Raw genomic sequence first — 56,666 nt, 5'->3', positions numbered from 1 at the left:
GAGGCTACTGCACCATCGATCCAGCCTCGATGAAATCGGTCGTCGACCCCAACATCTTCGTGCTCGGCGACGCCTGCATCGCCGGCGATATGCCGAAATCGGCCTTCGCCGCCAACAGCCAGGCCAAGGTCGCGGCGATGGTGATCCGCGGCGAGCTCACCAATGCCCGCACATTCCCGGCCCGCTACATCAACACCTGCTGGTCGCTGATCGAGACCGACGACACCGTCAAGGTCGGCGGCCGCTACGAGGCCAAGGACGGCAAGATCGCGGCGACCGAGACCTTTGTCTCGCAGCCCCGCGAAAGCGCCGAACTGCGCAAGGAAAACCAGGCCGAGAATGTCGGCTGGTATGCCGGCATCACCACCGACATGTTCAGCTGAAGGCCATCCAGCGCCGCCGTTACCGCGGCGGCGCCAACCTCCCCTCTCCTCATCAGGGTCTACGCATGAAACTGCCGATCACTGCCGCCATGCTCGCCGCTGCCGCCTTCATCACGACCAGCGCCCAGGCGCAGGATGTCGCCGCCGGCGAGCGCTCCTGGAACAAGTGCCGCGCCTGCCACCAGCTCGGCGAAGGCGCTAAGAATCTGGTCGGTCCGCAGCTCAACGGGCTGTTCGGACGCCATACCGGTGAGGTCGAGGGCTACAGCTATTCAACCGCCAACAAGGGCGCCAACATCACCTGGGACGAGGCGGTCTTCGCCGAATACATCAAGGATCCCAAGGCCAAGATCCCTGGCACCAAGATGATCTTCGCCGGCATCAAGAACGAAAAAGAGATCGCCGACCTCACCGCCTACCTCAAGCAGTTCGGCAAGGACGGCAAGAAAATGTGACGGGAGGCATCATGCCTCGGCGCCCCCGCCCGCCGCGCTCATGACATGATCGGCCCGGAGGTTTGACAGGACGCCGCCACCGGCCCCCGAAAGGACCTTCCGAATGACCACCAGCCGTAACCTTCTCGCGGGCGTGGCCCTTCTCGGCACGCTCGCCCTGGGCGGATTCGCCCTGGCTCAGGGCCACCAAGGCCATGGCAGTCATGGCACGGCGACACCGGCCGCTTCCGATACGCCCGCGACGGCTGCCTACAAGGCAGCCAACGACAAGATGCACAAGGAGATGGGCGTCGCCTTCAGCGGCGATCCGGATGTCGACTTCGCCCGCGGCATGATCCCGCACCATCAGGGTGCGGTCGACATGGCCAAGGTCGTGCTCGCCCATGGCAAGGATCCCGAGCTGCGCAAGCTCGCCGAGGGCGTGATCACCGAGCAGGAGAAGGAGATCGCTTTCATGCGCGAGTGGCTGAAGAAGCACGGCAGGTGACCGTCTCGCCCTGCCGTCTCCGGATCGACAGATCAGCAGCCAGCCTCATGCCGCCGCTTGCCCTGCAAGGCCGGCGCTGGCAGAGAGGCGGCGCGACTTGCGTCCACGCATACCTGCATGTACAGGCCGCGAAACTCACATAGGCTTCCCCTCTCGCCGTTCGGCCGCTCGCGGGTTCTATGAAGAAGTACCTGGATTATCTCTGGCCGCTGATCGGCCTCGTCGCGGTCGTCTGGTCAGTCGATCTGCTCTGGGACAAGCTCAAGTCCGAGGCCTTGACCAATGAGGCGCTCGCAGCCCAGCTCGAGCAGGCCGGCATCTGGGATTCGGTCAGGATCGTCGCCACCGGCATCGGCCAGAAGATCGCGGTCATTCCGCCCGCCGCCTTCTTCCACGCCGGGCTCGCGACGCTCGTCGCCTATGCCGCGCTCGCCTGGTACGACCGGATCGCGCTGCTGCATTTGCACCGCGAGAAGGGCATTTCCTGGGCCTATATCTCGCTCTGCTCCTTCGTCACCTATGCGCTCTCGCACAATATCGGCGCCTCGGTCTTCTCAGGCGGCATGGTGCGCTATCGCGCCTATCACGCGAAGGGCCTGAGTGGGCCTGAGATCGCGGTGCTGGTGGCGCTCTGCTCCTTCACCTTCGCCTTCGGCACCATCCTGCTGATGGGGCTCGTCCTAATCGGCGAACCTCAAATCCTGCGGCCGCTGCACCGACTTTCCGACTGGTTCGGCATCGGCGACAAGCAGGCGCGCCTGATCGGCGTTGGCCTGCTCGCCTTCTGCGTGCTCTATACGATCGGCTCCTGGCTGCGTTTCAAGCCGCTGAAGATCGGTTCGTTCGAGCTGGTCTATCCGCGCCTGCCGATCGTTGCGCGGCAATATCTTGCCGCCCCGCTCGAACTGATGGGCGCCGCCGGCATCATCTATTTCGCGCTGCCGGAGCAGGGCAATCCCGGCTTCTTCATTGTGCTCGGCGCCTTCCTGATCTCGTTCTCGGCCGGTTTGCTCAGCCAGGTGCCAGGCGGGGTCGGCGTGATGGAGGCAGTGTTCCTCGCGGTGATGCCAGGCGTGCCGGCTCCGGCCGTCTTCGCCGCCTTGCTGATCTGGCGGCTGTTCTACCTGATCATTCCGCTGGTCATTTCGCTGCCGATCGTGCTCGCCTTCGAGCGGTCGCAACTGCGCAAGGCGCTGGCGCACGAGACGCAGGTGAAGGCGCAGGAGCAGGCGGCAGCCAAGGCCGCAGCCCTGCACATCGACAAGCCGGAATAACGCTTCAGCGCTTGAGCGCGATCGCCGCCGCACCGAACATCAGGAGACTGCCAATCGCCTCGGCTGGGCCGAACGGTTCGCCGAGCGCGAGCACGCCGGCTCCGACCGCGACCGCCGGGCTGATAAAGGCGTAGAGCCCGGCGCGGAAGGCGCCCCAGTCGCGCACCAGCCGCAGATAGATGGTGAAGCCGATCAGCGAGCCGCCGATGACGAGCACGGCCAGCGCCGGCAGCACCGGCCAGGATACGAGCGCGCTGAAATGGGCCGGGGTGACGGTCTCCAGCATGGCCGACATCAGGCAGAGCCCGAAGCCGCCGATCAACGTCTGCCAGCCGGCCAGCGTCAGCGTCGGGATGCGGCCCATCACCGGCCGCGACCAGACCGCACCAAAGCAATAGAGCAGCGTGCCGGCGGCGACCGCCGCCAGCCCCCAGAGCTCGAGCGGTCCGCCCTTGGCCGCGGCGAGCCCGCCCAGCGCCCGCGTCGAGAACAGGAAGCCGAGACCGACCGCGCCGAGGCCGATCGCCGCGAGCTTGCGCCCGCCGATTGCATGGCCCTCGATCAGGCGGCTGGCGATGATGGTGAAGATCGGGATGGTGGCGAAATTGACGATCGCCGCGAGCCCGGTCGGCGCCTGGGCCGTGCCCCAGAACAGCAAGGTGTAGTTGCCGGTGTTGAGCAGCAGCGCGGTCATCACGACGCGCGGCCAGGCCTCCGTTGGCACCCGCAAGACATCCTTGCCGGCCCAGGCCAGCATCAGTGCCCCGGCGATGACGAAGCGCGAGGCGGCGAGGAAGACCGGCGGCACATGCTGCGCACCGACCTTGATCGGCAGCCAGGTCAGACCCCAGACGAGGCACATCAGCGCGAAGAAGGCGGCATTGCGGGACATGGACTGCGCTTACCGAGAGAGACGATGCGGGGCCAATGCCGGCCCCGCATGCGGCCATGGCGTCGATGTGAGGGCGCCTGCCCCGCCATCTGGCCAACGCCCTTGCCACGCTCTATTATAAGAGAATCAAGGGTATGATGATGGACGATCTCGCGTCAAGATTGGCGGAACGGCTGCGGGGCGAGCGCGAGGCGCGCGGCTGGAGCCTGAACGACCTGGCCGAACGCTCCGGCGTCTCGCGCGCCATGATCAGCCGGATCGAGCGCGGTGAGGCGAGCCCAACCGCCGTGTTGCTCGGCCGGCTCTCGGGCGCCTTCGGCCTGACCCTGTCGAACCTGCTCGCGCGGATCGAGAATGCCGGCGAACGCGTCCGCCGCGCCACCGAGCAGCCGATCTGGCGCGATCCGGAGACCGGCTTCGTCCGCCGCGCGATCTCGCCGGCCGGAAACGGCGATCTCGAACTCGTCGCCGGCGAGTTGCCGCCCGGCGCGGCGATCGCTTATCCCGCCAGCTCTTACGCCTTCATCCGACAGCAGATCTGGATGCAGTCGGGCTTGCTAGACTTCGACGAGGGCGGCATCGTGACCCGGCTTGAGGCCGGTGACTGCATGGAGCTCGGCCCGCCCAGCGATTGCCGCTTCAGCAATCCCGGCACCGAGCCGGCACGCTATCTAGTGGTGGTGAGCAGGCGCTGAGTTCCGTCAGACGCTGCCCACTGTCCTGAGCTTCGCCCGCGGATGGATCTCGCTCTGCGAGAGCACCGGCGTCTCGCGGCGGAAGCGCTCGATAATCTGGCGCACGAAGGGCCGCGCCATGCCGGAGGTGACCAGCGACGGCATCTCGCCGAGCCGGGCCGCCTCCTCGAACTTGTCGCGCACCTGATGGACGAAGTCCTGCAATCGCGAGGGCTGCATGGCCAGGTGCCGGTCCTCGCCCTGGCCGACGATCGATTCGGCAAAGACGCTCTCCCAGGCCGGCGACAGCGTGATGATCGGCAGTTGCCCGTGCTGGTTGGAGAACTGCGCGCAGATCTGGCGGGCGAGGCGAACGCGGACATGCTCGGCGATGTCGCGCGGGTTCTTGATGGCACCCGCGACCTCGGCGATGCCCTCGACGATGGTGCCGAGGTCGCGGATCGAGATGCGCTCGGAGAGCAGCAATTGCAGCACGCGCTGGATGCCGGTGGTCGAGATCTGCTGCGGTACGATCTCCTTGACCAGGTCGGCGTGGTCCTTGGGCAATTCGCGCAGGAGCTTCTGCACCTCGCCATGCGAGAGCAGCTCCGGCATATGCGATTTCAGCACCTCGGTGAGATGGGTCGAGATCACCGTTGCCGCGTCGACCACGGTGTAGCCGCGCAATTGCGCCTCGTCCTGCAGCGCCCCGTCGATCCAGGTGGCGGGCAGGCCGAAGGTCGGCTCTAGCACGTTATGGCCGGGCAGCGTGACGCTGCCGCCCATCGGGTCCATCGCCATGTACTGGCCGGGATAGACCATGCCGTGGCCGGCATCGATCTCCTTGATCTTAATGAAGTAGTGGTTCGCCTCGAGCTGGACGTTGTCGACGATGCGCACCGCCGGCATGACGAAGCCAAGCTCGGCGGCAAGCTGGCGCCGCAGCGCCCTGACCTGGTCCGTCAGCCGGTCGGCCCCGCCCGGCGCGTTGACCAGCGGCAGGAGGCCATAGCCGATCTCGATCTTGAGCTCGTCGAGCTTGAGCAGGTCGTTGAGGGTCTCTTCCTTCGGCGTGCCGTCCGCCGCGAGCGGCGACGCCGCCTGCGCCTGCACGGCGGCCTCCGCGTCGCGCGCCTTGGCAAGCCGGCCGAAATGACGCGCAAGCCAGGCCGAGCCCGCGGCAAGGACGAGGAAAGGCAGCATCGGGATGCCGGGCAGGACCGCGATCAGCAGCATCACCGCCGCCGACATGCCGAGCGCCTTGGGGTAGCCCGAGAGCTGCTTGCCGAGCGCCTTGTCGGCAGCGCCGCGCACGCCGGACTTCGAGACGAGCAGGCCCGCCGCGGTCGAGACGATCAGCGCCGGGATCTGGCTGACGAGGCCGTCGCCGACGGTGAGCAGGGTATAGCTGTGCGCGGCGGCGCCGAAGCTCATGCCCTGCTGCGCGACGCCGATGATGATGCCGCCGATGACGTTGATGAAGGTGATCAGCAGGCCGGCGATCGCGTCGCCGCGCACGAATTTCGAAGCGCCGTCCATCGAGCCGAAGAAGTTGGCCTCGTCCTCCAGCGCCTTGCGGCGGGCCTTGGCGACGTCCTGGTCGATCAGCCCGGCCGAGAGGTCGGCATCGATCGCCATCTGCTTGCCCGGCAGGGCGTCGAGGGCAAAGCGAGCCGCGACCTCGGCGATACGGCCCGAGCCCTTGGTGATGACGACGAAGTTGACGATGATCAGGATGGTGAAGACGATCACCCCGATCACGAAATTGCCGCTCATCACGAAGTTGCCGAAAGCCTCGATGACGTGGCCAGCGGCGGCCGTGCCCTCATGGCCATGGGCGAGGATGAGGCGCGTCGAGGCGAGGTTCAACGCCAGCCGCAGCATCGTCACGATCAGCAGCACGGTCGGGAAGGCCGAGAACTCCAGCGGCTCCTCGATGAACAGCGCCGTCATCAGGACGAGCACCGAGAGGATGATCGAAAGCGCCAGCAGCATGTCGAGCAGCATCGCCGGCAGCGGGAAGATCAGCACCACGAGGATGCCCATCACGCCAATGGCGAGGAATAGGTCCGGCCGGTTGAGCAGCGCGCCCATCTGGCCGCGCGTCGGCATCTGCATGCCGCCGCCGCTGCCTGCCGTCACATCGCTCATCGACCAGAAGCTCCCACGCGTCGCCCATGGCCAGGCGGCTGTCGTACCCGGCAATTCTTGCCGAGCGCATGGTGAACGAGTGGTTAAGAAGCCTCAAAAAATCCCGCCTGGAACCTTTCCCTGAACGGGCTGTTATCGAATGGCCGCGTTGTGGCCGCATTCGGCCAGCCAACTCGCACTGGGTCGACGACCTCGGCCATCAAGGCCGAAGCCTTCTGGAGGATACCTTGGATAGACGTTCATTCGTGCTGAGCCTTTTCGGCGGTCTCGCCGCTGCCAGCGTCGGCGGCATGGGCATCGCCCAGGCAGCGACCGCAACTCCCGCCGCCACGCTGCCGAGCCCGGAAGAACTCGCTCCGGCGCTGAAGGCCGGCCTCGACAAGACCGATGCCGATTTCAGCCAGGTCGTGGTCCGTGACCGCGTCGTCGTACGCCGCCCAAGGCCTTATCGCCGCCCGGTCGTCGTGCGCCGCACCGTCGTGGTGCGCCGGCCGAGACCTTATCGTCGCCCGGTCGTCGTGCGCCGGCGCGTGATCTACCGCTGAGAGCCAAGCCTATCGACGGGCGGCTCCAGCCGCCCGTCGCCTTTGAAGCGGCAACAAGACCGTCTGTCGAAGGGACAAGCCTTTTGAACGAGGTACGCGAGAACTCAGGCGAGATCGTCACCGATATCCCGGCGAGGCTCGACCGTTTGCCCTGGTCACGCTTCCACACGCTTGTGGTCGTCGCGCTCGGCATCACCTGGATCCTCGACGGGCTCGAGGTCACCCTCGCCGGCGCCGTGTCGGGCGCCCTCAAGGAAAGCCCGGTGTTGCGCTTCACCAACACCGAAGTCGGGATGGCGGGCGCCGCCTATCTCGCCGGTGCGGTGATCGGCGCGGTTTTCTTCGGCTGGCTGACCGATCGCCTCGGCCGCAAGAAGCTCTTCACCATCACCGTTCTCGTCTATCTGAGCGCGACCGCCGCGACCGCGTTCTCCTGGAACCTGTGGAGTTTCCTGCTCTTCCGCTTCGTGACCGGGATGGGCATCGGCGGCGAGTACACAGCAATCAATTCGGCGATCCAGGAGCTTGTGCCGGCTCGCGTGCGCGGCTGGACCGACCTCGTCATCAACGGCTCCTTCTGGGTCGGCGCCGCGATCGGCGGCGTCGCCGCCATCGTCCTGCTCGATCCCTCCTTCGTTTCGCCGGACATGGGCTGGCGGCTCGCCTTCTTCATCGGCGCCGTGCTCGGCCTGATCATCATGTTCCTGCGCCAATGGATTCCGGAGAGCCCGCGCTGGCTGATGAGCCATGGCCGGATCGCCGAGGCCGAGCGCATCGTCGCCCACATCGAATCGTTCTCACCGCCGCAGCCAGCCGCAAAGCTTCCGACGCTCACCCTACGCCCGCGCTCGCGCACGCCGATGAGCGAAGTGGCTCACACGCTCTTCGTCACGCACCGGCCGCGCACGCTGGTTGCGCTGGCGTTGATGACGTCGCAAGCCTTCTTCTACAACGCGATCTTCTTCACCTATGCGCTGATCCTGACCGACTTCTACGGCGTTCCATCGCAGGCGATCGGCTGGTTCATCCTGCCCTTCGCCGCCGGCAACTTCCTCGGACCGCTTCTGATCGGGCGTCTGTTCGACACGCTCGGCCGGCGTCCCATGATTGCCGGGACCTATATCCTGTCCGGCGTGCTCCTGGCCGGAACCGGCTTCCTATTCGCACGCGAAATGGTCAGCGCCAGCCAGCTCACCGTCTGCTGGAGCATCGTCTTCTTCTTCGCATCCGCTGCGGCGAGTTCAGCGTATCTGACCGTAAGCGAGACCTATCCGCTCGAGATCAGGGCGCTGGCGATTGCCGTATTCTATTCGCTCGGCACCGGGCTCGGCGGCGTCGCCGGTCCCTGGCTCTTCGGCGCGCTGATCGATACCGGCTCGCGCATGAGCGTGCTGGGCGGCTATCTGTTCGGCGCCATGCTGATGATCGGCGCCGGCCTTATCGCCTGGCGCTTTGCGGTCAAGGCGGAGCGTCGCTCGCTCGAAGACATCAGCAAGCCGCTGGGAGCGGTCTGAGAATGAGGCAGACATCGCCGGAGCGATTGCACCTCAGACCGTCACAACAAGCTAACGGCCGGTATCCCGCGCCGTCGGCCCTTTTTGTGAACCATCGTCACAACGCGAAGGTGACGGATGGTCAAGAAGGGGAATAGAGTGAGGCTCGTGGGAACGCGGCGCCTGGATCAAACCAACTGGAGGCATGACATGGATAGACGTTCATTCGTGATGGCGCTGTTCGGCGGTCTCGCCGCTGCCAGCGTCGGCGGCATCGCCGCCTCAGAGGCTGCGCAGCCGAAGCTCGCCCCGCTCCCAGCCAAGAAGCCGGAAGAGCTGCCGGAGGAACTGAAGGAGGGCCTCGACAAGACCGATGCCGACTTCAGCCAGTATTACTATTACCGCCGCCCGCGCTATTATCGTCGTCACTACTACCGCCCGCGCTACTACTACCGCCCGCGGCGCTCCTATTATCGTCGCCGCTACTACTACTGAGCGGCTGGGATCGGGCCGGAGCACACGCTCCGGCCCGTTTCAGTTTCGGGCTGTTCAAAGAGAGTTTGTCCGCGCCTGACCCGGCTCGGCGACGGGAACGCCGTCTGCGACGTATTCGCTGAGCTTGTTGCGCAGCGTCCGGATGGAGATGCCCAGGATCTTCGCCGCATGGGTCCGGTTGCCGAGGCAATGGTCCAGCGTGTCGAGGATGAGATCGCGCTCGACATCGGCGACCGTGCGCCCGACGAGGCCACGTGTCACCGCTTCGGCCGTCTGCGCCGCCCGCGTCGCGACATCGCGCCCGCTGGCGGGGCCGAGCGTCTCGCCTTCCGGCGTCAGCATCGCCTCGGTGCCGATCTCGACGCCCTGCGCCAGCAGGACGGCGCGATGCACCGTGTTCTCGAGTTCGCGGACATTGCCGCGCCAGCCATTGCCGAGCAGGAGCTTGCGTGCATCAGCCGCGATCGGGCGCAGCGGCAGCCCGTTCAGCTCGGCATATTTCTTCGCGAAATGGTCGGCCAGCGCCAGGATGTCGCCCGGCCGCTCGCGTAGCGCCGGCAGGCGCAGGTGCACGACGTTCAGCCGGTAGAACAGGTCCTCGCGAAAGGAGCCCTCGCGCACGGCATCGCCGAGATTGCGGTTCGAGGTCGCGATGATGCGCAGGTCGACCTTGACCGGCTGCGTGCCGCCGACCCGATCGATCATTCGCTCCTGCAGCGCACGCAGGAGCTTGGCCTGCAGGCGCACATCCATCTCGGAGATTTCGTCGAGCAGCAGCGTGCCGCCATTGGCCTCCTCGAACTTGCCGATGCGCCGTGCGATCGCGCCGGTGAAGGCGCCCTTTTCATGGCCGAACAGCTCCGATTCGAGCAGGTTGTCGGGGATTGCCGCGCAGTTCACCGCGACGAAAGGCTTGTCCTTGCGCAGTGACTTCTGGTGCAGATGCTGCGCGATCATCTCCTTGCCGGTGCCGCTCTCACCGGTGACCAGGATCGGCGCATCGGATCGCGCGATCTGATTGGCGAGTTGCACGACCCGCTCCATCGCCGGGTCGCGCCAGATCAGGCTCGCCTTGTCGCCCGCGACCGCGGCGAGCACGGCCGCGATCAGCTCCGGATCGGGCGGCAGCGGCACATATTCGCGCGCGCCGGCCTGGATCGCGGCGACGGCGGCGCGGGCATCGGTCGAGGTGCCGCAGGCGACGAGCGGGGTGCGGATGCGCTCGGCCTCGAGCGCCGCGACCAGCTTGGCGATCGGCTGCTCGACATCGACCATCAGGAGGTCGCCGCCCTTGGCGCGCAGAACAGCCAGTGCCTGCTCGATGCTCTCGGCATGGGTGACGGCCGCGCCCTGCGAGACCGCGATCTTCGCAGCGGTGATGAGCTGGCCCTTGAGGCTGCCGACGATGATGAGGCGCATGGCTCAGGCCTTCCTTGAAATATGCATTCGGTCAGACCGGCTGCTCACCGATCCGTCTTGATGATTTCCGTCATGGTGACCCCGAGGCGCTCCTCGACCACCACGACCTCGCCGCGCGCCACCAGGCGTTCGTTGACGAAGATGTCGATCGCTTCGCCGACGCGCCGGTCGAGCTCCAGCACCGTGCCGGGCGTGACGCGCAAGAGATCGCCGACCGCGATCCGCGACGAGCCCAGCACGGCCGAGACCGTGACCGGCACGTCGAAGACCTGCTCGAGATCCTCCGCCGTCTTCACCGGGACCGGCCCCGACCGCGCCACCGAGTCGCCCCCGCCGCTATGGTCGAAGGACAGATCGGCCGGATTGAGCGGCGGCAGGTTGAGATCGTTTTCGTTCGGCATCTTGCTTACCCCGCTTCCGGCCCGAAGACGGCCCTGACCGCCTTGTCGACCGCTTCGTCAAGCTGTGCGCGCTCGACTGCGATACCGCCATCTGCCCATTCGAGCCGGCCGTCGCCGATGGCGATGTCCGGCTCTCCGAGCACGACGATCCGGCCGGCAAAGCCGGTCTCGCGGGCGAGCCCGGAGAGTTTTCCCTCGACGGTCTCGACCAGGCTTTCATGCACCCGGATCGCCAGATGCGGCGCATGCCGGGCATGGGCCAGGCATTCGCGCGCCGCCGCGAGCAGTTGCACCAGCGGCTTGTCCGCCAATGCGGCCCCGGCGAGGCTGCGCGCGGTCGCGATCGCAAGCTGCGCCGCCTGGGCCTCGATTTCCGCCAGGCGTGCGTCCTGCTGCGCCAGCAGCCGCTCGCCATGGCGCACAAGCTGCGACAGCAGGCTTCCCAGCTGCTGCTCGGCCTCGCGCCGCGCCTGGTCGAGGCCGCTGTGGAAGCCCTCTGCCCTGGCAGCCTCGAGCGCTGCCTCGTCGACCGCCTTGCGACCATTGCCGCGGAAGTCGGTGTCGAACATGAATTTCTTGGCTGCTGCCATGTCAGTAGACCAACTCGTCTTCGGAATTGCCCTTGGCGATGACGATCTCGCCCTTCTCGGCGAGGTCCTTGGCCAGGGTCACCATCTTCATTTGCGCCTCGTCGACCTCCTTGAGGCGGAGCGGGCCGAGCCCCTGCATGTCGTCCTGCAGGTTCTTGGCGGCGCGTTGCGACATCGCCCCGAGGAAGAAGGCACGCATCTCCTCGTTGGCGCCCTTGAGGGCGCGGGCGAGCATGTCCTTGTCGACCTGGCGCATCAGCGTCTGCAGCCCGGCGGAATCGAGCTTGCCGAGGTCCTCGAAGGTGAACATCAGGGCGCGGATGCGCTCGGCCGAGTCCTGGTTGGTCACGTCGAGCGCGGCGAGGAAGCGCATCTCGGTCTGGCGATCGAAGCCGTTGAAGATCTCGGCCATCATCTCGTGCGGATCGCGCCGGCGCGTCTGCGTCAGCGTCGAGACGAACTCGGTGCGCAACGTGTTCTCGATATGGTCGAGCGCCTCCTTCTGCACCGATTCCATGCGCAGCATCCGACCGACCACCTCGATCGAAAGCTCGTTCGGCAGGTTGCGCAGCACATTCGCGGAATGCTCAGGCCGGATGCGCGAGAGGATCACCGCGATCGTCTGGGGGTATTCGTTCTTGAGGAAGTTCGCGAGCACGACAGCGTCGATATTGCCGAGCTTCTGCCACATGTTGCGGCCGGCGGGACCACGGATTTCCTCCATGATCAGCGCGACCTGATCGGTCGGCAGGATCTTCTCGAGCAACGAGATCGTGCGATCGAAGGAGCCGGTGACCGCGCCGGCGCTGGAGAGCCTGCCGACGAAATCGAGCATCAGTTTCTCGACCTGATCGGAATCGACCGTACCGAGCTCCGCCATCGCCCGGGTGATGATGCGGATTTCCTCGTCGTCGAACTCCGACCAGATCGCCCGGCCGTGCTCCTCGCCGAGCACGAGCAGGATGACGGCGGCCCGCTGCGGGCCGGTCATGCCCTCTAGCGTCATCGGTCCGTCGTTATAGCTCGCGGACTCGCTGTCAGAACCGGAGGTCCCGCTGCGGGTTGCGATAGAGCGTGTCGCGGCCATGGTTCAGGCTCCCGTCACGCTGGTGCTTTCTCGTGGATCCAGCCGCGCAGCACCGCGACGGAATCCGCCGGATTCTGCGAGACCATGGCGCCGATCTTCTCGACCGACTGCGCCTTGAGCTGGCCCTTGATCTGCGCGATCGCGAGCATCCGCTCCGATGGTGCCTCGACATTGACCTGGCCGGCATCTGCGCCGCCAGCCGAGCCCGCTCCGCCGGAGACGGAAGAGAAGGTCGACGGGTCGCCGGTGCCCTGGTCGACCACGAGCACGCCGTTGCGCATGAAGCTCGGGATGGCCCGGACCTCCCGATCGGGTGCGAGCACCTGCTTGAGCAGTGGGCGCACCACCACCATCAGGACGATGAGGATGAGCAGCGCAATCACGCCCATCTCCGCGAAGCGGACGAGGTCCTCCCTGGTGAAAGAGGTAAGTTGCTGCATCAACGTCTGCTCGGTCAGGTCCGTCGCGGCCTGAGGCGCCTCGGCGAAGCGCAGATTGACGACCTCGACCTGGTCGCCGCGCTGGCGGTCGAAGCCGATCGCGGTCCGCACCAGCTGGCCGATCCGCTCCAGTTCCTCCTGCGATCGCGGCTGGTAGTTCGTCTCGTTGCCCTGCCGGCTGTAGACGCCATCGACCAGCACGGCCACGGAGAGCTTGCGGACCCGCCCGCCATCCTGCACCTCGGTGCGGGTCGTGCGCGAAATCTCGTAGTTGACGACCTCCTCGTTCTTCGAGTTGGTGTCGCGCTGCTGGCCTTGCTGCTGGCCCTGGTTCTGCTGGGCGCCGGGCAGTTCGTTGCCGACAGTGACGCCCTCGCGCTGCTCGCTGGTAGCGGAGGCCTCTGTCCGGTTCTGGCTCGAGCGGATGACCTTGCTCTCGGGATCGAATGTCTCGGAACGGCTCTCGATCCGGTTCGTATCGAGCGTCGCCGAGACCTGGACGCGGGCCCGGCCCGGCCCGACAATGCTGGCGACGATATCGTCGACCTGCGCCTTGATCCGCCGCTCCATCGCACCCTGACGCTCGTCCAGCGCCACGCCGACCATGCCCTGCTCACCTTGCGCGCCGTCGGCGAGGAGCCGGCCGCGCTCATCGACGATCGAGACCCGTTCGGGCTTCAGCCCGTCGACGGCCGAGGAGACGAGATGGCGGATCGCCCGGACCTGGGCGTTGTCGAGATCACCGGCTAGCTTGAGCGCGATCGAGGCGCGCGGCGGCTCGCGGTCACGCTCGAACAGGCGCCGCTCGGGAATGACGAGATGGACGCGCGCCGCCTGGACCCGGCTGATCGAGCGGATGGTGCGCGAGAGTTCGCCTTCCAGCGCACGCAGATGGTTGATGTTCTGGACGAAGCTCGTCGAGGAGAAGGCGTCGCCCTTGTCGAAGATCTCGTAGCCGACGCCACCACCCGAGGGGATGCCCTTGCCGGCGAGCTCGAGCCTGAGCTTCGGCACGTCGGCGCGCGGCGCCAGGATGGTCTGGCCATCGCCGCGCAGCTCGTATTTCACGCCGCGCGTGTCCAGGTCCTTGACGATGGCGCTGACGTCCTGGCTCGACAGGTCGGCGAAGAGCACGCCCATCGTCGGCTGCGACATGCGCAGCATCACGAAGGCGAAGAAGCCGATCAGCGCCAGCGTCACCGCCAGCATCGCCGCCAGCCGCGCCGCGCCGAATCTCCGGAACTGATCGACTAGCCCGTTCACGCCACGTTTCCGTTGCCCGGTGCCTGCGAAACCAACGCGCAGACACACCACTAGGCAAGTTTTTCCCAGTGCATGGTTAGCACCGGGTTAACAGCGGTTAGGAAACGGGCAATTCGGCAGGAAAGACACACCAGCGCGAACGCAAAAAGGCGTCGGCCGCTCGGCCGACGCCCGATAAACCTGGTGGATCGCCCGCTGTCTTACTGGCGGTAGTGCTGAATGCGGGTAGTGCGCAGGCCAGCGAGGCCATGCTGGTCGATCGACATCTGCCAGCTCAGGAATTCGTCGACCGTCAGCGTGTAGCGCTGGCAGGCCTCCTCCAGGCTGAGCAGGCCGCCGCGCACGGCGGCAACGACCTCGGCCTTGCGCCGGATCACCCAGCGTCGCGTGTTCATCGGCGGCAGGTCAGCAATGGTCAGCGGGCTGCCATCGGGCCCGATCACATATTTGACGCGCGGTCGCAGCGGCTCGGTCATGGTAACTCTCACACAACTCAACAGACCTACTGCCCAGGAGCCTAGCCCCGACGGGCTTAAATTTTGCCTAAAGCAATCACACAGGCTTTCGGCATGGCTCATGACCAAGTCCGTCAGCTGGTGGCCTTCACCGATTTGACCCTGTCCAGCGGAACCTTGATCGCGCCGATCAGCAGCGTCGGCACGGTGGTCGAGAAGTCGATGCCGTCGACCTTGCCGGTGATCTCGGTCTTGACCGTGATCGCCGCGCCGGAAACATCCCTGCCGTCGATCGTGATCGTGTACTCGCCCTCGGGCGCCGTCGAACCGGTCGAGGTCTTGCCATCCCAGCTATAGGTCTGGTCGCCGGCCGTCAGCGTTTTCGTCCCGCTGAAGACGACCTTGCCGCTGGCATCCTTGATCGTGACCGTGCCGGTGCCGCCCTTGGAAGCGTTGAGCTTCCACTCGGCCTTGCCCTCCTTGAGCTGCGTAGCCGCACCATCGGCCGTGACGGTTTGGCCGACGAAGCCGATCGCGCTCGCACCGGTCGTCGCCTTGCTGACGCCGAGCAGCGCCGTCAGCGTCTCGTTCTGCTTGAGCTGCTGCTCGACGCCGGCGAACTGCACCAGCTGCTGGGTGAACTGGTTGGTGTCGAGCGGGTCGAGCGGGTTCTGGTTCTTAAGCTGCGTCGTCAGCAGGGTGAGGAACTGGTCGAAATTATTGGCGATCGAGGTGCCGCTGCCGGTCGCGGTGTTGTTTTGGGCGGCGGCGATCTGGGAATTGGAGAGCTTGCCGGTATTGGAGACGGCCATCGTCTTTCCTCCTTCAGATGCTGAGATCGACGCCGCCGAGGCGGCCGCCGTTTCGCGGCAATGTCGCCGCTTCGGTGATGAGTGCGCTGTCGTCTGTGGCCTGGACCCAGGCGCGGCGGCCGCGCGGCGTCTCGTCATCCTGCCGCTGCTGGCGCGCGCCGGCCTGCTGGTCGCTGGAATCGCGCAGGCTCATGTCGATGCCGCCCTCCGACGGCTTCAGGCCGGCTTGCTCGAAGGCGCGCTCGAGCGTGCGCGCATCGCGTTGCAGCATATGCAGCGTCTCGACGCGATCGACCGTGAGCTTGGCGCTGACCTCGCCCTTGTCGGAGATTTCGAGGCTGACATCGATCCGGCCGAGCTCGGCCGGATCGAGCCTGATGTCGAAACGCTTGTTGCCGGCGAGCGCCCTGGCGCCGATCTCGACCGGCACGACGTGCAGCGGCGTCGCCCGGCCGGTCTCGCCCGAGATCATCCTGTTGGTGGCCTCGGCCTGGGCTTGGGCCGTCGCCTGGGCGGCAGCGTCGAGCTCGGTCAAGGGTGCCTGGGGCGTCGACAAGGTCTGCGGCCCGGCGGCGAGAAGGGCTTGCGGGCTCACGGGCGCAGCGGTTTGCTGCGTACCAGTCGCCGAAGCGGGATTGTCGGAGGTAGCTGGCTGCGCGGGTTGCCCCGCAGTGGTCGCCTCGGCCGATTTGATCTCGCCACCTACAGTGGCTGTCGTCGCCTTGCCGACCTCGGCCGCCTCCTTCGGCATCGCCTGGCCATCGGCCGGCTTGGCCTCGCCCTGCTGCGCTTCGCCGACCTTCGTTTCCGCCTTGATCGCGACACCGGCTGCTGGAAGTTGCGCCGTCGTGCCGGCTTTGATGCCGGTGATCGCAGCTTCGCCAGCCGCATTTGCTTGGCCGTCGACCTTCAACAACGCCGCCAGCACCGGCAAGACGACGCCGCTCGCAGCCGGCTGTCCGGCTGCACCCGCCTCGCTGGTCGCCGCGATCGTCTGCCCGTCCGGCTTGCCTTCCTGGGCGGCAGCACCGTCCGGCTTTGCCTGCTCGCCGCCCTGGAGCGTCAGCGCCGCCAGGACCAGGAACTCGGCCGCAACGCCGGGAACCGGCACAGGCTGCGGAGCAGCGACCGGAACGGCCTGGTCAACCGGCGCATCTTTGGTCAAGGGCGCGCCGTCGAGCATGGCGGCCAACGCAGCTTTGCTCTCCTCGGCAGTCTTGCCCTTCGCTGGCTTTTCGCCAGCGGCCGTCTCGGCATTCTTACCATCGGCAACCGTGGCGTCCTTCGCCGATGTCTCGCTTGATCCTGGCTCAGTCTTCGCCTTGTCGGACGGCTCGGTCGCGCCCGCGGCCTTCCGATCCTTGCCGACTTCATCGGCACGGCTGGATGATTTGGTGTCGGCCGCAGCCGTCCGGCGGGCGCCGTCATCGGATTTCGAGGACTCGCGTGTCTCCGCGCTGTCGCGCGAGCTGCGGTCGTCCTCGACGCGCGGACGCGGGCGCTCCACCGGCTCCGATGGCAGGGCGAAAGCCTGCTCGGGCTCGCTCCGCTCCGGACTGCGGCGGCTCGGCGGTAGAATCTCGGGCAGCGCGGACGAACGCGAGACCGGCGCGGCGGACATGGGATACTCTCCGGAACAGAACCGTGACGATGTGGCCATCATGTCCCGAGCAAGAGCCAAGCCAACCGAGAAACCGTTGAGATTCAGGGGCATAAATAAACTTCGAGCGCTCCGGACCCGGCAGGATTGGCTTCCTCGGCTAGACCCGCCCGGCAGGAATTGCCGGCCTTGTGCTGGCCCGCATCTGTCAAAACCGCTATAGAGCGCCCAAATCCTCGGACGCTTCGCGCCCGAACCCGCCCGGAACCTCGATGATCGCTTCGCTCAACTCCCTCGACATCGCCAAGCCGCCCGCGGCGACGCGCGTCGTCGCGGCCATGTCGGGTGGTGTCGATTCCTCGGTGGTGGCGGCACTGCTGAAGCGCCAGGGCTACGACGTCGTCGGCGTCACCCTCCAGCTCTACGACCATGGCGCCGCCGTGCACCGCGCCGGTGCCTGCTGCGCCGGCCAGGACATCCACGATGCCCGCCGCGTCGCCGAAGCGATCGGCATCCCGCATTACGTGCTCGACTATGAGAGCCGCTTCCGCGACGCGGTGATCGAACGCTTTGCCGAGAGCTATCTCGCCGGCGAGACGCCGATCCCCTGCGTCGAGTGCAATCGCACCGTGAAGTTCCGCGACCTTCTCGGCCTCGCCCGCGAGCTCGGGGCCGACGCGCTCGCCACCGGCCACTATGTCGCCAGCCGCGATCTCGGCACCGGCCATCGCGGCTTGTTCCGCGCTGCCGACGAGAGCCGCGACCAGAGCTATTTCCTTTATGCGACGACGCAGGAGCAGCTCGATCTGCTGCGCTTCCCGCTCGGCGGCCTCGACAAGGCCCAGACTCGGGCGCTCGCGGCCGAGTTTGGCCTCGCCATCGCCGACAAGCCAGACAGCCAGGACATCTGCTTCGTGCCGAACGGCCGCTATGCCGAGGTAATCGAACGATTGAAGCCGGGCGCCGCCCGCCCTGGCGCCATCGTCCATCTCGACGGCCGCGTGCTCGGCGAGCATGAGGGCGTGCTGCGCTACACGGTCGGCCAGCGCAAGGGCCTCGGCATCAGCGGCGCCGAGCCGCTCTATGTCGTCGCGCTCGATGCCGAGAACGCCCGCGTCATCGTCGGCCCGCGTGAGGCGCTGAGCGTCAGCCGCGTCGACCTGCGCGACCTCAACTGGATCGGCGACCTCGCGCTGACCGACCTGCCGCCCGAGGGCATCGCGGTCGCGGTCCGTGTCCGCTCCACCCGCGCCCCACGTCCCGCGCGCCTACTCGCCGACGACAAGGGCGTCCATGTCCTGCTGGCGCAGGGCGAGGAGGGCGTCTCGCCCGGCCAGGCCTGCGTGATCTACGACCATGCCGACAGCGGAGCCCGCGTGCTCGGCGGCGGCGTCATCATGGCCAACCGGGCGCCCCGTCCGGCGCCGCAGCCCGAGCCCGCCTACGCCACCACATGACGACGACGAATGGTCTCGATGCGCAAAGGCGCGTCTACGCGGTCTGGGCGAAATTCTACGACCGGATCTATCAGGGCCTGCTCGCCCGCGCCCAGCGCGAGGCGGTGGCGGCGGCCTGCGCCAGTGGCCGTGACATCCTCGAGATCGGCGTCGGCACTGGGCTGACCCTGCCCTATTTCGAGCACGACCGGCAGGTCGTCGGCGCCGACCTCTCACTCGACATGCTGCGCGTCGCGCGCGCCAAGGTGCTGGGCCAGGGCCTCGCCCACGTCCGTGGCCTCTTGGTCATGGACGCCTGCCGGCTCGGCTTCGCCGACCGCTCCTTCGATGCGGTCACCGCGCAGTTCGTCATCACTTTGGTGCCCGATCCCGAGCAGGCGCTCGCCGAAATGGACCGGGTGCTGCGCCCAGGCGGCGAAATCGTGATCTCCAGCCGCCTCGTCGACGATGGTGGCTTCGCCGCGCCATTCTGGAAGGCAGTCGCGCCGCTAGCCAGGGCTATCGGCTGGAGCAGCGACTTCAAGGTCTCGCGCCTGACCGACTGGGCGGCCGCGACCGGCCGCTATGAAACCGTCCATGTCGGCCAGGGCTATTTCAAGGTGGTCAGGCTGCGGAAGCTGAGCTGATCGGCGCCATCAAGGCTTGACGCCGACGCCTGCCGCCCCCTATATCCGCGCCGTCGCGATTGACCGCCGTACACGGCGCGTCGCCATCGGGGCGGGGTAGCTCAGCTGGTTAGAGCAGCGGAATCATAATCCGCGTGTCGGGGGTTCGAGTCCCTCTCCCGCTACCATCCAATTCTCCCAAGAAATCAAAGAGTTGGATGCGAGCACGCCTGAGAACAGAGCGTGATTTGGTGTTGCGTCGGTTCGCAGCACGCTTCGTTTGATTTCAACGCCTTACAAGGGGGTGGCGGCACCTCCACGCAACATCGGATGTGGCCCTCACCGGAGGTCACGTATCGACTGCACTACACAGGATAAACCATGGCTCGCCCGGGTCGATAGCGGCCGGATCGGTGAAGCTCCCCAAAGTCCGCTGTCCGGCAAAGACTCAGAGTCGCTTATGGCGCGGGCCGGCTCTTCAATCGAAACAGCAAGCGGTGAGACTGTGCAGAGCTGGTGCGCGGGTGAGTTCCCGCGCTGCCGTCAGAGCGGCGGTAAGAGTGATTTCGGAGCGCGCGGCCACGGCCGCATGATGAGGAAAATCCGCCCGGCAATGAGCGCCGCGGCTTTCCCGGCGCCGCAGGGCGGCAATCGCGATCATCAGCCCGATGGCCGCCGGGTCCGAGATCCTGTCGTTGCACTCGACGTGCGGCAACAAGGCTTGCGCAGCCGCACCCAGGCCTTCACCGTCGCGCACCACGCCGAGTGCACACGACAGAAGGGCGCGTAGGGGCGCCGGATCGGGCGCCGCGGCGTGGCCTGTCACTACATGCGGCGCCGGGCGCACAGCGGCTCCCGCCAGGCCCTCGGCGACCCAGCGCGAACAGACAACCGCCTCGGTCAGCGAATTGCTGGCGAGCCGGTTGGCGCCGTGCAGCCCGGTCGATGCGACTTCGCCGCAAGCCCAGAGACCCGTAACCGAGGTCCGGCCAGAGCCGTCCACGGCGATGCCGCCCATGTGGTAATGCTGGGCAGGGCGGACGGGAATGAGGTCCTGCGCCGGGTCGATGCCGACCTTGCCGCAGGCCAGTGCGATGGCGGGGAACTGGCGCGCGAATGCGCGACCGGGCTTGTCCCGGGCGTCTAGAAAGACGCGGTGACCGTTTGCGAGATGGGTCCGAACGGCGCGCGCAAGAACGTCGCGCGGAGCCAGCTCGGCACCTTGTACATCCTCAAGAAAGCGCCGGCCGGTTTCATCGACAAGGAGCGCCCCTTCGCCACGAACGGCCTCGCTGATCAGCGCCATCGGGCGGCCCGATCCATCGAGCGCCGTCGGGTGGAACTGAATGAACTCCAGATCGGCCAGGACTGCCCCCGCCCGGGCTGCCAGTGCCAGGCCCTGCCCCCAGCTGCCCATGGGATTGGTGCTGTCGAGAAACAGCCCGCCGATGCCACCGCTGGCAAGGACGACCTGCCGTGAGCCGTAGAACAGGGAGCCTCTCGGGCCATTTGCCCAGACGCCGTGGACCGCGTTCTCTGCCACCGCCAGCCGGCGCGCTTCGACGCCTTCCACAACCTCGATCGAGGGCGTGGAGCGCACAGCCGCAACCAAGGCTCGCATGACCTCGCGCCCGCTGCCGTCACCATCGGCATGAACGATGCGTCGCCGGCTGTGTGCAGCCTCCAGCCCGAGCCGCAATTGTCCATGTGAGTTGCGGTCGAAGCGGACACCGAAGCCGGCCAGCGCCTCGATCTCCGCGGGCGCCGCCTCAAGGATACGCCTCGCCATGTCCCTGTCGCAGAGGCCGTCACCAGCCGCGAGCGTGTCAGCCAGATGCAGAGCCGGATCGTCATTGTCTCCAAGGCTGGCGGCGAGACCGCCCTGCGCCCAGGCGCTCGAAGCTTCGGTTCCCAGCAGCGATCTCGACAAGAGGAATACTGGCCGCGGTGCGAGATGAAGCGCGATCAGCAATCCAGCGATACCGCCGCCAATGATGACCGGTCGGCCGGCGCACCCCTGGGCGCCGATACTCATACGGCAAGCATCCGCTCGACGGCGAGCCGTGCGCGCTCGGCGATCTCGGGGGCGACGGTCACAGCATGACGGTTCTGTTCCAGCGCGGCGCGGATGTTCGCCAGCGTGATCCGCTTCATGTGCGGGCACAGATTGCAGGGTCGGATGAACTCGATATCGGGATGCTGGAGCGCGACATTGTCGCTCATCGAGCACTCGGTCATCAGCACGACGCGGGGCGGCTTTTGCCGTTCGACATAGTCGGACATAGCAGCGGTTGAGCCGGAGAAATCGGCTTCGGCCACCACCTCAGGCGGACATTCGGGATGGGCGAGCACCGTCACCCCGGGGTGATTTTCCCGCAGCGCACGGATGTCGGCCGGCGTGAAGCGCTCATGGACCTCGCAGTGCCCTTTCCAGGCGATGATCTGCACATCGGTCTGAGCGGCGATGTTCTGGGCCAGGTACTCGTCCGGGAGCATGATCACCCGCGGGACGCCGAGGGACTCGACGACCGCCTTGGCATTGCCAGAGGTGCAGCAGATATCGGATTCAGCCTTCACCTCGGCAGATGTGTTGACATAGGTGACGACGGGAACGCCGGGATAGCGCTGCCGCAGCAAGCGGATGTCCGCCGCCTTGATGGAATCCGCCAGTGAGCAGCCCGCTTCAAGATCAGGGATCAGGACCGTCTTCTGCGGATTGAGCAGCTTTGCGGTCTCGGCCATGAAATGCACGCCGGCCAATACGATCACATCGGCTTCGGTCGACATCGCCTTGCGAGCGAGCGCGAGACTGTCGCCGACGATGTCGGCGACGCCGTGGTAGATCTCCGGCGTCTGATAGTTATGCGCCAGGATGACCGCATTCCGCTGCCGCTTCAACGCGAGAATGGCCTCGATGTCGCCAGCGAAGCTCAGCCATTCCGCCGGCGGAACAACGCCTTTCACGCGCTGATAGAGCGAGGCCGTCTGTGTGGACATGTCGAGCATGGACAGCTCCTTATTATGCTCAAAGAGAGTATAATAAGGATATGCTTACTCTGAGCATAAGCGATGTCAAGCGCGCGAGAGAGGCAGCCTTGTGCCAACGACAGTGCGCTCCTCCAGCACCGACTGGCGGAAACGGAAGCGCTTCGCCGGGCGTCCGCCGGTATCGGACGTCGTCTCGCCGGTCTCCTCGACCAGATCCTGCTGTTCGATGAGCCGCCGGAAATTCTGCTTGTGCACGAGCCGGCCGGCGAGCGCTTCAACGGCGCGCTGCAATTGCAGCAGCGTGAAAGTCCGCGGCATCAGCTCGAACACGACGGGTCGGTATTTGATCTTGGTGCGAAGCCTGGCGATGCCCGTCGCGAGAATGCGGCGGTGATCAGCAATCATCGGCCGGCCAGGAATGGATTGCGCGTTACCAGTGGCTTGTTCGCGCACTGCCTCGGCTACCAAGCCAGCCTCATGGAGCAGTTCATATCGCTGCAGAACGAGCTCTTCGTTCCAGTCATGGTTGTCCAGACCGAAGTTGAGTGCCACGCGCCGCCGGCGTTCCTCACGCGTGTTCGCACCTTCGGCGCTGTCAGCCCACACCCGAAGCCGCGGTGCGAGGACGTCGGTGAGCATCGAGGGCAGGCCTGCACGATGGTCCTCCCACGGAAAATAATCGTACCAGCCCCGCCAGCCATGTGTTGGGGAGCCCTTGGCCGGCTCTTCCAGGGTCAAGCCGAGATAGCTGATCGAGATCTGGACGCGGTCGGGGCCGATCCGATCGCGGTCGGCAAAGGTGTAGAGCTGCTCGATATAGCCGAGGGAGAAGCCGGTCTGCCGCTCCACCCACGCCCTCAGGCCCGACTGCAGGGAGCGATGTCCCAGCTCGAATGGACCGGACGGCAAGGACCCGGCCTGTTCGATCGTCAGGACACACGGCTCGCCATGATTCACGGCAACGACGACGGCTATCAGATCCGCGCCGATAGCCCGGCTTCGATCGCTCGCTGGCGCCTGAGCTGTATCGGCTTGCATGGGATTCGACAGGTCTCCAATCGTAAAATTATCTGAATAGATGGCCGAGCGCAGGACGTGCCTATCGGTCGTATGCGGACATTCTCGCAATCCGCAATAGGTCGAGAACGGCGTCAAGCGGTCCGCCCCCGAATGTCCGCCTCCCGCCGGTGTGCCGACACTCGGTTCTGGCGCATTCCAGATCGCGAGGGAACGAACAGTCGGAATCGCCGAAATTGGCCGGCGATTGCAAGCGGATACTCATTTCGGGTCGGCTAGCCGCCAACCCGCGCTCGCCGTCCGGCTGCAAGCCTGACTTCCAGCCACAGACTATAGCGGGAGGCGCAGAAGCAGACGATGAAATAGACCATGGCGGCGAAGACATAGGCTTCTCTGTAGAAGCCAAGCCAGTTCGGGTCGGTCGCCGAGACACGCGCCGTGTTCAGGAAGTCGAACATGCCGATGATGATCACCAGCGTCGTGTCCTGGAAGATGCCGATCGCGAGATTGACCAGGGGCGGGATCACGGCGCGCAGCGCCTGCGGCAGCACGACGAGCCGCATGATCCGCCAATAGGACAGCCCCAGCGCCTTTGCCGCCTCGTATTGGCCCACGGGAACGGCCTGCAAGCCGCCGCGGACGACCTCGGCGAGATAGGCGGCGACGAAGAGCGTCAACGCGAGCTCGGCCCGCAGGAACTTGTCGATCGCCGAGCCCGCCGGAAGCATCAGCGGGAAGAGCAGCGTCGCGGCATAGAGCACCGCGATGAAGGGTACGCCCCGCAGCACCTCGATGAAGACCACGCAGAGAAGCCGCACGCCCCCCATTTTCGAGCGACGCCCCAACGCCAGCAGGATCGCCAGCGGAAACGCCCCCGCGAACGCCCCGATCGCCAGCAGGAAGGTCACAGGCAGCCCGCCCCAGCGCTCCGTCGGCACGAACTCACCGGCGGGCCAACCGAGCAGGAGCAGCGGCACGCCAATCAGCGCAGCGCCCCAGACCAGAAGCAGGCGCCGGCTCCAGTGTCCCGGCCAGGCCGTGACCGCGAGCAAGGCCAGCATCAGCAGGAGCGCCAGACCAGCTCGCCAGTGCAGGTGCGGCGGGTAGAAACCGAATGCGATGAAGCGCAGCTTCTCACCGATGAAGGCCCAGCACGCGCCTCCCCCCGCCACGGCGCAGGCAGCGGCATCGCCCTGCCAGACCGCGTCGACGACGGCCCAGTGCAGGAAAGGCGGCGCGAGCCATAGGACGAGGAGGGCGACCCCGAGCGTGATCGCGATATTGGTGCGCGAGCCCACCAGCCCGGCCCGCAGTTTGCGCCAGCGCTCGCTCCGCTGGGCGAGCGCACCGTCCTCAGCCATGGCGCTCATGCCGCGGACCGCTCCCGCAACGCCCAGCGCCGGTTGTAAGCATTCATCGCGGTGGAGACGGCAAGGCTCAGCGCAAGGTACGCCAGCATCATCACGAGAATGGCTTCGAGCGCCTGGCCGGTGGTGTTGGCGGTGGTGTTGAGGATGTTGACCAGATCGGGGAAGCCGATCGCGACGGCCAGGCTCGAATTCTTGGTCAGGCTGAGATAGCTCGACGTCATCACCGGGATGATCAGGCGCAGAGCCTGCGGCAGCACGATCAGCCGCATGATCCGGCCATAGGACAGGCCGAGCGCGCGGCCCGCCTCCCATTGTCCTGCCGAGACGGAAAGGATGCCGGCGCGCACGGTCTCGGCGATGCTGGCCGACGTGTTGACGACGAGCGCGATCAGCAGGGCCATGAACTCCGGCGAGAGCGAGATGCCGCCGCGGATGTTGAAGCCGGATAGCCTGGGCAGATCGAGCGCCGGAGCTGCGCCGAAGAACGCAGCGACCGCCACCGGCAACAGGGCCGCAACGAGCACAAGCACAACACTGCGTTTCAGGTTCGATCGGCCGGTCCGTCGTGCGCGCCATTTCAGCGCGACGCCGAGCAGCACGGCGAGCAGCAGGCTGCTCGCCGGGATCGCCGGAGTCGCGCCATCGTCGGCGATGAAGGGAAAGAAGAAGCCGCGATTGCTGAGCAGGACGCCCGGCAGCGGCGAGAGCGCCTGTCGCGGCCCCGGCAAGGCATGGAACAGCGTGTTCCAGAAGAAGATCTGCAGCAGCAGCGGCGTGTTGCGGACGATCTCGACATAGGCCTGCACGAGACGCGACAGCAGCGGGTTGGACGAGAGCCTGGCAATGCCGAGCGCGACGCCGAGGATGGTGGCGAGGATGCAGCCGGCCAGCGAGACGCGCACGGTGTTGAGCAGCCCGACCGCGATGGCGCGCAGATAGCTGTCGCCGGCCGAATAGGCGATGAGCCCCTCGCCGATCTCGAAATTGGCGGCATGACCGAGAAAGCCGAAGCCGGGCGTCAGCCCGACCCGCGCCATATTGTGCACGAGGTTGCTGCCGAGCAGCGCGAAGCCGAGGCCGACGATCGCGAAGATCGCCAGCTGTGTCAGTGGCCTTTCACCCCACCATTCGACGAGCGCACGCAAAAGGCCGGGCCCTTTCGGACCCGGCACGGCCGCCTGCAAGGATGCGGGAGAGTTCATCCTTGAGTGGCGACGCTCAACGGAATGGCGGCGAGTACAGCAGGCCGCCCTGCAACCACGGCTGGTTGTAGCCGCGCTCGAAGCCGACCTTGCTCTTCTTGCCGATATTGCGCTCGAAGATCTCGCCGTAGTTCCCGACCGCCTTGACGATGTTGTAGGCGAACTTCGGATCGAGCTCGAGCGCCTCGCCGAGAGACTTGTCGACGCCGAGGAATCGCTTGATGCCGGGATCCTCGCTCTTCAGGAACTCGCCGATATTGGCCTGTGTGATGCCGTATTCCTCGGCCTGGATCGTGGCGTAGACGGTCCAGTTGACGATCTCAAGCCAGCGATCGTCGCCCGAGCGGACCGCCGGAGCCAAAGGCTCCTTCGACAAACGCTCCGGCAGGAGCACATAATCGTCCGGCTTGCCGAGCTGGATCCGGCGCAGAGCGAGATCGGAGGCGTCCTGCGTGAGCGCGTCGACGCGGCCGGATTCGAGCGCGTTGACGAACTCCTTGGTCTCCTCGATCACCACCGGCTTGAAGCTCTTCTTCGTCTTGCGGAAGAAGTCGGCGATGTTGAGCTCGCCCGTCGTGCCGCTCTGGATGCCGATGGTGGCGCCGTCAAGCTCGGCCGCCTTGCTGACGCCGAGCGCCTTCTTCACCAGCAGGCCCTGGCCGTCATAGAAGACGATCGGGCCGAAGTGGAAGCCGAGCTTGAAGGAGCGCGTCGCCGTCTGGGTGACACCCGAGAGCAGGATGTCGAACTCGCCGGCCTGCAGCGCCGGCAGCCGCTGCTGCGGCGAGGACGAGGTGAAGCTCACCTTCTCGGCGTCGCCGAACACGGTCACCGCCAGCGCCCGGCCGAAATCGACGAAGAAGCCCTGCCATTTGCCGTTGCTGTCCGGAGAGAAGAAGCCCGGCGAGGTGCCGACGCCGACCTTGATCGAACCGCGCTGCTTGATAGCGTCGAGCGTCGGCCCGGCCCAGGCGGAGGTGCCCGCCAGCAGCCCGGCGAGGATGACGGAATAGCCCAGCCCACGTCCGAGCCTGTTGGATGTCACGAGCATGATGGTCCTCTCGATGTGAGCGCTCGCGAACGGACGTCGAGCCAGAAAAATAACTCACAATATCAATGGACTATTCAAAGGATCGTTCCTTATGTCAACGGGAACGTTCTTTTTAAGAAACGACATCGGCGAGAAGAAATTCTCGCTAAGCGGGCTCGCGGAGAAGACGTTTTTCGCATCAGCACCCGCGAGACGGGTATCCGCAGCAACGAGCGGTCCGACTCGGAGCAGGCGCAGGATCGCTCAGGCCCGGAGAACAGGCTTTCCCTATGGCTGGAATATATAGTCTATTAATTTAATTGACTAATTGCCTCCCTGCCCTAGCCTTTTAGGCTTGGAGGCGACCATGACCCGTACCCGACAGCTCCATCTCAACGTCAATATCCTGCATGGCGGCTTCTACGCCTCGGCCTGGCGTGCGCCGCAGGCCGATCCGCGCGCCAGCATCGATGTCGACCACTATGTCCGCACCGCGAAGATCGCCGAGCGCGGCAAGCTCGACGCGATGTTCCTCGCCGACCAGCCGGCGCTGGAGGACCGGGCGGAGGAGAAGAGCTTCAACGGGCTGGAGCCGACGATCACGCTGGCGGCGATCGCCGGGGCGACGAGCCATCTCGGGCTGATCGCGACGATCTCGACGAGCTACAACGAGCCCTACAACATCGCGCGCCGCTTCCAGTCGCTGGACCTGCTCAGCGGCGGTCGGACAGGCGTCAATCTGGTGACGACCGCCAACGGCGCCGCCTCCGCCAATTTCGGCCAGAGCGTGATGGAGCATGGCCGGCGCTATGCCCGCGGCCAGGAATTCGCCGAGGTGCTGCTCAAGCTCTGGGACAGCTGGGAGGACGGCGCCTTCGTCGGCGACAAGGCCAGCAACACCCTGCTCGACAAGCGCCGGATTCACCGGATCGAGCACGAGGGTGAGTTCTTCAAGGTCGCCGGCCCCTTGAGCCTGCCGCGCTCACCGCAGGGCCACCCGATCATCGTGCAGGCCGGCGGCTCGGATGACGGGCGCGACTTCGCCGCGCGCTATGCCGACGCCGTCTTCAGCGTCGGCGAGGACGAGGAGCTGGCGCTCGCCTATATCGGCGATCTGCGCCGCCGTGCCGTCGCGAATGGTCGCGATCCGCGTTCGATCGTGGCTTTGCCCGGGCTTGGCACGCTGATCGCCTCGACGGAGGCCGAAGTGCGCCGGCGCGAGGAAGAGCTCGGCTCGCTGATCAACCTGGACTATGCGGTGCGCCGTATCGGCGGGACCTTCGGGCAGGACCTGTCGCATCTCGATCTCGATGCGCCCTTCCCCGATCTGCCTATCCCGCCCAATGGCGGCATCACCTTCGCGAGGGCAACGCTCAACTTCGCCCGTAAGGGCAACCTCACCCTCCGCCAGCTGATCTACAAGCTCGGCGGCGGCATCGGCCACCGCGTCGTCGTCGGTACGCCGGAGGCGGTCGCCGACGATCTCGAAGCCTGGTTCCGCAGCGGCGCCGCCGACGGCTTCAACCTGATGCCGGACGTGCTGCCCGACGGGCTCGAGATCTTCGTCGACGAGGTCGTGCCGATCCTGCAGAAGCGCGGCCTGTTCCGCACCGAATATCGCGAGACGACGCTGCGCGAGCGCTTTGGCCTGCCGCGTCCAACGAGCCGCTACGCCGAAGTCGAACGACGCAGCGCCTGAACTCTCCTTCCAGGCCGCCGGGCGCAGCAGCCCGGCCTTTTTCACGGAACGCAAACCCATGTCCGAATTCCGCCCTTCGCGGCGCCACCTCCTCGCAGCCGGCGGCCTCCTCGTCGTCACACCGGCCGGCCTCGTTCCAGAGGCCTTCGCCCAGGCACAGCTCGCCGCGAGCCCGAAGCGTGGCGGCGTGCTGACGGCGCTGATCGATCCGGAGCCGACAGCCCTGCTCTCGGCGGTGAATGTCTCGGGTCCGACCTCCTTCGTCAGTCCGAAGGTGCACGAGGGCCTGCTCGACTATGATTTCGACCTGACGCCGAAGCCGCAGCTCGCGACCCATTGGGAGACCAACGAGGACGGGCTCTCCTACAGCTTCAAGCTCAGGCAGGGCGTGAAATGGCATGACGGGCGGGACTTCACCGCCGAGGACGTCGCCTTCTCGCTGCTGTTCCTCAAGGCGCATCACGCCCACAACCGCAGCACCTTCGCCAATCTCGCCAAGGTCAGGACGCCTGATCCGCATACTGCGATCGTCGTCTTCTCGAAGCCCGCGCCCTATTTCTTGACGGCGCTGATCGCCTCGCAGGCGCCGATCATTCCCAAACACCTCTTCGAGGGCAAGGACCCGATCACCAACCCCGCCCACAACAATCCGGTCGGCACCGGCCCCTTCGTCTTCAAGGAATGGGTGCGCGGCAGCCATATCCTCTACGAGCGCAACCCGAACTACTGGGACCAGCCGAAGCCCTATGTCGACCGGCTGATCGTCAGGGTCGTCACCGACCCCGCCGCACGTGCCGCCGCGCTCGAATCCGGCACGGCCGACATCTCCGGCGACAACCCTGTGCCGCTCGCCGAAGTCTCACGCTTCACCAAGCTGCCCAACCTGGCGGTCGAAGAGAAAGGCTCCGCCTATTCCGGCGACATCAACCAGCTCGTCTTCAACCTCGACAACCCCTACCTCAAGGAGCTCAAGGTCCGGCAGGCGATCGCCCATGCGATCGACAAGAAGGCCTATCTCGACATCGTCTGGTACGGCTTCGGCGAAATCACCAACGGCCCGGTTGTTCCGGCGCTGAAGCAATGGGCCGCCACCGACCTGCCCGTCTACGCCTTCGATCCCAAACGCGCCGAGGCGCTGCTCGATGAGGCCGGCCTCAAGCGCGGCACCGGCGGCATCCGCTTCAAGCTCACCAACGACTACCTGCCCTATGGCGAAAACTTCAAACGCGGCTCGGAATTCATCAAGCAGGCGCTGGCGCGCATCGGCATCGAGGTGACGATCCGCGGCCAGGACTTCGCCAGCTACATCCGCCGCGTCTACACCAATCGCGATTTCGATTTCGCCAATGCCTGGCTCAGCAATTATTTTGACCCGACAGTCGGGGTGCAGCGCCTGTTCTGGACGCAGAACATCAAGAAGGGCACACCGTTCTCGAACGGAGCGAACTACAGCAACCCCGAGGTCGATGCGCTGTTCGAGGCTGCCGCGGTCGAGCCCAATGTCGAGAAGCGCCGGGAGTTGCTGCGCAAGGTCCAGCATCTCCTGGTCCACGACCTGCCGCATTACGACCTGATCGCGCAGAAGAACCTGACCGTCTTCAACAAGCGCGTGAAGAACCACACCGTTTCCGCCAACGGACTGCGCGCGAACTTCGCCGACGTCTATATCGAAAGCTGAGATCGATGGGTGCCTTTCAAACTCCGGCCGCTGCGAGTCTCCTGTCGCCAGCACTCACCCTCCCCGTGGCGGCAAGGCCGGACGAGCTTGCTGCTGTCTTCGCCGAGATCGCACTGACATCGTCGGAGCGCGATGCCAGGCGCGAACATCCTTTCGATCTCCTGGCCAAGCTGAGGGCTTTGCGCTTCGGCGCATTGCGTCTTCCCGAGAGCGATGGTGGCGCGGGCGCGTCCTGGCGCGAGGTCCTCGGTGCACTCGTGCGCCTGGGCGAGGCCGATTCCAGCGTCGCCCACATCTTCCGCAACCATTTCTTCGTGACCGAGCGCTTCGTCACCGGCCGCGAGCCCGGCTACAATCTCGCCTGGCGCAAGGCGGTGGCTGATGGCGCGTTGATCGGCCTCGCCACCACCGAACTCGACCGCAAGCAGACCGGCGGGCGCGGCGACCTCAAGACCAGGCTGACGCGCGACGGCGACGGCTATCGCCTCGACGGCACCAAGTTCTACAGCACCGGCACGCTCTATGCCGATCTGACGCTGGTCCGGGCCATCTCCCCGGAGGGCGAGGATGTCTCGCTGATCATCCCGACCGATCGCGAAGGCGTCGAGCGCCTCGACGATTGGGACGGCATCGGCCAGCGCGTCACCGGCACGGGAACCACCAATTTCCACAGCGTGCGTGTCGAAGCCGACGAACTGCTGGCGGATACGTCGCCTTACGTCCAGCCTTTCGCCAGTACGATCGCGCAGACGATCGTGACTGCCGTCAACGCCGGCGTGCTCCGCGCGGTCCTGCGCGATGCCAAGTCCCTGCTGCTGAACCGCAAGCGGAATTTCTATTACGCGCTGTCCGAGGTGCCAGCGGAGGATCCGCTGCTGCAACAGACCATTGGCCGGATCGCCAGCGAGGCCTTCATCGCCGAGCTCGGTATCCTCGCCGTGGGCGACGCGCTCGACGTGGTCGCTACGCTCAGGGCAACCGATCCTGACGATGCCCGTCTGCCCGCGCTCGTCCATGAGGCATCGCTGACCGCTGCGAAGACCAAGGTCGTGGTCGACGAATTCGTACTGCGCTCATCGACAGCGCTGTTCGATGTCGGCGGCGCCTCGGCCGCGACCTTGCGCCAGAATCTCGATCGGCACTGGCGCAATGCCCGCACTCTCTCCTCGCACAACCCCGCCGGCTACAAGGCGCTGGCACTCGGAGCCTACGAGCTCAAGGGCACCCCGCTGCCGGCACTCGGCTTCTTCTGAGATCGACCGATTAACGGACGGCGGCCGTGCCGGCCTCGGCCTCCACCTGACAGGACCTTCTTCATGACCGACTACCGTCCGCTTGGACGCACGGATCTGCGCGTCTCCGCCATCACGCTCGGCACCATGACCTGGGCCAGCAGAACACGGAGGCGGACGGGCACGCCCAGCTCGACCGTGCGCTCGATGCCGGCATCAATTTCATCGACACAGCCGAGAGCTATTCGATCCCGCCGCGGGCGGAGACCCAGGGCTCCACGGAGCGCATCATCGGCACCTGGCTGAAGGCGAGCGGCAAGCGCGACAAGATCGTCCTCGCCTCCAAGGTCGCCGGCCCCGGTGACCGCAACTATCTGCGCAAGGATGGCAGCCAGCCCCGCCTCGACAAGGCGAACATCGAGGAAGCTATCGATGCCTCGCTGAAGCGCCTGCAGACCGACTATCTCGATCTCTACCAGCTCCATTGGCCGCATCGGAACGTCCCACTCTTCGGCGGCGGCTCGCACGCGCCCAATCGCGGCGGCAACGGCTCGGAAGTGCCGATCGAGGAGACGCTGGATGCGCTCGATGGCTTGGTGAAATCCGGCAAGGTCCGCCATATCGGCCTGTCGAACGAGACCTCCTGGGGTCTGTCCCGCTTCCTGCACATGTCGGAGACACGTAGCTGGCCACGCGTCGCCAGCGTCCAGAATGCTTACAACCTGCTGAACCGCACCTACGAGGTCGGGCTCGCCGAGTTCCACGCGCGCGAGCAGGTCGGCCTGCTCGCCTATTCGCCGCTCGGACAGGGCTTCCTCACCGGCAAGTACCAGCGCGGAGCCCGGCCGCCGGGCAGCCGTACAACCCTGTTCGAGCGCGGCCAGCGCTACCAGAAGCCCGGAACGGAAGCCGCGATCGACAGCTATCTCGGCATTGCCCGCGATTTTGGCCTCGATCCGGCCCAGCTCGCCATCGCCTATGTCGCAAGCCGGCCCTTCGTGACCTCGGCGATCATCGGCGCTACCACCCTGGGGCAACTCGACACCGATCTCGCCGCGCTGGAGGTAAAGATTACGCCGGAGATCGAGGCGCGGATCGACGCGGCCCATCAGCTTCATGGCAGCCCGGCGCCCTGAGCGCAGTCGCCATGGCGCCCTCCCACCGCCGACTTCACTTGCAGCCCCGCAAAATAGATCGATATAGTGTACTTCTAGGCGGGGGGGCTGGCAGTGCTGACCAACAAGGGCAAATACGGCATCAAGGCGATGGTGCACCTCGCCAGGCTCGATGCCGGCGAGACCGCCCAGATCGCCGAGATCGCCCAGCGCAACAACATCTCGAAGAAATTTCTCGACGCGATCCTGCTGGATCTGCGCAATGCCGGCATGCTGCGCAGCAAGAAGGGCCCGGGCGGCGGTTACGCATTGGCGAAGCCGGCCCGCACCATCAAGGTCGGCGCGGTCATCCGCGCCCTCGAAGGACCGATCGCGCCGATCGACTGCGCCAGCCAGTCGGCCTTCAGGCCGTGCCAGGATTGCGGTGACATCGAGGCTTGCGTCGTCCGCTCGGTGATGCGGGAGGTACGTGACGCGATGGCGGCAGTCGTCGACAATACGACCATCGCCGATCTCGTCGGCCGCGCCGCAGCTCACAAGCCGGAGATCGACTTCGCGATCTAAAATCTATTTCTTTAGTAGACAAATTATCACGAGAACCTATTTTCGACCGGAGCGGAAACCGCATTCCGGTGAGATCATGAATCAGCAGTTCGCCCCGCCTGGCGCCGCCGATATCCACTCCGACGCGTTCAAGGCGGTGATGCGCAATGTCGCGGGCGCGGTCAGCATCATCACCGCCTCGCACGGCGGCGAGCGTGCCGGCCTGACCGCGACGTCGTTGACCGCCCTCTCGGCTGAGCCGCCCACTGTCATCGTTTGCATCAACAAAGGCGCATCAGCCTGGCCAAAGATCGAGGCGGCCGGCCATTTCGCGATCAATGTTCTGGCCGCCCGCCACCAGAGTGTTGCCGACCGTTTCGCCGGTCGCGGTGGCTTCAAGGGCGAGGCCCGTTTTGCGGGTGGCGACTGGGCGCCGCTCGTGACCGGCGCGCCAACGCTCGCCGGAGCCCTCGCCGTGCTGGACTGCGAGACCGACGAGGCGATCGAGCGTCATTCGCATACGATCCTGATCGGCCGCATCAAGGCGATCCGGCAGGCGAAGGACGAGGGCGCGCTGCTGTATTGGCGCGGGGTCTACGGCAAGCTCGACGAGACGCTGCAACACGGCGCCGGCATCTGAGCCCGCTGGGCGACTATCCTACCTCCGCCGATGAATGGCAGAGTATCGTTCTATAATCAGGTCCAAATTTGCCAAGTCGTTTTATTGACCGAACAAGCGATTGGCGCCGATGATGACACGATGAAAGGAGGTGCCGCATGGCCATCCTCATCGTCCCCGGATCAAAGGTAAAGTCTACCGATTGGCAGGCCCGTTGGGAAAGCCAGATCGACGTCGTCGAGCGCGTGGAACAACCTGAAACCGGCCGCTCGCGTCTCGATGCCTGGCTCGAAACCTTGCGCGAGCATATCGGGCAGCATCCCAACGTCGTGCTCGTCGGCCATGGGCTCGGCGCGACCGTGATCGCACATCTGGCCGCGCGGTATCCCGATCTGCCGATCCGCGGCGCGATGCTGGTCGCCCCGGTCGATCCCGAGGCCGAGACCACTTCGGCGGCCGATCTCGCCTCGTTCGGTCCGTTGCCATACGACCCGTTTCCCTTCCCGGCCTTCGTCGTTGCCAGCCGCACGGATCCTCACATGGATATCCACAGGGCGCGCGTCTTCGCCAACATGTGGGACGCCGCGTTCATCGATGCGGGCAACGCCGGACATCTCGATGCCGATAGCGGCCTTGGCGACTGGCCCGCTGGCCTCGACCTGCTCGAAAAGCTGGCCACTTTCGGCGCGCCTCCCGGCAAGCCCAGCGAACATTCTCCGACGCGCCCCAGTCTGCATTAGCGGCCGAACGCATGTCTCTCGGTGCGTCAAAATAATCTATCAAATTAGTAGATGGACTGAATGTCGCTTTCCCGTTTGTCCGGTGTCCTGCGCAAGACCCTGATTCAGGCCGTCCCGACGGTCATCGGGATCGTCATCCTGAATTTCCTCCTGCTGCAGCTCGCGCCGGGTGACGCAGCCGATGTCATGGCCGGCGAGGCGGGCGCCGCGACCGAGGAGACGATGGCGATGCTGCGCAAGCAGTTCGGCCTCGACCTGCCGCTGCTCGACCAGCTGCTCGCCTATCTCGGCAATCTCGCACAGGGCAGTCTCGGCTTCTCGCCGCGCTACAACATGCCTGTCGCCGAGCTGATCGCGCAGCGCCTGCCGGGCACGCTCATGCTGATGGGGCTTTCCCTGTCGCTGGCGCTTCTGCTCGGCATCGCGCTGGGCGCTGTGATGGCCCTCAATGCCGGGCGCTGGCCCGACCGGCTGCTCTCCGTCGGCTCGCTGATCTTCTATTCGGTGCCGGGATTCTGGATCGGCCTGATGCTGATCGTGCTGTTCTCGGTCAAGCTCGGCTGGCTGCCGAGCGGCGGCGCGGAGACGATCGGGGCGGGTCTTTCGGGATTGGAGAGCCTGCTCGACAAGGCCCGCCACATGATCCTCCCGGCTGCATCGCTGGCACTTTTCTATGTCGCGATCTACGCCAGGCTGACCCGGGCGACGATGCTCGAGGTCGCCTCGCAGGATTTCATTCGCACCGCGACGGCCAAGGGCCTCACACCGCTCCACGTCGCGACCCGGCATATCCTGCGCAACGCGCTCCTGCCGGTGACCACGCTCGCCGGCATGCATTTCGGCGGCATCCTCGGCGGCGCCGTCGTGGTCGAGACGATCTACAGCTGGCCCGGCCTTGGGCGCCTCGCCTTCGAAGCGGTGATGCGGCGCGACTTCAACGTCCTTCTCGGCGTGCTGCTGCTCTGCTCGCTGCTCGTCATCATCGTCAATATGGTCGTCGACCTGCTGCAGGCATGGCTCGACCCGCGCATCGAGGTTCGCTGATGGGCGTTATCGAACGATCCCTGAGCCATTCCGAGGCGATCGTCTGGGCCGGGCCGACTTCCGAGCCTCTGGTGCTGCCGGGCCCTGGCTTTGGCTTGCTCACGAACGGGAAGAACGACGCAACCAAGGCGCCGGAGGCGCAAGCGCCACCCGTTACAACCTCTCCCTCGCTCTCCGGCAGCCAGCGTGCACTCAAGGCGTTCCTGCGAAACCCGTCAGGCCTGATCGCGCTGGCCTTCCTTCTGCTCGTCGCGGCTATCGCGCTCGCAGCCCCCCTGCTCTATCCTGACGACCCTCTCTCGATGGTCGGCCGGCCTTTCCTCTGGCCCGGGCAGAATCCCGAATTCCCGCTCGGCACGGATTCACTCGGCCGCGACGTCGCCGCCGGCTTGGTCTGGGGCGCTCGCATCTCGCTGCTGGTCGGCTTTGCGGCAATGGCGCTCGGCGTCAGCGCTGGGATCGCGGTGGGTGCGACCGCAGGCTATTGCGGCGGCTGGGTCGACGATGTGCTGGTGCGGCTGACCGAGGTGGTCCAGACCGTGCCGAGCTTCGTACTGCTCGTCGTACTCGTCGCCATCGCCCAGCCCTCGATCGCCACCGTCACCGGCGCGATCGCGATGGTGACGTGGCCGATGGTCACTCGGCTGGTGCGCGCCGAGTTCCGCTCGCTGCGCGAGAAGGATTTCGTCTTGGCGGCGCGCGCGATCGGCTCCGGGCCGGTGCGCATCATCCTGCGCGAGATCCTGCCCAATGCGCTCTCGCCGATCATCGTCACCGCCTCCGTGCTGGTCGCCTCGGCGATCCTGATGGAGTCAGCGCTATCGTTCCTCGGGCTCGGTGATCCCAACCTGGTGAGCTGGGGCAGCATGATCGGCGCCGGGCGCGAATTGCTGCGCACCGCCTGGTACCTTACCGCCATTCCCGGCTTCGCCATCGTCCTGACCGTGCTGGCGCTCAACCTCGTCGGCGATGCGCTGAACGACGCGCTGAACCCGCACCTCTCCGCCGAGCGCTGAGACAGCTCACCCTCACCACAGACAAGGACACCAGACGTGACTGCCATCGACTATCGCCATCTCGGGCGTTCGGCCCTGCGCGTCTCGCCGCTGACGCTGGGCACCATGATGTTCGGCCGTGAAACGGACGAAGCCACCTCGCATCGCATCATCGACAAGGCGCGCGAGCAGGGCATCAATTCGATCGACACCGCCGACGCCTACAGCAAGGGCGAGTCCGAGCGGATCACCGGGCGCGGCATCGCCAAGCACCGCGATCACTGGGTGCTGGCGACCAAGTTCGCCAACGCACTCGGCGACGGCCCGAACCAGCGCGGCACCTCGCGCAAATGGATCGTCGAGAATGTCGAGGCCAGCCTGAAGCGGCTCGGCACCGACTATATCGACATCCTCTATTTCCACCGCGCCCCGTTCGACGAGCCGCTCGGCGAGGCGGTGCGCGCCATCGCCGACCTCGTCCGCCAGGGCAAGCTGCGCTATTTCGGCGTCTCGAACTTCCGCGGCTTCCGCATCTCGGAGGTCGCCCATCTCGCCGACCAGTACGGCATCGACCGCCCTGTGGTGAGCCAGCCACTCTACAACATCGTCACCCGCACCGCCGAAGCCGAGCAACTGCCGGCCGCGGCCTTCAACGGGTTGGGCGTGATCTCCTACAGCCCGCTCGCACGCGGCGTGCTCACCGGAAAGTACCAGCCGGGCGCCGAGCCCGCCCCCGACAGCCGCGCCGGCCGCAAGGATCCGCGCATCCTCAACACCGAATACCGCCCGGAATCGCTCGACATCGCCCAGCGCATCCAGCGCCATGCGGCTGCGCGCGGCGTCTCTGCGCTCGACTTCGCGCTCGCCTGGGTGCTGCACAACCGGCTCGTCACCTCCGCCATCGCCGGACCGCGGACCGAGGCGCAATGGGACAGCTACCTGCCGGCGCTGAACTATCGCCTCACCGCGGAGGACGAGGCTTTCGTCGACAGCCTCGTGCCGCCCGGCCACACCTCGACCCATGGCTGGAACGATCCGAGCCACCCGCCGGAAGGTCGCGTACCGTATCCGTTCGCAGAGGCAGTCACAGCGGCAGCGCAGAAGGCGGCCTGAAAACAAAAAAAGCCCCGCAGACCAAGTCTGCGGGGCTTTTTACGCGCTCCGGCTTGCCTCAGAGCCGCAGGCCCCGCTGCTTCAGCAGCGGCAGGATGCGCTCCTCGAAATGGTCGAAATCGGCCTTGAAGTCGTAGAAATTGATCTGCAGCCCGTCGATCCCAATCGCATGCAACGCGGCGATCTTGTCGACCACCTGCTCGGGCGAGCCGATGATCTCGATATTACCGCCGAGCCCCAGCCCCTGCTTGTGCGCAGCGTCGGCCCGGCCGCGCCAGGCATGGGCGTCGCTGTCATAGCCCTGGTTGGTGCCCTTGCCGTGTGCGGCGAAGGCCGGCCCTGCCAGCACCGGCTTGTTGTCGTGGATCGCCTGCGCGTAGGCCTGCGCCTCGGCCTCCGTATCGCGCGAGACGATAATCGGATTGATCAGCGTCTTCGCTTTGCGGCCGAAGGCGCGCGCCCGGTCCTTGATCGCGGCGATATGAGGCGGCAGCGTCGCGAGCGCGCTGTCGATATGCGAGCCGCCCGGCGAGGTGATGAAGACCAGGTCGGAATGCTTGGCGGCAAAGTCGATGCCGGCCGGCGAGCCCGTCGCATTGACCAGGATCGGGCGACCGTAGAGCGGCTTCGGCGTGATCCAGGCATCGTGCAGGCGCCAGGGGTTGAGGCGTCCCTCGTAGGAGTAGTTCTCGTCCTCGCTCCACAGCCGGTCGAGCACATCGAAGAGCTCGTCCGCCATCAGATAGCGCTTGTCGTGCTCGATGCGTTGGCGGCCAAACATCTCGTGCTCGACGGCGCGGTGCCCGGTGACGATGTTGATGCCCCAGCGACCCTTGCTGATGTGATCGAGCGTCGCGCCGAGCTTGCCGAGATGCAGCGGGTGCCAGGGCCCGTAGAGCACATGGATCGTCGAGATCAGCAGGATGTTCTTCGTGATCGCCGCCATGGCCCCGAGTGCGACGAAGGCGTCGAGCGAGGCGTCACCGTCATAGCCGCCCTTGGGCAGCCATTGCGTGCGGCTGAAGGCGATCTCGAAGCCGAGCGCATCGGCGCGCTTCACCAGCTCGGCATTGTAGTCGAAGGTCCAGGTCGAGCTCGTCGGCAGGTCGGAGAAGCGGATGCCCTGCAGGTTGAGGAACAGCCCGAGCAGCAATGGCTGCTTCAGCGCACGCGACAGCGGGCTGTCGGGATAGTCGGTCTGCCGGCGCAGTGGCGGGCCGGCCCGATCTTCGGCGAGCGCGGTCATCAGCAATCTCCGATCGGCGCGAGGGATTAGGCAGGCAGGTCGCTCGCCGAGCCTCGGCAGGAGAACCGGCGACCAATGCCCCGCCGCGAAGCTATCACGCGAAGAAAAGCGCTTCTTTCCATATGCTCGTATCAAATTAGTCTATTTTTCTAGTATACTATATTGCGCCTGAAATGAGAGCCATCCTAGGCTCGGCCATTCTCCTCGCATCGCAGAGCATGGTCATGTCCGCGCGCCTCTTAGCCACCGCCGTCGCCACCCTGCTGGCTGCGACCCTGCCCCTCTCCGGCGCCCTGGCGCAGCCCAAGCGCGGCGGCACGCTGAACATGCTGGTCGAGCCCGAACCGCCGGCGCTCTCCACCATCGCCCATACGGCAGGCCCGTCGACCAAGGTCAGCGGCAAGGTGCTGGAGGGGCTGCTGACCTATGACCATGACCTGACGCCGAAGGCGCAGCTCGCCGCGGACTGGGCGATCAGCGAGGACGGCCTGCGCTACTCCTTCAAGCTGCGCGAGGGCGTGCTCTGGCATGACGGCAAGCCCTTCACTTCGGCCGACGTCGCCGCCTCGATCGCCATCCTGAAGCAGTATCATCCGCGCGGGCGCGGCACCTTCGCCAATGTCGTCACCGTCGAGACGCCGGATCCGCTGACGGCGGTGATCGTGCTGTCCAAGCCGGCGCCCTATCTGATCAGCGCTTTTGCGGCCTCCGAGTCGCCGATTGTGCCCAAGCACCTCTACGAAGGCACGGACCCGTCGACCAATCCGAAGACGAACGCGCCGGTCGGCACCGGCCCCTACATCTTCAAGGAGTGGGTGCGCGGCAGCCATGTCGTCTACGAGCGCAACCCGAACTACTGGGACAAGCCCAAGCCCTATATCGACCGGCTGGTGGTGAAGTTCATCCCGGACGCCGCCGCACGCGCCGTTGCCTTCGAATCCGGGTCGGTCGACCTTGGCGGCGAGACGCCGGTTCCACTCTCCGAGCTCGACAGGCTGAAGAACGATCCGCGCATCGGCGTCGAGGAGAAGGGCTATTCCTACAGTCCCTCGGTGCAGCGCATCGAGTTCAACTTCGAGAACAAGTACCTGAAGGACGTACGCGTACGTCGCGCCATCGCCCATGCGATCGACAAGCGCGTCATCCTGAACACCGTCTGGTACGGTTATGGCGAGCCGACCGCGACGCCGATCAGCGCTCGGCTTACCCGCTTCCATGACCCGTCCGTAAAGCCCTACGCCTTCGATCCGAAGAAGGCCGAGCAATTGCTCGACGAGGCCGGGTTCAAGCGCGGCGCCGATGGCGTGCGCTTCCGGCTCAATCACGACTTCCTGCCCTATGGCGACGGCTATCGCCGCACCGCCGACTATCTGCGCCAGGCGCTCTCGAAGGTCGGGATCGAGATCACCATCCGCTCGCAGGACTTCGCCACCTATATCCGCCGGGTCTACACCGAGCGCGACTTCGACTTCACCAACAACTCGATGGGCAACACCTTCGACCCGACGGTCGGCGTGCAGCGGCTCTACTGGTCGAAGAACTTCAAGAAGGGCGTGCCGTTCTCGAACGGCTCCGGCATCAGCAACCCGGAGATCGACGCGCTGCTCGAGGCCGCGACCGTCGAGCTCGACCCGGCCAAGCGCAAGCAGCAATTCGCCCGTTTCCAGCAGATCGTCGCCGAGGACGTGCCGTCGATCACGCTGCAGACCCTCGCCAACCTGACGATCTACAACCGCAAGGTGAAGGATCACACGGTCGGCGCCGACGGGCTCAATGGCAACCTCGCCGATGTCTGGATCGAGCAATGACCGACCTGCCTTCTTCCTCCGCCAGCGAAGCGCTGCGCCTGCTCGGCCCCTTCCCCGACAACTGGGTCCCAGCGCGAGGCGGCATCGACCATGACGTCGTCATCGTCGGCGGCGGCCATACCGGCGCGACCTTCGCCTTCGCGCTGCAACGCGCCGGCATCCGCCGGATCAGTGTCATCGATGCCGCCCACGACGAGGCAGCCTCCGGCGTCTGGCTGACACGGGCGCGGATGAACCTGCTGCGCACGCCAAAGAACCTGGCGGGGCCCGAGCTCGGCGTGCAGGGCCTGAGCTTCCAGGCCTGGTACGAGGCCCGCCACGGCAAGCAGGCCTATGCCGACCTCGTCCGCATTCCGCGCCTCGACTGGGCCAAATATCTCTCCTGGTTCCGGGCGACGCTGGGCTTGCAGATCCGCTACCGCACGCGATTGCTGCGGATCGAGCCCGCCGCCGACCATCTGCGCCTGCATCTCGATATCGACGGCACTCATCAAGTCGAGACCGCGCGCAAGGTTATCCTCGGCAACGGCGTCGCCGGCAGCGGCTACCCCTATCTGCCAGCAGTGCTGGAGGCCCTGCCGCCGCATCTGCGGGCCCACACCTCGGATGTCATCGACATCGCCTCGCTGCGCGGCAAGTCCGTCGCGGTGCTCGGCGCGGCAGCGTCAGCCTTCGACGCCGCAGGCGCTGCGCTGGAAGCCGGCGCGCGCGAGGTCCATCTGTTCGCCCGGCGCGACCACATCGCCGCCACCCCGGTGTCGCGCGTCCGCGGCTATCCCGGCGCCTATGACAATTACCGGCATTTGCCGGACGCGACCCGCTGGCGGCAAGCGTTTCGCTTCCGCGATGCCGGCTCGACGCCGACGGTGGACGCCATCGAGCGCGCCGTGCGTTTCGCAAACTTCCACATCCATCTATCGGCGGGCTGGCAGCAAGCCCGTGAAGAGGATGACCGCATCGCGGTCGAACTGGAGGCCGGCAAGTTCTATTTCGACTTCGCCATCGCCGGCACCGGCTTCCGGGTCGATCTGGCCCGCCGGCCCGAGCTCGCCGGCATCGCAGGTGAGGTCCTGCTCTGGCGCGATCGCTATGCCCCACCGGAGGCCGAACGGGACCAGGATCTCGGCGCTCATCCCTATCTCGGCTTCGGGCATGAGCTGCTGGAGAAGACGCTGGGCGCGGCGCCGCAGCTCCGGAACATCCACGTCTACAACCCAGGCGGCTTCGTCAGCTTCGGCCTGCCGATCGGCGACGTGCCTTCGATCCGCCGTGACGTGCCGGCTGTCGTCTCGGCGATCAGCCGCGACTTGTTCTTCAGCGATATCGAGCATCATCAGACACGCTTTGTCTCCGATATCGCACCGGAGTTCGGCGAGGAGACCTGGCGTTCGGCCGTCTGGAGCGGCGCGCGGCAAGCTGCCGAATAAGACCTGGGGCAGAGCCGGGCTTTCTTCGCAAAGCCCGGCGCCTCCAATCAGAACACCCGCCCGGCCTTGAGGAAGGTCGTCTCGTCGTTGATGAAATAGTCGCCGATGGCGCGCGCCTTCTGTCGTAGCGGGTTGTGCGTCGAAAGCGTGCGGATGTTGCGCCAGTGCCGGTCGAAATTATAACGACTCGCCGTGGTCGAGCCGCCACCCGTCTCGAACAGCGTCTCGGCCGCCTTCAAAGCCTGCGGATAGACCGCGATCTGCGTGCGCGACACCGCGAGCGACCCCGCCAGCAGGAGATCGTCGAGCTCGGGCACATTGCGGGCGAAGCCCTCGGCCGAGCGGTCTAGCGCTGCAGCCGCAGCCGCGATGGCAGCGTCGACCGCGAAGGAGGCGGCGGAGAGCTCACCCACCACCTGCTGCACGAACGGATCCTGGCGCCCGGTCTCGGCCGCGCTGTGCAGGGCCGCGCGCGCATCGCGCTGCGCATAGGCGACAGCATCGCTGACGACGTTGCGGACGATGCCGGCGGCGCAGGAGACCAGATGCAGCTGGCGCAGCGACGAGGTGTGCCGCCCGATCGCCAGGCCGAGCTGGCGGTAGGTGACCTCGCCGGGGTGCACCACGACGTCATCGAGCGTGACGCTGCCGCTGGCGGTGAGCCTCTGCCCCATCCCGTCCCAATCGTCATGGACGGAGATGCCGGCCCGGCTCGTCGGCACCAGCACGCCGACCGGCCTCTCCTCCTCGTCCTGGGCGCTGAAGACCGCATAATCGGCAAAGGCGGTACCGGTCGCGTAGAACTTGCGCCCGACCAGCCGGAAGTCGTCGCCGTCACGAAGAAGCCGCGTCGTCACCTGCCCCGGCTTGGCGGTGCCGAGCTCGGTCGAGGCGCCGGCAAACAGCGCTCCATCCAGCACGAGGCCGAGCAGCTCGCGCGAGCGCGGCGTGTCCTCTCCCAGGACATGCGTCTCGGTGAAGTTGAAATGCGAGCGCAGCGCATGCGCCACGTTCGGATCGGCCGCGGCGAGCGTGACGATGACCTCGAACAGGTCGCGCAGGCTGCCGCCGGGGCCGCCGAGACGGGTCGGCACGCGCAAGGCGCCGAGGCCGGATTCACGGAACAGGCGGAAGCTCTCATGGGGCAGCTCGCGCCGCTGCTCGCGTTCGGAGGCCCCGACGGCAAGGCGTCGCGCCAGCTCCGGCAAGCGTGACAGCAACTCCTCCCGCCCCGGCCCGGCCGGCTTCTCGTCGCGCTTCAGGGCAGCGCTTCCCGCTCGCGTCATATCGGCAGCTCCATCTGGTAAATGGACGACCGCGGCCGTCCCCACCCCAGAGCGCATGGCGCACGTCGCCATGTCAATAGTCTACTAATTTAGGGATTAAATTGAGCAATGCCGATCTTGGCGCGGGGATACCGCCCTTCTCGCACCTGCCGTTCGATCAAACGGAAATTATCAATGGCGCGAGGCAGCATCGACGAAATCCTCTCCCAAGCCTGGTGCAAAATTAGATTATCTATTTTATAGACTAATATCATCTCACTGCTAGCCTAACGATATTCGGCCTGCGGATCGGCAGGCCTGAGGTTCCGCCAGCAGCGCGACAGAGGCTCATGACGACCCTAGCCGACACTTCCCTCCATCTCCTGCGCGAGCGGCAGCAGCCGCGTCCACTCGCCTGGTCCGGCCTGAGCGCTGGGCTCGCTTGGGCGGCGGTCGCCATCAGCGCCGTCGCCTGGCCCGATGTCAGCGACTGGCTCGAGACACGCCGCTTCGCGCTCGGCGCAGCGATCTTCGCAGCCGGCTTCATCAGCCTCACCATCGCCGGCCGCTGGCTGCCGCGCGCCGGCGACTGGATTCGCGAGGCCGGCCCCTGGGCAACCGCGTCGGGCATCGCACTGACGCTCTGGCAGCTCGCCTCGGCCAAGTTCGGCTGGCTCCCCCTGCCCTTCTTCCCGCCGCCGCAGGCGCTGCTTGAGGTCTACACCGAGGACTATGCGACGCTGGGAGCCAGCGTCTTCGCCTCGATGAAGCTGCTGGTCACCGGCTTTGTCGTCGGCGCGGTGCTCGGCTTCCTGACCGGTGTCGCGATCGGCTGGTCGCGGCAGGCCGGCTACTGGGTGCATCCGGTGCTGCGCTTCATCGGACCGCTGCCCGCCACCGCCTGGCTGCCGATCGCCTTCTTCGCCTTCCCGTCGAGCTGGAGCGCCAGCATCTTCCTGATCGCGCTGGCGACCGGCTTTCCGGTGACGGTGCTGACCTGGTCGGGCATCGCCAGCGTCAACAGCCGCTATTACGACGTCGCCCGCACGCTCGGCGCCAGGCCCGGCTTCCTGATCCTGCGCATCGCCATTCCCGCCGCGCTGCCGCATGTCTTCGTCGGCCTGTTCATGGCGCTGGGCTCGGCCTTCTCGGTGCTGATGGTGGCCGAGCTGGTCGGGGTGAAGGCCGGCATCGGCTTCTACATGCAATGGGCCCAGGGCTGGGCCTCCTACGCCAATGTCTATGCCGCGCTCGTCGTGCTGGCCCTGCTCTGCTCGGGCTCGATTACCCTGCTGTTCCGCCTGCGCGACCGCGTCCTCTCCTGGCAGAAGGGTCTCGTCCAATGGTAGCGCTCGCCTTGCAGCCCGCGGCACGGCCGATCGCCGGCGCCTCGCTCGCCGTCGACAAGGTCAGCCACGCCTTCGACCTCGACGGCTCGGTCCTGCCGGTGCTCGACCATGTCAGCCTCGACGTGAAGCCGGGCGAGTTCATCGCTTTGCTCGGCCCCTCCGGCTGCGGCAAGTCGACCCTGCTGCGCCTTGTCGCCGGACTTGAGCCGCCGCGCAGTGGAGCCCTGCGCGAGGATGGCAAGCCGATCACCGGCCCGCACCCCTCGCGCGTCGTCGTCTTCCAGGATCCGACGCTGTTCCCCTGGCTCACGGTCCGCGACAATGTCGCGCTCGGCCCGCGCGCCCAGGGCACGCTGAACAGCCGGTGGCCGCGCGTCGACGAGACGCTGGCGCTGGTCGGTTTGAGCAAGTTCGCCAACGCCTATCCGCACCAGCTCTCGGGCGGCATGGCCCAGCGCGTCGCTCTGGCACGGGCGCTGGTCAACGACCCCTCGATCCTCATCCTCGACGAGCCGCTCGGCAAGCTCGACTCCCTCACGCGGCTGACCATGCAGGCTGAGCTCGTCTCGCTCTGGCAGCGCAAGGGCTTCACCGCGATCCTCGTCACCCATGATGTCGAGGAGGCGCTGTTCCTCGCGACCCGCGTCGTCATCTTCAGCGACCGCCCTGCCAGCGTGAAGGCCGATTTCGCCGTCGACCTGCCCTATCCGCGCCATCGCGGCGATCCGCGCCTTGCCGAACTGCGCCGCGAAAGCCTCGGCCTGCTCGGGCTCGACGCCAGCTGGTAGCCGCCTCTCTCCGACTGTTTCCCCTTCGCCCGAGGAGATTTCGCCATGTCCGACAACAGTCCGCTTCTCTCCCGCCGCACGGTCCTCGCCGGCGGCTCTGCTGTTGCGCTTGGCGCGCCAATCGCCGCCGGCTTCGGCTCGGCGCCGTCGCTGGCGCAAGGCGCGCCGCATAAGCTTAAGCTCGGCTGGAGCGGCACCGGCATCTGCCTGATCTCGGTGCCGGCGGCGGCCGAGAAGGGCTTCTTCACCAAGCACGGGCTCGACGTCGAGATCGTCAAGTTCGGCTCCAACTTCGATGGCAGCCTCGAGGCCGTCGCTTCCGGCAAGATCGACGCCACCGTCAACTTCATCCTGCGCTTCCTGAAGCCACTGGAGCAGGGCATCAACATCCGCTTCACCGGCGCGCTGCATGGCGGCTGCATCCGGGTGATCTCGGCGGTGGGCTCGCAGGAGGTCGACTACAAATCGCTGAAGGGCAAGTCGATCGGCGTCGTCGACATGGCGAGCGCCGGCAAGAACTTCCTCGCCGTCCAGCTCTTCAAAGCCGGCATCAACCCGGCCAACGAGGTCGACTGGCGCGTCTACCCGGTCGACCTGCTCGGCGAAGCGATCAAGAAGGGCGAGATCCAGGCAGCCGTCGATGCCGACCCAGGCATTTTCCTCGTGCTCAAGAACAATGAGGGCAGACTGCATGAGATCGGCGGCCTGCTCACCACCGACCCGTACAAGGACCTGTCCTGCTGCGGCATCGCGGTCCGCAAGGATTTTGCCGAGAACAACAAGCCGGCGAGCGCTGCCCTGACCCGCGCCCTGCTGGAGGCAGCCGACTGGGTCAAGAACAACCCCGACGAAGCCGCGCAGATCTTCACCGCCTATAGCCCGATCGCCAAGCCGATCCTCGGCGAGATCATCCGCAGCCACACGCACGAACATCATTTCGGCTCGGGCAAGCGGCTGCGGGACGAAGTCGCGCTCTATGCCGACGACCTGCGCTCGGTCGGCGTCATCCGCCCGCGCACCGATCCCAAGGCGTTGGCCGAACGCATCACCGTCGACGTCCTCGGCTGACGTCCTTGGCTCACACCTCCTTGGGCGGATGCCGGCCGGCATCCGCCAGCCCTCCCCGTCATCAGGATTCCGACACCGTGACTGATCACGCGATCACGGACAGAGCCGTCGCGGTCGTGCCGGCCGATATCAGCCAGCGCGACCTCAATCTCGTCTTCGCCACGCTGGCCTGGAGCGCCGCCGGCGCGATCACCTTGCTCTGGCCGAACATCCGCGACTTTGCCCTGACCACGCATCTGGCCGCCGGGCAATGGCTGATCGGCGCGACCCTGCTGCTCGCCTACGGCCTCGGCGCCCGCCTGCGCGGCGTCGAGCGCTGGCTCCGGAAGAACGGCCCCTGGTTGATCGCCCTGCCGGTGCTGCTCTCGATCTGGCAGATCGCCTCGGCCAAGACCGGCTATTGGCCCCTGCCCTATTTCCCGCCGGCGCAGGGTCTGCTCGAGGCCTATGCCAGCGATTATCCGCGCCTGCTCGAAGGCATCCGGGCCTCGCTGGTGCTGCTCTCGCTGGGGATCGCCTTTGGCGCGGTCGCCGGCTTCCTCACCGGCCTCGCCACCGGCTGGACACGGCGCGTCGGCTACTGGACGAGCCCGATCCTGCGCTTCATCGGCCCGATCCCGACGACCGCCCTGATCCCGCTGGTGCTGTTCCTGTTCCCGTCGAGCTTCAGCGCTGGCGTCTTCCTCGTCGCGCTCGCGACCTGGTTCCCGGTGACGATCCTGACCTGGTCGGGCGTCGCCGCCGTCGACAAGGCCTATTACGACGTCGCCCGCACACTCGGCGCCAGCCAGCGCTTCCTGCTGCTGCGCGTCGCGATCCCGGCCTCGCTGCCGCATCTCTTCGTCGGCCTGTTCATGGGGCTCGGCCACGGCATCGCCGTGCTGGTCGTCGCCGAGATGATCGGGGTCAAGGCTGGCCTCGGCTACTACATCGACTGGGCTCGCGGCTGGACCGCCTATGGCCATCTCTATGCCGGGCTGCTGGTCATGGCCGTGCTGTTCTCCGGCCTCACCACCCTCCTCTTCCGCATCCGTGACCGGCTTCTCGTCTGGCAGAAAGGCGTCGTGCAATGGTGATCGAATTCCCAAGCGGAGAAGCCACCGCGTCCCCCACGCGGCGCGAGGCCGCGATCACGCTGGCGCTGCTGGCGATCGTCGGCTCGACGCCTGCGCTCGCCCATGCCCATCTCGTCAGCGCCAGCCCGGCGGTCGACAGCACCGTCCGCACCGCTCCGCGCGAGGTCTCGATCAGCTTCACCGAGAAGCTGGAGGAGAAACTCTCCAGCATCACCGTGAAGGACGCCGCCGGCCGCCGCGTCGACAGCGCCGCGGCCCGGTTCGCCGACACCAGCGGCAAGAAGCTCCTCGTCGCGCTGAGCGAGTTGGCACCCGGGCGCTACACCGTCGACTGGGTCGCGGCCTCGGTCGACACCCACCGCACCAATGGCAGCTTCGCCTTCACCGTGAGGCCCTGACTTGGCCGGCGCCGCCCTCGACCTCCAGCTGCGCCTGGCGCGCAGCATCGAGCTGATGGCGGCGCTCACGGCGTTCGGGACGCTCGCGATCGCGCTTCTCGTTCCGCGCTCCTCCGGGAGTGAGCACCTGTTCGAGTTAGTCCGCCCGGCCCTGCAGCGCCTGTTGCGTCACGCGATCATCGTCGCGCTGATCGCCTCCCTCGTCTGGTTGCCGCTGCAAGCGCTGCGCGCGACCGGCGACGAGATCGGCTTGTTCGCCGCAAGCCGCCTCATCGTTGTGGAGACAGTTTTCGGCCATGCGCTGCTGATCCGCTTCGGACTGCTGGCACTCATCCTCGAAGCCGCGGGCGACCTGCGCTCGCTTTGGCGCGTGGGCTTCGCCACCTTGCTGGCCGCAGCAGCGGTGACCTTGCAACCCTGGCTCGGCCATGCTGCCGCAGCGTCGACGCCGGCTCTGCCGCTACAGATCGCGCTGCATACCGCAGCGGCCGGCCTCTGGATCGGAGCCCTGCCAGCGCTGCTCCTTGCCGCCGCGCAGCTTCCGATCGCTGAGGCGACAACCACGGTGCGGCGCTTCTCCTGGCTCGGCCTTGCTGCCGTTGGTACCATCGCAGCGACCGGACTCCTGCAATCCCTGCCGCTGGTCGGCGATCTCGGCGGCCTGTTCGGCACGCCCTATGGCCTGCTCCTGCTCGGCAAGGCGGCGGTATTCGCGACGCTGCTGGCGCTCGCCGCCCTGAACCGCTTCGTGCTGACGCCCAGGTTAGCGGCCGGCGCGCGTCGCCCGCTGCTGATCAGCATCGCGATCGAGCTCGCGCTCGGTATCGGCGCGATCGCGATGGCAGCCTGGCTCGCCAACCAGCCGCCGGGAGCGCATGAGCCGCCGGCCTGGCCCTTCCCGCTCCAGCCCGACCTGTCGCGGATCGACGAGGCCTATTTCGCCAAGGAGCTCTGGCGCGCCGCTGCGCTGACGGGCGTCGTCGGTGCGGGCCTATCGACCCTGTTCTGGCGCAGGACCCGGCTGATCGGACCGCTCGCGGCCGCCATCGCCATCGCGCTGCTCCCCTTTCCCAACCTGCCCTTGTTGGCCAAGCCGGCCTGGCCGACGAGTTTCCAGCGCTCCGAGACCGGCTTCACCACCGCCTCGATCCTGCAAGGCGAGGCGCTGCTGAAGCGCTACTGCACGCCCGACTGCTTTCGCCCGCGCGACGACCCGTCCGACCCGACGCCCTACGGGCTCTGGCAGCGCCCCGACGGCGATCTCTATGGCTGGCTGACCGAAACCTTCGACCGGATCGGGCACAGCCCCTTTCCGCACGGCACGATCGCCGGTCTCGGACCGCGCGAACGCTGGCAATTGATCGACTACTTCCGCGCCCGTATCGCCGGCACATCTGCCAGACGCAGCGGCGGCTGGCGCCATCCGGTCCTGACTCCGGACTTCCCGGCCCTATGCCGCGACGGCAGCAGCACGCTGCGCGACATCCTCGGTCGCTCCGGCCCGATCGAGATCACGATCGCAGATGAGATCAGTCCCCGCCCGGAGCCCATTCCGGACGGTATCAAGCTCACCCGCGTCCTGCTGCTGTCCCGCGACGGCGAGCACCTGCCCGACGGCTTCGACTGCCTGTCGAGCTCGCCGGACGCGCTCGCGGCGCTCGCGCTGATGACCGGGCTGGACGAAGCCCGGCTCGCCGGGGTGCGCCTGCTCGTCGACGCCAATGGCTGGCTGCGCAGCCGCATCCTGCCGGTGCATCCCAAGGCCGCTTCATCCGCCAACTGGCGGGACGAACTCGCCCACATCGTTGCCGAGCCGTTCGAAGCCGGCGGCATCGGCACCCACCGCCATTGATCCCCAACAAGGAGCACGCCGCCATGAACATCGCTGCGCCCAAGGACAGTTTCGCGGCAGCAGCCGCGCCCGTCGGACCGCGCTCGCCTGAACTGGCCGAGCTGATCGCGCGGATCGGCGACGGCGCCTCCGAGCGCGACCGCACCCGCACGCATCCTTACACCGAGATCGACCTGATCCGAGCCGCCCGCTTCGGTGCCCTGCGAGTGCCGCTCGAACATGGCGGAGCCGGCGGCTCATTGAGGGATCTGATCGAAGCGATCATCGCGCTCGGCGCCGCCGATCCGAATGTCGCGCACGCGCTGCGCAACCATTTCAGCTTCGTCGAACGCTTCGCCCAGCCGGCACTCGATCCGCAGAACGGCCGCTGGCTCGCCGAGGTCGTCGCCGGCAAGATCTTTGGCCTGGCAGCAGGCGAGCTGACCGCCTTGCCGGTTGGCGGCAGCCCGCTCGAAACGCTGCTGACGGCCGACGGCGAGGGCTATCGGCTGAGCGGCGAGAAATACTACAGCACCGGCACGCTCTACGCCGACTATGTCGTGGTGCGTGCGCAGGACAAAGGACAGCTGGCCTCGATCGTCCTGCCGGTCGATCGCGCCGGCATCACCCGCCTCGACGATTGGGACGGGATCGGCCAGCGCCTCACCGGCACCGGCACGACGCGGTTCGAGAACGTCCGGGTCGAGCCCGACGAGGTCGTCTGGGACGAGGCCGGCGGCAGCTATGCCCGGCCCTACCACACGACCTTGCCGCATATCTTCGTGACCGCGGTCGTGGCCGGGATCATCAAGGCCGTCGCGCAGGACGCCATCGCCCTGCTCCATCGCCGCGGCCGCTCCTTCGCCCACGCCCCCGCAGCGACACCGGCCGACGATCCCCTGCTGCAGCAGGTCGTGGGGCAGGTCGAGGCTGCCGCTTTTGCCGCCGAAGCGACGGTGCTCGCCGCAGCCGAGGCCCTCGACCGGGCGACGGCCTCAGCCAGCGACGGCGCCATCGACGAGGCTCTCGCGCATGAGGCCGCACTCGCCGCGGCCAAGGCCAAGATCGTCGTCGACGAACTCGCGATCCGCGCTGGCTCGCAGCTCTTCGACGTCGGCGGGGCCTCGGCGGCCAAGCGCGAGAGCAATCTCGACCGGCACTGGCGCAATGCCCGCACGCTCGCGGCTCACAATCCCGGTTCCTACAAGGCGCAGGCGATCGGCGCCCATGCCGTCAGGGGCACCGCGCTGCCAAAGACTGGCTTCTTCTAGAGACCAGCACGATCCCGGCGCGACCTGCCACGGCCGCGCCAATCCTCTTCAGTTTCCAGGAAGCCCAGCCGATGAGCATTGCCCCTTCCCCGACAGCCAATGTCCTTTGGTTTCTGCCGACGCATGGCGACGGACGCTACCTCGGCACCGCCCAGGGCGGCCGGCAGACTGATCTCGGCTATCTCCGTCAAGTCGCTCAAGCGGCGGATCAGCTCGGTTATTACGGCGTGCTGCTGCCGACCGGGCGCAGCTGCGAGGATTCCTGGATCGTCGCCTCGGCGGTCGCGCCGACCACGCAGGAACTGCGCTATCTCGTCGCTGTCAGGCCCGGCCTACAATCACCGACGGTGGCTGCGCGCATGACCGCAACGCTCGACCGTGTCAGCAATGGCCGGCTGCTGGTCAATGTCGTCACCGGCGGCGATCCCGTCGAGAATGCCGGTGACGGCATCTTCGCCGATCACGACGAGCGCTATGCGGTGACGCGCGAGTTCCTCTCGATCTATTCGGCGCTGCTGCGCGGCGAGGCGGTCGATCATCACGGTAAGCATCTCAAGGTCGAGGGTGCCCAGCTCCTCTATCCGCCGGCGCAGGAAAACGGCCCGCCACTCTATTTCGGCGGCTCCTCGCCGGCCGGCATCGCGGTTGCCGCTGAAACGATCGACAAGTACCTGACCTGGGGGGAGCCGCCCGCAGCCGTCGCGCAAAAGATCGGCATCGTCGACAAGGCGGCCAGGGCAGCGGGCCGCAAGGTCTCCTTCGGCATCAGGCTGCATGTCGTCGTCCGCGAGAGCGAGGACGAGGCCTGGGCCGCCGCCAACCGGCTGATCAGCCATCTCGACGACGAGACGATCGCGAAATCGCAGGCGACCTTCGCCCGCATGGATTCCGAAGGTCAGCGCCGGATGTCGGCGCTGCATGGCGGCCGGCGCGACAGGCTGGAGATCTCGCCCAATCTCTGGGCCGGGGTCGGCCTGGTGCGCGGCGGTGCTGGCACCGCCCTCGTCGGCAATCCCGAGCAGGTCGCGGCCCGCATCCGCGAGTATCAGGCTCTCGGCATCGACAGCTTCATCCTCTCCGGCTACCCGCATCTGGAGGAGGCCTACCGCTTCGCCGAGCTGGTCTTCCCTTTGCTCGACCTCAACCATGGCAAGCCACGCTTTTCCGGCGTCGTCAACAACGGCCCCTTCGGCGAGACGATCGCCAACGACATCAAGCCGGCACAGGCCCGCGCCACCGGCTCCTGACAGGCCATCGAGCGGCGCCGGAAAGGCGCCGCCAACATCGCTTCAGTTGCGCAGCAAGGGCAGCAACTGGTCGCCCTGCCGCCTGATCTCGGGCAGATAGGGCGTGTCGGACAGGACGAACTGGCTGATGCCGAGATCGCGGTATTTGCGCAGCGAGCGCGCGACGTCCTCGGCCGAGCCCACCAGCCAGGTGGTCCCCGCCCCGCCGCCGCCGAACTTGCCGGGCGTGGTGTAGAGGTTGTCGTCGAGCACCTCGCCCTGCGCGTGCAGGTCGAGCAGGCGCTGCTGTCCCACGGCAGTCGCGCGCTGATGGTCGTTCCAGCCGGCGCCCTTGCCCTTGGCCATCTCGGCGACCTTGGCCTCAGCCTCCGCCCAGGCCTGCTCGGTAGTGTCGCGGATGAAGGTCGTGACCCGAAGCCCGAATTCGAGCGGCGGCAGGTCGCGGTCAAGATCGCGGCTCAGCGCCTTTAGCCGCTCGATCCGCTCGCGCACGCCGTCGAGCGGCTCGCCCCAGAAGAGCTGGACATCGGCCTCGGTCGCCGCCACCCGCTCCGCTGCCTCCGAGGCACCGCCGAAATAGAGCTTGGGATGCCGGCGCTCACCCCGGACCTCGATACGCGGCACGACGGTCGATCCATCGACACGGAAGTGCTCACCGGCGAACGCGACATTCTCTTCGGTCCAGAGCTTGCGGATGAGCCGCATGAACTCCCTGGTGCGGCCATAGCGATGCGCCTGGTCGCCCTCGCTGTCGCCATAAGCGGCGAGGTTGTCCTTGCCGGAGACGATATTGATGCGCACCCGGCCGCCTGTCAGGTGGTCGAGCGTCGCCGCGGCTGAGGCGAAATTCGCCGGCCGCCAATAGCCCGGGCGGATCGCGATCAGCGGCTCGAAGGTCGTGGTGCGAGCGGCGAGCGCGGCGGCAACGGTGAAGGTGTCGGGGCGGCCCCAGCCGGTCCCGATCAACGCGCCCTTCCAGCCATGCTCTTCCAGCGCTCTCGCCTGGCTGGTCAGCGTCTCCAAGCTGTTGTGGCCCTCGACCGCGCAGTCGCCGCGATGGCCGGGCTCGACGACATTCGGGATGTACCAGAGATATTCGGATTCAAGGCTCATGTCGTCGTTTCGCAATAGGATGTCAGCGGATTTCCGGCTCGCCGAGGGAGAGCATCAGCCGGTTGGCCCAGTTGAAAAACGAGGCGGCATGGATCAGGTCGGCGATGGCGAGATCATCGAGGCCGAGGCGGCGAAGCTTGGCGACATGGCTCTTGTCGAACGCGATCGGTGTCGCCGTCAGCGCCACGGAAGCCTCGATCACGGCGTTCCAGAGCGGGTCGATATCGACGCCGACGCCTTCATCGAGCAGGCGCTGGACATCGTCGCGGCGCTTCGAATGCGTGGTTGCGAAGCGGGCATGGACCGAAGCGCAGTAGATGCAGCCATTGCTGCGCGAGACCGCTGCCGCGGCGAGCTCGCGCTCGGCCCGCGGCAGGCCTGCGCGGGTGTTGTAGAAGATGTCCTTGTCGGCCAGGGTCCGGGCGCGAAGGATGTCGGGATCATGTGCAAGCAGCCGGAAATAAGGGCTCTTGGCGCGGGCGATGTCGACCAGCCCCTCCTTCTGGCGCTCGGTCAGGGCCTCTTCGGGGACGGGGTCGAGCCAAGCATTCCAGCCGAGTTCGTCCTGGGTGAAGACGGTCGGGATCGCGGCCTTCGGATGGTCGAGCGTGGTAGCGGTCATCAAGTCGCTCCGTGGTCGAATGGCATCAGGAACCGAGAACGCGCAGGCCCTGCGCGGCGCGGATCTGGAAGGAGAGGAAGGCGACGATCTGCGACAGGGTGACGATCGCGGCGGTGTTCCAGCCGGCCTGCTGCAGGAGCGCGAGATGAGGCGCCTGAGCGTCCCGCAGGTGGAAGACCAGCAGGTGGACATGGTCGAGCGCAGCCGAAAGGCGCTCGCCCAGGACTGCACGATCCGACGGCTCGGTGCTGAAGATCGGTCCGGCCAGGTTCTCGCGCGAGAGCGGCCCACTCGGATAAGCGCCGTATGGACCAGCGGTCGCAGCTCTTTTCGCCTGGCTGCGCAACACTCCGACGAGGCCGTCAGCATCGGGTCGTTGTTCGAGCAGCTGGAGATAGTGGTTGGCGGCCGGGCCGTCGGCATCGTGCAGCAGCGCGACGAAGGCCGCGACCGCATGACGTTCGGTTGCCGTGACCTCCGCCTCGTCACCCGTCTCGAAGAGAGCGTCATAGCTCGCCTGGACGTTGCGGCGCGTCTCCGGCCGCTCGTGCCGGACGACGTCGAGGGTCGAGCCGACGCTGACCCCGGCGAGGCGGTCGAGGATATCCGGCGTTGCGTGGTCGGTCATGGCAGGCCTCACTGTTGAAGGGCGGCAGCGTCTGCGCGCTGCCGGGACAATTGCGGCTCCGCTTCACGGGGCGACGAGCGCCAGCCGAGTGCCGGCGCGACCTCGGTTGCGGCGAGTTCGACCGAACGCAGGATCGCCGGGTGCGGCGGGTCGACCGAGTGGACCTGGAATACGATGTCGGTGACGCGCGGCAGCACGCTGTCGGCTTCGAGCGAGGCGATCACGTCGCCCGGCGCGCCGACATGAGTGTCGAGCGTCCTGATCAGCCCCGGCAGGCTGCGATCGGGAATCACATGGCCGCTGGCGAGGAAGCGGTCGAGCACGCGGTTGAGCCCGATCTCGGCCAGCTTCAGCGCCTCGGCGCGGCTGTCGGCGACGAAGAGCGAGCGCGAGGCCATGATGCGCGGCGGAATGCCGGCCGGCAGGTTGGCGAGATAGGCATCGACGATCGGGTGCTGGATCTCGGGCAGGGTCGCATCCGGATTGTCGCGGCTGCGCGGTTGGGTGCGCGACAGCATCAGCCCGGCGCCGGCCCGGCCGATCCGCTCGGCCCCGGCGACCGAGAAGGTCGCGTGCCAGACCCGGTCCGCCAGGGTGCCGGCCTCGGGGTAGAGCCGGTTCTTGTCATGGCCGAGCGCATCACCCTTCCAGGCTGCGAGCAGCCTGTCGAGATTGCGCGCGAAGATCCCGGTGCGCTCGTCCTTGTCGAGACCGAAGGCGAGGAAGGTTTCGGGTGTCGCGCCGGTGCCGAGGCCGACTTCGAGCCGGCCGCCCGACAAAAGGTCGACCACCACCGTATCCTCGGCGGTCCGGACCGGATCCTCCATCGGCAGGATGATGATGCCGGTGCCAAGCCTGATCCGGCTCGTCCGCGCCGCGACATAGGCAAGAAAAGGCAAGGGCGACGGCAAGCCGCCCTCATCGCGATGGAAATGGTGTTGCGCGACCCAGGCGCTGTCGAAGCCGTGTCGTTCGGCATGACCGATCTGCTCGACTGCCAGCCGGTAGCGTTCGCCGGCGGGCGCGTCATCTAGCAAACGAGTGAAGAAGCCCAATCGTTTCGCTGTCATGCTGCCTCCGCGCCGCCGAGATAGGCGTCCCTGATCCTGGCATCGACGAGCAGGTCGGCGGCCCTGCCTTCGAGCACGATCCGCCCTGTCTGCAGGACATAGCCGCGATGGGCGATCTGGAGGGCGAGGCTGGCGTTCTGCTCGACCATGAAGATGCTGACGCCTTGACCGTTGATCTCGCGGATCAGCGCCAGGACGCGCTCGACCCAGAGCGGCGACAGGCCCATGGTCGGTTCGTCCATGATGACGATGCGCGGGCGCCCCATCAAAGCGCGTGCCATCGCCACCATTTGCTGCTCGCCGCCGGACAGCGTGCCGGCCTGCTGCGAGAGCCGCTGCGCGACGCGCGGGAACAGCGCCAGCACGCGCTCGAGATCGGCCGAGATCGCCGCCTTGTCGTCGCGGGTGAAGGCGCCCATCAAGAGGTTCTCGCGCACGCTCATCGCCCCGAAGAGACGCCGCGCCTCCGGCACGGTACCGACGCCGAGCCGGACGATCTGCGGCGTCTTCAGCCTGAGGGTCGAGACGCCGTCTACGCGGACATCTCCGGCCGCGGGTTTCACCAATCCGAGGATGAGCTTCATCGTCGTCGACTTGCCGCTGGCATTGCCGCCGAGCAGGCAGACGATCTCACCCTTGCCGACTCGTAGCGACAGGCCGAAATGCGCTTGCACCGGGCCGTAGAAGGTATCGACGCTCTCGAGATCGAGGATCGGGGATGCGGTGTCCGTCATCGCTCGCCCCTCACGCGCTCGCCGCCGCGGGCTGGGCGGCATCAGCCGGGTCGGTGGCCCGGTTCTCGCCCCCGACACCGCCATGGCCGAGATAGGCCTCGATCACTGCCGGATCGTTACGCACGGCGAGCGGCAGGCCCTCCGCGATCTTGCGGCCGTCGTCGAGCACGACGACGCGGTCGGAGAGCCGCATCACCATGTCGAGCTTGTGCTCGATCAGCAGGATCGTCTGCCCGCGCGCCTTGAGGCCGGCGATGATCTCCAGCATTTCGGCCGTCTCGGTCTGGTTCATGCCGGCGGTCGGCTCGTCGAGCAGCAGCAGCTTCGGCTTTGCGGCGAGCGCCCGGGCGATCTCGACGCGG

General features: G+C 66.6%; 53 protein-coding genes, 1 tRNA gene and 1 pseudogene (2 of these 55 running past the window's edge). 31 read left to right on the top strand and 24 right to left on the bottom strand.

Annotated features, from left to right (window positions below; genetic code table 11):
• The 4 genes from BLM15_RS25700 to BLM15_RS25685 all read left to right on the top strand — a co-directional run.
• Positions 1–383: the end of an NAD(P)/FAD-dependent oxidoreductase gene (locus BLM15_RS25700; protein WP_126115413.1), read on the top strand. It extends 892 nt beyond the left edge of the window; the window shows 383 of its 1,275 coding nt (coding positions 893–1,275); the start codon falls outside the window, past its left edge; it ends in the stop codon at positions 381–383.
• A gap of 65 nt (positions 384–448) precedes the next feature.
• Positions 449–838: a c-type cytochrome gene (locus BLM15_RS25695; RefSeq protein ID WP_126115412.1), complete on the top strand. Its 390-nt coding sequence runs from the start codon at positions 449–451 to the stop codon at positions 836–838.
• 103 nt (positions 839–941) lie between these two features.
• Positions 942–1,325, top strand: coding sequence for a CopM family metallochaperone (gene copM, locus BLM15_RS25690; protein WP_126115411.1), 384 nt, complete (start codon positions 942–944; stop codon positions 1,323–1,325).
• 179 nt (positions 1,326–1,504) lie between these two features.
• Positions 1,505–2,599 (top strand): lysylphosphatidylglycerol synthase transmembrane domain-containing protein, encoded by a 1,095-nt coding sequence (locus BLM15_RS25685; RefSeq protein ID WP_126115410.1) that lies wholly within the window; start codon positions 1,505–1,507, stop codon positions 2,597–2,599.
• A 4-nt stretch (positions 2,600–2,603) separates the two neighbouring features.
• Here the strand turns inward: BLM15_RS25685 and BLM15_RS25680 are convergent, their stop codons facing one another.
• The gene (locus BLM15_RS25680) at positions 2,604–3,491 is read right to left on the bottom strand and encodes a DMT family transporter (protein WP_126115409.1); all 888 of its coding nucleotides are present in this window, start codon (positions 3,489–3,491) and stop codon (positions 2,604–2,606) included.
• Positions 3,492–3,631: 140 nt separating this feature from the next.
• Between BLM15_RS25680 and BLM15_RS25675 the strand changes: the two genes are divergently transcribed.
• Positions 3,632–4,186: a helix-turn-helix domain-containing protein gene (locus BLM15_RS25675; RefSeq protein WP_206438569.1), complete on the top strand. Its 555-nt coding sequence runs from the start codon at positions 3,632–3,634 to the stop codon at positions 4,184–4,186.
• A 6-nt stretch (positions 4,187–4,192) separates the two neighbouring features.
• On the opposite strand, the gene flhA is transcribed toward BLM15_RS25675, so the two are convergent.
• Positions 4,193–6,316, bottom strand: a complete 2,124-nt coding sequence (gene flhA / locus BLM15_RS25670) for a flagellar biosynthesis protein FlhA (RefSeq protein WP_126115407.1) — start codon at positions 6,314–6,316, stop codon at positions 4,193–4,195.
• A gap of 227 nt (positions 6,317–6,543) precedes the next feature.
• Here flhA and BLM15_RS25665 point away from each other — a divergent pair, with 227 nt between their 5' ends.
• From BLM15_RS25665 to BLM15_RS25655, 3 genes are all read left to right on the top strand, one after another.
• Positions 6,544–6,861: a hypothetical protein gene (locus BLM15_RS25665; protein WP_126115406.1), complete on the top strand. Its 318-nt coding sequence runs from the start codon at positions 6,544–6,546 to the stop codon at positions 6,859–6,861.
• Between the two features lie 83 nt (positions 6,862–6,944).
• Positions 6,945–8,375 carry an MFS transporter gene (locus BLM15_RS25660; protein WP_126115405.1) on the top strand — a complete coding sequence of 477 codons (1,431 nt, stop codon included), beginning with the start codon at positions 6,945–6,947 and terminating at the stop codon, positions 8,373–8,375.
• Between the two features lie 189 nt (positions 8,376–8,564).
• The gene (locus BLM15_RS25655; protein WP_126115404.1) at positions 8,565–8,849 is read left to right on the top strand and encodes a hypothetical protein; all 285 of its coding nucleotides are present in this window, start codon (positions 8,565–8,567) and stop codon (positions 8,847–8,849) included.
• A gap of 54 nt (positions 8,850–8,903) precedes the next feature.
• Here BLM15_RS25655 and flbD read toward each other — a convergent pair whose 3' ends face one another.
• From flbD to BLM15_RS25615, 8 genes are all read right to left on the bottom strand, one after another.
• Positions 8,904–10,268 carry a sigma-54-dependent transcriptional regulator FlbD gene (gene flbD / locus BLM15_RS25650; protein ID WP_126115403.1) on the bottom strand — a complete coding sequence of 455 codons (1,365 nt, stop codon included), beginning with the start codon at positions 10,266–10,268 and terminating at the stop codon, positions 8,904–8,906.
• A 44-nt stretch (positions 10,269–10,312) separates the two neighbouring features.
• Positions 10,313–10,669, bottom strand: a complete 357-nt coding sequence (gene fliN / locus BLM15_RS25645; protein ID WP_126115402.1) for a flagellar motor switch protein FliN — start codon at positions 10,667–10,669, stop codon at positions 10,313–10,315.
• Between the two features lie 5 nt (positions 10,670–10,674).
• A complete protein-coding gene (locus BLM15_RS25640) occupies positions 10,675–11,238 on the bottom strand; it encodes a FliH/SctL family protein (RefSeq protein ID WP_236846427.1) in 564 nt (187 codons plus the stop codon).
• A 22-nt stretch (positions 11,239–11,260) separates the two neighbouring features.
• On the bottom strand, positions 11,261–12,265 hold the full coding sequence (gene fliG / locus BLM15_RS25635; protein ID WP_236846805.1) for a flagellar motor switch protein FliG: 1,005 nt from the start codon (positions 12,263–12,265) through the stop codon (positions 11,261–11,263).
• 95 nt (positions 12,266–12,360) lie between these two features.
• Positions 12,361–14,049, bottom strand: coding sequence for a flagellar basal-body MS-ring/collar protein FliF (gene fliF / locus BLM15_RS25630; RefSeq protein WP_126115399.1), 1,689 nt, complete (start codon positions 14,047–14,049; stop codon positions 12,361–12,363).
• Between the two features lie 200 nt (positions 14,050–14,249).
• A complete protein-coding gene (gene sciP / locus BLM15_RS25625; protein WP_038359348.1) occupies positions 14,250–14,525 on the bottom strand; it encodes a CtrA inhibitor SciP in 276 nt (91 codons plus the stop codon).
• A gap of 113 nt (positions 14,526–14,638) precedes the next feature.
• On the bottom strand, positions 14,639–15,316 hold the full coding sequence (locus BLM15_RS25620; RefSeq protein ID WP_126115398.1) for a flagellar hook assembly protein FlgD: 678 nt from the start codon (positions 15,314–15,316) through the stop codon (positions 14,639–14,641).
• Between the two features lie 13 nt (positions 15,317–15,329).
• Positions 15,330–16,937 carry a flagellar hook-length control protein FliK gene (locus BLM15_RS25615; RefSeq protein WP_164547640.1) on the bottom strand — a complete coding sequence of 536 codons (1,608 nt, stop codon included), beginning with the start codon at positions 16,935–16,937 and terminating at the stop codon, positions 15,330–15,332.
• 251 nt (positions 16,938–17,188) lie between these two features.
• Between BLM15_RS25615 and mnmA the strand changes: the two genes are divergently transcribed.
• The 3 genes from mnmA (at position 17,189) to BLM15_RS25600 (ending at position 19,166) form a co-directional block, all read left to right on the top strand.
• The gene (mnmA, locus tag BLM15_RS25610; RefSeq protein WP_126115396.1) at positions 17,189–18,373 is read left to right on the top strand and encodes a tRNA 2-thiouridine(34) synthase MnmA; all 1,185 of its coding nucleotides are present in this window, start codon (positions 17,189–17,191) and stop codon (positions 18,371–18,373) included.
• On the top strand, positions 18,370–18,999 hold the full coding sequence (locus BLM15_RS25605; RefSeq protein WP_126115395.1) for a class I SAM-dependent methyltransferase: 630 nt from the start codon (positions 18,370–18,372) through the stop codon (positions 18,997–18,999). The genes mnmA and BLM15_RS25605 overlap by 4 nt, the downstream gene beginning before the upstream one ends.
• Before the next feature lie 90 nt (positions 19,000–19,089).
• Positions 19,090–19,166 (top strand) — tRNA-Met (locus BLM15_RS25600).
• Positions 19,167–19,456: 290 nt separating this feature from the next.
• Here the strand turns inward: BLM15_RS25600 and BLM15_RS25595 are convergent.
• The 6 genes from BLM15_RS25595 to BLM15_RS25570 all read right to left on the bottom strand — a co-directional run bounded on the left by BLM15_RS25595 (position 19,457) and on the right by BLM15_RS25570 (position 26,606).
• The gene (locus tag BLM15_RS25595; RefSeq protein WP_126115394.1) at positions 19,457–21,013 is read right to left on the bottom strand and encodes an L-aspartate oxidase; all 1,557 of its coding nucleotides are present in this window, start codon (positions 21,011–21,013) and stop codon (positions 19,457–19,459) included.
• On the bottom strand, positions 21,010–21,984 hold the full coding sequence (nadA, locus tag BLM15_RS25590) for a quinolinate synthase NadA (protein WP_126115393.1): 975 nt from the start codon (positions 21,982–21,984) through the stop codon (positions 21,010–21,012). Before nadA ends, BLM15_RS25595 begins: the two co-directional genes overlap by 4 nt.
• A gap of 66 nt (positions 21,985–22,050) precedes the next feature.
• The gene (locus BLM15_RS25585; RefSeq protein WP_126116359.1) at positions 22,051–23,004 is read right to left on the bottom strand and encodes an NUDIX hydrolase; all 954 of its coding nucleotides are present in this window, start codon (positions 23,002–23,004) and stop codon (positions 22,051–22,053) included.
• Positions 23,005–23,258: 254 nt separating this feature from the next.
• Entirely contained in the window at positions 23,259–24,353 is a 1,095-nt protein-coding gene (locus BLM15_RS25580; RefSeq protein WP_126115392.1) for an amino acid ABC transporter permease, read from the bottom strand.
• Positions 24,350–25,525, bottom strand: a complete 1,176-nt coding sequence (locus tag BLM15_RS25575) for an amino acid ABC transporter permease (protein ID WP_236846426.1) — start codon at positions 25,523–25,525, stop codon at positions 24,350–24,352. Before BLM15_RS25575 ends, BLM15_RS25580 begins: the two co-directional genes overlap by 4 nt.
• Positions 25,526–25,571: 46 nt before the next feature.
• Entirely contained in the window at positions 25,572–26,606 is a 1,035-nt protein-coding gene (locus BLM15_RS25570; RefSeq protein ID WP_126115390.1) for an amino acid ABC transporter substrate-binding protein, read from the bottom strand.
• A gap of 346 nt (positions 26,607–26,952) precedes the next feature.
• Here BLM15_RS25570 and BLM15_RS25565 point away from each other — a divergent pair, with 346 nt between their 5' ends.
• From BLM15_RS25565 to BLM15_RS25520, 10 genes and pseudogenes are all read left to right on the top strand, one after another.
• Positions 26,953–28,284: an LLM class flavin-dependent oxidoreductase gene (locus BLM15_RS25565; protein WP_126115389.1), complete on the top strand. Its 1,332-nt coding sequence runs from the start codon at positions 26,953–26,955 to the stop codon at positions 28,282–28,284.
• A 58-nt stretch (positions 28,285–28,342) separates the two neighbouring features.
• On the top strand, positions 28,343–29,962 hold the full coding sequence (locus BLM15_RS25560; RefSeq protein ID WP_126115388.1) for an ABC transporter substrate-binding protein: 1,620 nt from the start codon (positions 28,343–28,345) through the stop codon (positions 29,960–29,962).
• 5 nt (positions 29,963–29,967) lie between these two features.
• Positions 29,968–31,215 carry an acyl-CoA dehydrogenase family protein gene (locus BLM15_RS25555; protein ID WP_126115387.1) on the top strand — a complete coding sequence of 416 codons (1,248 nt, stop codon included), beginning with the start codon at positions 29,968–29,970 and terminating at the stop codon, positions 31,213–31,215.
• Positions 31,216–31,278: 63 nt separating this feature from the next.
• A pseudogene (locus BLM15_RS25550) lies at positions 31,279–32,330 on the top strand (aldo/keto reductase).
• Positions 32,331–32,423: 93 nt separating this feature from the next.
• Complete coding sequence (locus tag BLM15_RS25545; RefSeq protein WP_126115386.1) at positions 32,424–32,873, top strand: RrF2 family transcriptional regulator; 450 nt, start codon at positions 32,424–32,426, stop codon at positions 32,871–32,873.
• A gap of 76 nt (positions 32,874–32,949) precedes the next feature.
• A complete protein-coding gene (locus BLM15_RS25540) occupies positions 32,950–33,492 on the top strand; it encodes a flavin reductase family protein (protein WP_126115385.1) in 543 nt (180 codons plus the stop codon).
• 137 nt (positions 33,493–33,629) lie between these two features.
• Positions 33,630–34,211 (top strand): RBBP9/YdeN family alpha/beta hydrolase, encoded by a 582-nt coding sequence (locus BLM15_RS25535; RefSeq protein ID WP_126115384.1) that lies wholly within the window; start codon positions 33,630–33,632, stop codon positions 34,209–34,211.
• A gap of 60 nt (positions 34,212–34,271) precedes the next feature.
• A complete protein-coding gene (locus tag BLM15_RS25530; RefSeq protein ID WP_126115383.1) occupies positions 34,272–35,255 on the top strand; it encodes an ABC transporter permease in 984 nt (327 codons plus the stop codon).
• The gene (locus BLM15_RS25525; protein ID WP_206438568.1) at positions 35,255–36,271 is read left to right on the top strand and encodes an ABC transporter permease; all 1,017 of its coding nucleotides are present in this window, start codon (positions 35,255–35,257) and stop codon (positions 36,269–36,271) included. Before BLM15_RS25530 ends, BLM15_RS25525 begins: the two co-directional genes overlap by 1 nt.
• A gap of 105 nt (positions 36,272–36,376) precedes the next feature.
• Entirely contained in the window at positions 36,377–37,363 is a 987-nt protein-coding gene (locus BLM15_RS25520; RefSeq protein WP_236846804.1) for an aldo/keto reductase, read from the top strand.
• Positions 37,364–37,421: 58 nt separating this feature from the next.
• On the opposite strand, the gene BLM15_RS25515 is transcribed toward BLM15_RS25520, so the two are convergent.
• On the bottom strand, positions 37,422–38,609 hold the full coding sequence (locus BLM15_RS25515; protein WP_126115381.1) for an LLM class flavin-dependent oxidoreductase: 1,188 nt from the start codon (positions 38,607–38,609) through the stop codon (positions 37,422–37,424).
• A 218-nt stretch (positions 38,610–38,827) separates the two neighbouring features.
• Between BLM15_RS25515 and BLM15_RS25510 the strand changes: the two genes are divergently transcribed.
• Positions 38,828–40,417: an ABC transporter substrate-binding protein gene (locus BLM15_RS25510; RefSeq protein ID WP_442859401.1), complete on the top strand. Its 1,590-nt coding sequence runs from the start codon at positions 38,828–38,830 to the stop codon at positions 40,415–40,417.
• A complete protein-coding gene (locus tag BLM15_RS25505) occupies positions 40,414–41,844 on the top strand; it encodes an FAD-dependent oxidoreductase (RefSeq protein ID WP_126115379.1) in 1,431 nt (476 codons plus the stop codon). The genes BLM15_RS25510 and BLM15_RS25505 overlap by 4 nt, the downstream gene beginning before the upstream one ends.
• 47 nt (positions 41,845–41,891) lie before the next feature.
• Here BLM15_RS25505 and BLM15_RS25500 read toward each other — a convergent pair whose 3' ends face one another.
• On the bottom strand, positions 41,892–43,130 hold the full coding sequence (locus BLM15_RS25500) for an acyl-CoA dehydrogenase family protein (RefSeq protein ID WP_126115378.1): 1,239 nt from the start codon (positions 43,128–43,130) through the stop codon (positions 41,892–41,894).
• 329 nt (positions 43,131–43,459) lie between these two features.
• Here BLM15_RS25500 and BLM15_RS25495 point away from each other — a divergent pair, with 329 nt between their 5' ends.
• From BLM15_RS25495 to ssuD, 8 genes are all read left to right on the top strand, one after another.
• On the top strand, positions 43,460–44,458 hold the full coding sequence (locus tag BLM15_RS25495; protein WP_126115377.1) for an ABC transporter permease: 999 nt from the start codon (positions 43,460–43,462) through the stop codon (positions 44,456–44,458).
• Entirely contained in the window at positions 44,452–45,246 is a 795-nt protein-coding gene (locus BLM15_RS25490; protein WP_126115376.1) for an ABC transporter ATP-binding protein, read from the top strand. Before BLM15_RS25495 ends, BLM15_RS25490 begins: the two co-directional genes overlap by 7 nt.
• A 45-nt stretch (positions 45,247–45,291) precedes the next feature.
• Complete coding sequence (locus BLM15_RS25485) at positions 45,292–46,314, top strand: ABC transporter substrate-binding protein (RefSeq protein ID WP_126115375.1); 1,023 nt, start codon at positions 45,292–45,294, stop codon at positions 46,312–46,314.
• A 77-nt stretch (positions 46,315–46,391) separates the two neighbouring features.
• Positions 46,392–47,390, top strand: coding sequence for an ABC transporter permease (locus BLM15_RS25480; protein WP_126115374.1), 999 nt, complete (start codon positions 46,392–46,394; stop codon positions 47,388–47,390).
• Entirely contained in the window at positions 47,384–47,788 is a 405-nt protein-coding gene (gene copC / locus BLM15_RS25475) for a copper homeostasis periplasmic binding protein CopC (RefSeq protein WP_126115373.1), read from the top strand. Before BLM15_RS25480 ends, copC begins: the two co-directional genes overlap by 7 nt.
• A 1-nt stretch (position 47,789) precedes the next feature.
• Positions 47,790–49,640 carry a CopD family protein gene (locus BLM15_RS25470; RefSeq protein WP_126115372.1) on the top strand — a complete coding sequence of 617 codons (1,851 nt, stop codon included), beginning with the start codon at positions 47,790–47,792 and terminating at the stop codon, positions 49,638–49,640.
• A 23-nt stretch (positions 49,641–49,663) separates the two neighbouring features.
• The gene (locus BLM15_RS25465; RefSeq protein ID WP_126115371.1) at positions 49,664–50,890 is read left to right on the top strand and encodes an acyl-CoA dehydrogenase family protein; all 1,227 of its coding nucleotides are present in this window, start codon (positions 49,664–49,666) and stop codon (positions 50,888–50,890) included.
• A gap of 71 nt (positions 50,891–50,961) precedes the next feature.
• Positions 50,962–52,137: an FMNH2-dependent alkanesulfonate monooxygenase gene (ssuD, locus tag BLM15_RS25460; protein ID WP_126115370.1), complete on the top strand. Its 1,176-nt coding sequence runs from the start codon at positions 50,962–50,964 to the stop codon at positions 52,135–52,137.
• 42 nt (positions 52,138–52,179) lie between these two features.
• On the opposite strand, the gene BLM15_RS25455 is transcribed toward ssuD, so the two are convergent.
• The 6 genes in view from BLM15_RS25455 to BLM15_RS25430 are tightly spaced (at most 25 nt apart) and all read right to left on the bottom strand, a layout consistent with a single transcriptional unit that may run on beyond the window.
• Positions 52,180–53,250 carry an LLM class flavin-dependent oxidoreductase gene (locus BLM15_RS25455; RefSeq protein WP_126115369.1) on the bottom strand — a complete coding sequence of 357 codons (1,071 nt, stop codon included), beginning with the start codon at positions 53,248–53,250 and terminating at the stop codon, positions 52,180–52,182.
• A 22-nt stretch (positions 53,251–53,272) separates the two neighbouring features.
• Positions 53,273–53,872, bottom strand: a complete 600-nt coding sequence (locus tag BLM15_RS25450) for an alkylhydroperoxidase domain protein (protein WP_126115368.1) — start codon at positions 53,870–53,872, stop codon at positions 53,273–53,275.
• Positions 53,873–53,897: 25 nt separating this feature from the next.
• Positions 53,898–54,500, bottom strand: a complete 603-nt coding sequence (locus BLM15_RS25445) for a CMD domain protein (protein WP_126115367.1) — start codon at positions 54,498–54,500, stop codon at positions 53,898–53,900.
• 8 nt (positions 54,501–54,508) lie between these two features.
• Entirely contained in the window at positions 54,509–55,570 is a 1,062-nt protein-coding gene (locus BLM15_RS25440; protein WP_126115366.1) for a putative FMN-dependent luciferase-like monooxygenase, read from the bottom strand.
• Entirely contained in the window at positions 55,567–56,304 is a 738-nt protein-coding gene (locus BLM15_RS25435; RefSeq protein WP_126115365.1) for an ABC transporter ATP-binding protein, read from the bottom strand. Before BLM15_RS25435 ends, BLM15_RS25440 begins: the two co-directional genes overlap by 4 nt.
• Positions 56,305–56,314: 10 nt before the next feature.
• Positions 56,315–56,666, bottom strand: partial view of an ABC transporter ATP-binding protein gene (locus tag BLM15_RS25430; protein ID WP_126115364.1) — the end only. 554 nt of this gene lie beyond the right edge of the window; only the last 352 of its 906 coding nucleotides appear in the window; the start codon falls outside the window, past its right edge — the gene reads right to left on this strand; the stop codon is at positions 56,315–56,317.

The organism is Bosea sp. Tri-49 (genome assembly GCF_003952665.1).
GTDB lineage: Bacteria > Pseudomonadota > Alphaproteobacteria > Rhizobiales > Beijerinckiaceae > Allobosea.
The sequence above is the reverse complement of the archived record's forward strand: the minus strand, read 5'-3'. Positions and strand labels throughout refer to the sequence as shown.

Bases quoted from the DNA above. Each gene is read 5' to 3' on its own strand.
- sciP (WP_038359348.1), bottom strand. From the start codon at position 14,525: ATGACCGAGCCGCTGCGACCGCGCGTCAAATATGTGATCGGGCCCGAT.
- nadA (WP_126115393.1), bottom strand. From the start codon at position 21,984: ATGCTCGACATGTCCACACAGACGGCCTCGCTCTATCAGCGCGTGAAA.
- BLM15_RS25510 (WP_442859401.1), top strand. From the start codon at position 38,828: ATGGTCATGTCCGCGCGCCTCTTAGCCACCGCCGTCGCCACCCTGCTG.
- BLM15_RS25570 (WP_126115390.1), bottom strand. From the start codon at position 26,606: ATGCTCGTGACATCCAACAGGCTCGGACGTGGGCTGGGCTATTCCGTC.
- BLM15_RS25655 (WP_126115404.1), top strand. From the start codon at position 8,565: ATGGATAGACGTTCATTCGTGATGGCGCTGTTCGGCGGTCTCGCCGCT.
- BLM15_RS25455 (WP_126115369.1), bottom strand. From the start codon at position 53,250: ATGAGCCTTGAATCCGAATATCTCTGGTACATCCCGAATGTCGTCGAG.
- ssuD (WP_126115370.1), top strand. From the start codon at position 50,962: ATGAGCATTGCCCCTTCCCCGACAGCCAATGTCCTTTGGTTTCTGCCG.
- BLM15_RS25555 (WP_126115387.1), top strand. From the start codon at position 29,968: ATGGGTGCCTTTCAAACTCCGGCCGCTGCGAGTCTCCTGTCGCCAGCA.
- fliG (WP_236846805.1), bottom strand. From the start codon at position 12,265: ATGACGCTAGAGGGCATGACCGGCCCGCAGCGGGCCGCCGTCATCCTG.
- BLM15_RS25615 (WP_164547640.1), bottom strand. From the start codon at position 16,937: ATGTCCGCCGCGCCGGTCTCGCGTTCGTCCGCGCTGCCCGAGATTCTA.
- BLM15_RS25535 (WP_126115384.1), top strand. From the start codon at position 33,630: ATGGCCATCCTCATCGTCCCCGGATCAAAGGTAAAGTCTACCGATTGG.
- fliN (WP_126115402.1), bottom strand. From the start codon at position 10,669: ATGCCGAACGAAAACGATCTCAACCTGCCGCCGCTCAATCCGGCCGAT.
- copC (WP_126115373.1), top strand. From the start codon at position 47,384: ATGGTGATCGAATTCCCAAGCGGAGAAGCCACCGCGTCCCCCACGCGG.
- flhA (WP_126115407.1), bottom strand. From the start codon at position 6,316: ATGAGCGATGTGACGGCAGGCAGCGGCGGCGGCATGCAGATGCCGACG.
- BLM15_RS25445 (WP_126115367.1), bottom strand. From the start codon at position 54,500: ATGACCGACCACGCAACGCCGGATATCCTCGACCGCCTCGCCGGGGTC.
- mnmA (WP_126115396.1), top strand. From the start codon at position 17,189: ATGATCGCTTCGCTCAACTCCCTCGACATCGCCAAGCCGCCCGCGGCG.
- BLM15_RS25495 (WP_126115377.1), top strand. From the start codon at position 43,460: ATGACGACCCTAGCCGACACTTCCCTCCATCTCCTGCGCGAGCGGCAG.
- BLM15_RS25585 (WP_126116359.1), bottom strand. From the start codon at position 23,004: ATGCAAGCCGATACAGCTCAGGCGCCAGCGAGCGATCGAAGCCGGGCT.
- BLM15_RS25505 (WP_126115379.1), top strand. From the start codon at position 40,414: ATGACCGACCTGCCTTCTTCCTCCGCCAGCGAAGCGCTGCGCCTGCTC.
- BLM15_RS25465 (WP_126115371.1), top strand. From the start codon at position 49,664: ATGAACATCGCTGCGCCCAAGGACAGTTTCGCGGCAGCAGCCGCGCCC.
- BLM15_RS25620 (WP_126115398.1), bottom strand. From the start codon at position 15,316: ATGGCCGTCTCCAATACCGGCAAGCTCTCCAATTCCCAGATCGCCGCC.
- BLM15_RS25450 (WP_126115368.1), bottom strand. From the start codon at position 53,872: ATGACCGCTACCACGCTCGACCATCCGAAGGCCGCGATCCCGACCGTC.
- BLM15_RS25560 (WP_126115388.1), top strand. From the start codon at position 28,343: ATGTCCGAATTCCGCCCTTCGCGGCGCCACCTCCTCGCAGCCGGCGGC.
- BLM15_RS25605 (WP_126115395.1), top strand. From the start codon at position 18,370: ATGACGACGACGAATGGTCTCGATGCGCAAAGGCGCGTCTACGCGGTC.
- BLM15_RS25565 (WP_126115389.1), top strand. From the start codon at position 26,953: ATGACCCGTACCCGACAGCTCCATCTCAACGTCAATATCCTGCATGGC.
- BLM15_RS25540 (WP_126115385.1), top strand. From the start codon at position 32,950: ATGAATCAGCAGTTCGCCCCGCCTGGCGCCGCCGATATCCACTCCGAC.
- flbD (WP_126115403.1), bottom strand. From the start codon at position 10,268: ATGCGCCTCATCATCGTCGGCAGCCTCAAGGGCCAGCTCATCACCGCT.
- BLM15_RS25580 (WP_126115392.1), bottom strand. From the start codon at position 24,353: ATGAGCGCCATGGCTGAGGACGGTGCGCTCGCCCAGCGGAGCGAGCGC.
- BLM15_RS25595 (WP_126115394.1), bottom strand. From the start codon at position 21,013: ATGAGTATCGGCGCCCAGGGGTGCGCCGGCCGACCGGTCATCATTGGC.
- BLM15_RS25525 (WP_206438568.1), top strand. From the start codon at position 35,255: ATGGGCGTTATCGAACGATCCCTGAGCCATTCCGAGGCGATCGTCTGG.
- BLM15_RS25440 (WP_126115366.1), bottom strand. From the start codon at position 55,570: ATGACAGCGAAACGATTGGGCTTCTTCACTCGTTTGCTAGATGACGCG.
- BLM15_RS25490 (WP_126115376.1), top strand. From the start codon at position 44,452: ATGGTAGCGCTCGCCTTGCAGCCCGCGGCACGGCCGATCGCCGGCGCC.
- BLM15_RS25500 (WP_126115378.1), bottom strand. From the start codon at position 43,130: ATGACGCGAGCGGGAAGCGCTGCCCTGAAGCGCGACGAGAAGCCGGCC.
- BLM15_RS25680 (WP_126115409.1), bottom strand. From the start codon at position 3,491: ATGTCCCGCAATGCCGCCTTCTTCGCGCTGATGTGCCTCGTCTGGGGT.
- BLM15_RS25520 (WP_236846804.1), top strand. From the start codon at position 36,377: ATGATGTTCGGCCGTGAAACGGACGAAGCCACCTCGCATCGCATCATC.
- BLM15_RS25485 (WP_126115375.1), top strand. From the start codon at position 45,292: ATGTCCGACAACAGTCCGCTTCTCTCCCGCCGCACGGTCCTCGCCGGC.
- BLM15_RS25530 (WP_126115383.1), top strand. From the start codon at position 34,272: ATGTCGCTTTCCCGTTTGTCCGGTGTCCTGCGCAAGACCCTGATTCAG.
- BLM15_RS25435 (WP_126115365.1), bottom strand. From the start codon at position 56,304: ATGACGGACACCGCATCCCCGATCCTCGATCTCGAGAGCGTCGATACC.
- copM (WP_126115411.1), top strand. From the start codon at position 942: ATGACCACCAGCCGTAACCTTCTCGCGGGCGTGGCCCTTCTCGGCACG.
- BLM15_RS25695 (WP_126115412.1), top strand. From the start codon at position 449: ATGAAACTGCCGATCACTGCCGCCATGCTCGCCGCTGCCGCCTTCATC.
- BLM15_RS25685 (WP_126115410.1), top strand. From the start codon at position 1,505: ATGAAGAAGTACCTGGATTATCTCTGGCCGCTGATCGGCCTCGTCGCG.
- BLM15_RS25515 (WP_126115381.1), bottom strand. From the start codon at position 38,609: ATGACCGCGCTCGCCGAAGATCGGGCCGGCCCGCCACTGCGCCGGCAG.
- BLM15_RS25640 (WP_236846427.1), bottom strand. From the start codon at position 11,238: ATGTTCGACACCGACTTCCGCGGCAATGGTCGCAAGGCGGTCGACGAG.
- BLM15_RS25675 (WP_206438569.1), top strand. From the start codon at position 3,632: ATGGACGATCTCGCGTCAAGATTGGCGGAACGGCTGCGGGGCGAGCGC.